Raw genomic sequence first — 57,671 nt, forward strand, 5'->3', positions numbered from 1 at the left:
GTTTATTTACCGGTGCGCTCAGAGATGATCGACTCCGAAACAGAGGAGGGAACCTCAGCGTAGGAATCGAAGACCATAGAGTAGTTTGCGCGACCCTGGGTCTTGGAACGCAGGTCACCGACGTAGCCGAACATTTCGGACAGCGGGACCTTTGCCTTGACGACCTTTGCGCCAGCGCGGTCATCCATGGAGCTGATGTGGCCACGGCGGGAGTTAACGTCGCCGATAACCTCACCCATGTAGTCCTCCGGGGTGATGACCTCAACGGCCATGACTGGCTCAAGCAGGACCGGCTTCGCCTTGGCGACAGCCTCCTTCAGAGCCTGAGAACCGGCAATCTTGAAGGCCATTTCCGAAGAGTCAACTTCGTGGTACTGGCCGTCAAGCAGCGTAGCCTTGACGTTAACCAGCGGGAAGCCGGCCAAGTAGCCGTACTGCAGGGCGTCCTGGATACCAGCGTCAACGGAAGGGATGTACTCACGCGGAATACGTCCACCGGAGACGGCGTTTTCGAAGTGGTACAGAGCCGACTGGCCCTCTTCGAGGTCCTCTTCGGCCGGTGCATAAGGTTCGATGGAGATGATGACCTTAGCGAACTGGCCTGAGCCACCGGTCTGCTTCTTGTGGGTGTAGTCGAGCTTTTCCACAGCCTTGCGGATGGTCTCACGGTAGGCGACCTGCGGTGCGCCTACGTTGGCCTCAACGCCGTACTCGCGACGCATACGGTCAACGAGGACGTCCAAGTGGAGCTCGCCCATGCCACCGATGACGGTCTGACCGGAATCCTCGTCGAGTTCAACGGTGAAGGTCGGGTCCTCTTCGGCGAGCTTCTGGATAGCGACGCCGAGCTTTTCCTGGTCACTCTTGGTCTTGGGCTCGATGGAGACCTTAATCACCGGATCCGGGAAGTCCATGGACTCCAGGATGATTGGGGAATCAAGGGAGCACAGGGTGTCACCGGTGGTGGTGTCTTTCAGACCAATCACGGCGTAGATGTTGCCAGCGAGGGCCTCATCAACCGGGTTTTCCTTGTTGGCGTGCATCTGAAACAGCTTGCCGATGCGCTCTTTCCGGCTCTTGGTCGAGTTGCTGACCTGGTCGCCGGGCAGTGCTCGACCGGAGTAGACGCGCACGAAAGTGAGCTTGCCGAAGAAGGGGTGCGCAGCAATCTTGAAAGCCAAAGCGGAGAAGGGCTCGTCAATGGAAGGCTTACGGGTGATGATCTCTTCCGGATCCTTAATCGAGTGGCCCTCAACCTCGCCCACATCGAGCGGGGTCGGCAGGTAAGCAACGACAGCATCCAGAAGTGGCTGAACGCCCTTGTTGCGGTATGCGGTGCCACAAAGAACCGGATAGATCTCAGACTTGATAACCATCTTGCGGATGGCGCCCTGGATTTCTTCCTTGGTCAGCTCTTCGCCGCCGAAGAACTTCTCCATCAGCTCGTCATCGGACTCAGCAACAGCTTCGAGCAGCTTCTCGCGGTACTCGTCAGCTTTTTCCTGCAGGTCTGCCGGGATTTCCTCGATGGTGGCGTCGGTGCCGATCGCGGTCTTGCCGCGCCAGGTCAGAGCCTTCATATCGATCAGGTCGATGACGCCGTCGAAGTCATCTTCAGCGCCGATCGGCAGCTGCATAACCAAGGGCTTAGCGCCCAGGCGATCAACGATGGTGCTGACGGTGTAGTAGAAGTCAGCGCCGAGCTTATCCATCTTGTTCACGAAGCAGATACGAGGCACGTCGTACTTAGCGGCCTGACGCCAAACCTGCTCGGACTGCGGCTCAACGCCCTCTTTGCCGTCGAAGACGGCGACAGCGCCATCCAAGACGCGCAGGGAGCGCTCGACCTCGACGGTGAAGTCGACGTGACCCGGGGTGTCGATGATGTTGATCTGGTTGTTCTTCCAGAAACAGGTAACGGCGGCGGAGGTGATCGTGATGCCACGCTCCTTTTCCTGCTCCATCCAGTCAGTGGTGGAGGCACCGTCGTGGGTCTCGCCAACCTTACGGTTGATACCGGTGTAGTAGAGGATGCGTTCGGTCGCGGTGGTCTTACCTGCATCGATGTGGGCCATGATGCCGATGTTGCGGACCTTGTTCAGGTCCTTAAGCACTTCTTGTGCCACAGTCTTACCCCAACTTGTAGATCATGGACGTCTTAGGTGGATTACCGTCAAACGCCGTCGGTGGATAGTTCTTGTTCAATCTTGCCATCATTTGCTCGCAGCGGCAGCGCCAAGAAGGTAAACCCTTAGCAAGGCCCGCGCGATAGCTAATCATGGCCGCCGTGATTGCCGGCTCCTACAGACACATCAATGGCCCATGCGAAACTCGCCTCGGGACCGCTCGACACCCGCAAGAATACGGAATGACGGGCGACGCCGGATGAACGAAATTCGCGTGGGCCATGTGCAGAAGAGACTGGCTACCAGCGGTAGTGAGCGAAGGCGCGGTTGGCCTCAGCCATCTTGTGGGTGTCTTCGCGACGCTTGACGGAGGCACCGAGACCGTTGGAAGCATCCAGGATCTCGTTGGCGAGACGATCCACCATGGTGTTCTCACGACGCTGGCGAGTGAAGGTAACCAACCAACGCAGAGCGAGGGTGTTGGAACGGCCCGGACGGACCTCAACTGGGACCTGGTAGGTGGCGCCACCAACACGGCGGGAGCGGACCTCGAGGTCGGGGCGGATGTTGCCCAGAGCCTTTTCCAAGGTTCCGACTGGCTCGGTACCGGTCTTCTCGCGGCACTTTTCGAGGGCATCGTAGACGATGCGCTCTGCGGTGGACTTCTTACCGTCCAACAGAACCTTGTTGACCAGCTGGGTCACGAGCTCGGACTTGTAGACCGGGTCTTTAACGACCGGGCGCTTGGGAGCAGCATTCTTACGCATTGTTTACTTCTCCTTCTTGGCGCCGTAGTGGGAACGGCCCTGCTTGCGGTCCTTGACACCCTGGGTGTCGAGGGTGCCGCGGACGATCTTGTAACGAACACCCGGGAGGTCCTTAACGCGACCACCGCGGACGAGCACCATGGAGTGCTCCTGCAGGTTGTGGCCCTCACCGGGGATGTAGGCGGAAACCTCAATGCCGGTGGTAAGGCGCACACGGGCGACCTTACGCAGAGCGGAGTTCGGCTTCTTCGGGGTGGTGGTGTACACACGGGTGCACACGCCACGACGCTGGGGGGAACCCTTCAAAGCCGCGGTGGCGGTCTTCGTCTTCTTATCGTGGCGGCCCTTGCGGACCAGCTGCTGAATTGTAGGCATGAACCGTCTTTCTTGATTGATCGACTTGTCTGGCCGGACGAGCCGACCGAGAAAAATTTCGCGCTTTTCTTAACTCGCCTGTCCAGAAATTACACGCGAAAATAATTCTTTTTAAACGTGCATAACCCAGTCAGCCGCTCTCGCTGGCCTACTGGGAGGAAAATCAGGCTCCCACAAATAATGCGTGGGACTAGTTGGTCATCCTACCTGAGCCGCGAGCCTGTTCCCAAATCTCTTGGCACACCCCTCCTACCGTAGAACCCGATCTAGCCGGGTGGGAAGGCGTCAATCCCTGTGGATGGCGGCTCAGTGACTGCTTGCTTCACAACCACTCCCCTACTTGGGACAAGATTCCAGCTACCCCAAACCTAAACTGCCTGTGCCCAGGACCTGCGGTTGTGCTTATGCCCAGATTCAACTTGGAGCATCACTCCCCCACGCATCAGGCTAAAACACCAAGCCACGAAAAAGTCCCGGCACCACCCTGAAAACGGGTGGTGCCGGGACTCACGCGAGCTGAGGCTTAGAGCTTAGAGCTGGAAGCCCTCATCCAAGGGCACCGAAGCGCCAGTGAACTCAGCGTAACCGTCGTCGCCGTAGATCGAGTCCCCGTAGGTGGGAATCGAATATGCGGCGTTACGAGCAGCCTCAGTGGGCTTGACGGAGATGTTGCGGTAACGGGCGATACCGGTACCAGCCGGGATCAACTTACCGATGATCACGTTCTCCTTCAGGCCAATGAGCTGGTCCGAACGGCGGTTGATCGCAGCATCGGTCAGGACACGAGTGGTCTCCTGGAACGATGCGGCAGACAGCCAGGACTCCGTGGCCAGCGAGGCCTTGGTGATGCCCATGATCTGGTCGCGCAGCTCAGCAGGCTGTCCACCTTCGGCACGGATCGCAGCGTTGATGCGGCGGGCCTCCGACAGGTCAACCAAGGTGCCCGGCAAGAATTCCGTGGCACCAGCATCGATGACAGTTCCACGACGCAGCATCTGGCGAATGATGATCTCGATGTGCTTGTCGTGAATCGCCACGCCCTGGGCACGGTAGACGGCCTGAACTTCGTCGATGAGGTGCTTTTCCACACCACGTCGGCGCAGTACACGCAGCACGTCATGCGGATCGGCGGGACCGCGCAGAAGGCGGTCGCCGAGCTCGACGTGGTCACCGTCGCGCAGAGTGCGCTCGAAGAACACGGACGGGTCGCGGTCCATTGGCACTCTGATCTGAGCCAGACCCTGACGCTTGGACAGCTTCTCGTAGAGCTCTTCTTCGGTGCCGTCATCAGAGGTCAAAGTCAACTTGTAGAAGTTGCCATCGTCCTCCAAGGAGACAGTGCCGGAGAATTCCGCAATCGGGGAGGCCTGCTTGGGCACACGTGCCTCAAACAGTTCCTGAACACGCGGCAGACCGCCGGTGATGTCGCCACCGACACCACCCTGGTGGAAGGTACGCATGGTCAGCTGGGTACCGGGCTCACCAATTGACTGAGCCGCGACGATACCGACGGCTTCGCCGATATCGACCAGCTGGCCGGAAGCCATGGACTTGCCGTAGCACTTGGCGCAGACACCGGTCGGGGTCTGACACGTCAGCACGGAGCGGACCTTAACCTCGGAGACACCTGCGAGCACCAGCTCGTCGATGGCACTCTCAGTCAGATCGCTACCAGCAGCGAACATCTGCTCACCATCGCGGTTGTTGACCTCAGTGGCCAGCACACGACCGGAAGCCGAGGTCTCCACCAGCGAGTGGCGGGTGTAACCGCTGACCTCACCGTTGGCATCCTTGACTTCTTCGGCAACCGGGACGCGAACGCCTTGGCGAGTGCCACAGTCGTCCTCGCGGACGATGACGTCCTGTGCAACATCCACCAGACGACGGGTTAGGTAACCCGAGTCAGCGGTACGCAGAGCCGTATCGGCCAGGCCCTTACGGGAACCGTGCGAGTTGTTGAAGTACTCCAGGACCGACAGGCCTTCACGGAAGGAGGTCTTGATCGGTCGGGTGATGTAATCACCCTTGGAGTTCACGACCATGCCCTTCATGCCGGCCAGCGTCCAGATCTGACGCATGTTGCCAGCTGCGCCCGACTTAACGATCATCGGGATCGGGTTGTCATCCGGGTAGAGATCCTCAACAGCCTTACCCACCTTGTTGGTGGCATCCTGCCATAGCTCGACCAAGCGGTCGTAGCGGTCGCGCTCACGCAGCGCGCCCTTGACCCAGAACTTATGCTCGATGGCCTGAGCCTCAGCTTCATAAGCCTCAAGGATCTCAGTCTTGTTCGGCAACACAAGCACGTCGGATATTGCAATGGTCACTCCCGAGCGAGTAGCCCAGTAGAAACCAACGTCCTTCATCTTGTCCATGGTCTGAGCCACGGTGATCATCGGGTACTTCGCTGCGAGATCATTGATGACGTCGCCGAGCAGAAGCTTGCCCTGACCGCCGCCCTTGCGGACCATAACGCCCTCAAGGTAGGGGTAGTTCCACGGCAGAAGCTCGTTGAACATGACGCGACCCAAGGTGGTCGAAGCCAACCAGGTCTCGCCCTGCTGCCAGCCATCGGGGAACTGCTCAGCTTCAATATCAGCCGGCGGACGCAGGTGCGAAATACGCACCTTAATCGGCGCCTGCAGACCCAGTGCTCCACGATCGCGAGCCATGATGGCCTCTGCGAAGGATGAGTACACGCCTCGGGCTGGGCCGTTTTCGTCGGCGGGACGGTAAGCGCCCTGGCCGCCGATCTCGGACTCGGACTTATCCATGGTCAGGAAGTACAGACCCGTGACCATATCCAGTCGCGGCATAGCCAATGGCTTGCCGGAGGCCGGGGAAAGGATGTTGTTCGAGGCGAGCATGAGCACACGAGCCTCAGCCTGCGCTTCAGCGGACAACGGCAGGTGAACTGCCATCTGGTCACCGTCGAAGTCGGCGTTGAAGGCTTCACAAGCCAGCGGGTGCAGCTGGATAGCCTTGCCCTCGACCAGTTTGGGCTCGAAGGCCTGGATGCCCAGACGGTGCAGGGTAGGTGCACGGTTGAGCATGACTGGGTGCTCAGAGATGGCTTCTTCGAGCACGTCCCAGACCTCGGGACGCTGGCGCTCGACCATGCGCTTGGCAGACTTGATGTTCTGCGCGTAGTCGTTTTCTACCAGTCGCTTCATGACGAACGGCTTGAACAGCTCGAGTGCCATGAGCTTCGGCAGACCACACTCGTGCAGCTGCAGCTGCGGGCCGACAATAATGACCGAACGGCCCGAGTAGTCGACTCGCTTGCCCAGCAGGTTCTGGCGGAAACGACCCTGTTTGCCCTTAAGCAGATCCGACAGGGACTTCAACGGGCGGTTGCCCGGTCCGGTGACCGGACGGCCGCGACGACCGTTGTCGAAGAGTGCGTCGACGGACTCCTGCAGCATGCGCTTCTCGTTGTTCACGATGATCTCGGGTGCACCGAGATCGATCATGCGCTTGAGGCGGTTGTTGCGGTTGATCACACGACGGTAGAGGTCGTTGAGGTCGGAGGTAGCGAAACGGCCACCATCGAGCTGGACCATCGGACGCAGCTCCGGCGGGATCACCGGAACACAGTCGAGGACCATGCCAGCCGGGTCGTTGCCGGAACGCAGGAACGCAGCGACGACTTTGAGGCGCTTGAGCGCCCGCATCTTCTTCTGGCCCTTGCCTTCGTTGATGACGGTACGCAGGATCTCGGCCTCAGCTGCGAGGTCGAAATTGCGGATCAGGGTCTGGATTGCCTCCGCGCCCATGCCACCGGTGAAGTACTCCTCGTAGCGGTCAGTGAGCTCTTCGTAGACGATCTCATCGATGATCATCTGTTTCGGAGCCAGCTTGATGAAGGTCTGCCAGATGTCCTCTAGGCGGTCGACCTCACGCTCAGCACGCTCACGGATGTACTGCATCTCCTTGTCCGCGGCGTTTTGCACCTTGCGGCGCGCCTCGGCCTTGGCACCAGCAGCTTCGAGCTCAGCGAGGTCTTCTTCCAGCTTCGCAGCGCGCTCGGCGATCTCGGATTCGGCGTCAGCCTCGACGTCCTTCTTCTCCAGCAGCATGTCAGCCTGCAGAGTCGTCTGGTCGTTGTGGCGTGCTTCCTCATCAACGGAGGTGATGATGTTGGCGGCGAAGTAGATGATCCGCTCAAGATCCTTCGGTGCCAGGTCCAACAGGTAGCCCAAACGTGAGGGAACACCCTTGAAGTACCAGATGTGAGTAACCGGGGCGGCCAGCTCAATATGCCCCATCCGCTCACGACGGACCTTGGACTTGGTCACCTCGACGCCACAGCGCTCACAGATGATGCCTTTGTAACGGACGCGCTTGTACTTGCCACAGGCGCACTCCCAGTCACGAGTAGGGCCGAAGATGCGCTCGCAGAAGAGGCCGTCCTTCTCCGGCTTGAGGGTGCGGTAGTTGATGGTCTCCGGCTTTTTAACTTCGCCCTTGGACCAGCGGCGAATATCGTCGGCGGTGGCCAGGCCGATGCGGAGCTCTTCGAAGAGGTTTACGTCGAACACGTAACTCCCTTTCCCCTCCCAAACAGGAGGGATTGAATGACGAATATCGGGGGGTTGGTCTACTGGCTACTAGCCGGCGTCAGCGTCGGAACGCTCATCATGGGACAGGTTGATGCCCAGTGAGGATCCAGCAGCGTCCAGCTCATCGTCATCGACGTTGGACAGCTCCATCGGGGTTCCGTCAGTGGAAAGAACTTCCACGTTCAGGCACAACGACTGCAGTTCCTTGAGCAAAACCTTGAAGGACTCCGGGATGCCCGGATCCGGGATGTTCTCACCCTTGACGATGGCTTCGTAGACCTTGACACGACCGACCACGTCATCGGACTTAATGGTCAGCAGTTCCTGCAGGGTGTAGGCGGCGCCATAGGCCTGCATTGCCCAGACCTCCATCTCACCGAAGCGCTGGCCACCGAACTGGGCCTTACCGCCAAGCGGCTGCTGGGTAATCATGGAGTACGGACCAGTGGAACGGGCGTGAATCTTCTCGTCCACCAAGTGGTGGAGCTTGAGCATGTACATGTAACCCACGGAGACTGGGTACGGGAAAGGCTCTCCCGAACGACCGTCGAAAAGCACGGCCTTACCGGTCTCGTCGACCATGACTTCACCGTCGCGGTTGGGACGAGAGTTGCCCAACAGTTTGGTGAGTTCTTCGTTGGTCGCGCCGTCGAAGACCGGGGTGGCGGTCAGCGAGTTGGCGGGAACCTCGTAGAGATCCTCCGGCAGCGTCTCAACCAGCGTGGCGTTGCTCGGATCCTGCGGATCCACAGACCAGCCGGCCTTAGCCAGCCAACCGAGGTGAATCTCGAGCACCTGACCGATGTTCATACGACGAGGGACACCGTGGGTGTTCAGGATGATGTCCACCGGGGTGCCATCGGGCATGAACGGCATGTCCTCCGGGGGGAGGATCTTGCCGACAACGCCCTTGTTGCCGTGGCGGCCGGCGAGCTTATCGCCGTCCTGGATCTTGCGCTTCTGAGCAACGTAGACGCGAATCATCTCGTTGACGCCCGGAGCCAGATCGTCGTCGTCATCGCGAGAGAAGCGACGCACGCCAATGACCTTGCCGTTTTCGCCGTGCGGGACCTTCATAGAGGTATCGCGGACCTCACGGGCCTTTTCGCCGAAGATGGCGCGCAGGAGGCGCTCCTCAGGAGTCAGCTCGGTTTCGCCCTTCGGGGTGACCTTGCCGACGAGGATGTCACCAGCGCGGACATCCGCACCGAGGCGGACAATGCCGCGGTCGTCGAGGTCACGCAGCACGTCCTCGGAGACGTTCGGGATTTCCCGAGTGATCTCCTCAGCGCCCAGCTTGGTATCGCGAGCATCGATCTCGTGCTCCTCGATGTGAATCGAGGTAAGGATGTCATCTTCGACAATGCTCTGGTTGAGGATGATCGCATCCTCGTAGTTGTGGCCTTCCCACGGCATGAAGGCGACGAGCAGGTTACGCCCGAGCGACATCTCACCATTGTGGGTACCGGGGCCATCAGCCAAAACCTGGCCGGCTTCAACGCGGTCGCCGATGTTGACCAGCGGCGTCTGGTTGTAGCAGGTTCCCTGGTTGGTGCGCTCGAACTTGCGCAGCAAGAAGGTATCGCGCAGGCCTTCATCATCCATGATGGTGACCACGTCTGCGGAGACGTTCTCCACCACGCCAGCCTTCGGTGCGATGACCATGTCACCGGCATCGTAGGCAGCGCGGCGTTCCATGCCGGTGCCCACGAACGGGGCTTCGGCGCGGACCAACGGCACAGCCTGACGCTGCATGTTCGCGCCCATCAGGGCACGGTTAGCATCATCGTGCTCAAGGAAGGGAATCATGGCGGTGGCCACGGAGACCATCTGGCGCGGGGAGACGTCGAGGTACTCGACACCCTTGCCATCAGTAACGGCGATATCGCCGCCCTTAACGCGGACCTCAATGCGGTCAGAGGTAATCGTTCCGTCGGCCTCGCGGTCAACGGAAGCCTGGGCGATGGTGTAGCGGTCCTCTTCATCAGCGGTGAGGTAATAGACCTCATCGGTGACCTTGCCATCGACGACCTTCTGGTACGGGGTCTCGATAAAGCCGAAGGCGTTGACGCGGGCGTAGGAAGCCAAAGAACCGATCAGACCAATGTTCGGGCCCTCAGGAGTCTCAATCGGGCACATACGGCCGTAGTGAGACGGGTGAACGTCGCGGACCTCAATGCCAGCGCGCTCACGGGAGAGGCCACCCGGGCCCAGTGCGGACAGACGACGCTTGTGGGTAAGACCCGACAGCGAGTTGTTCTGGTCCATGAACTGGGACAGCTGGGAGGTTCCGAAGAACTCACGGATGGCAGCGGAAACCGGGCGAACGTTGATCAGCGAGGTCGGGGTAATCGACTCAGCATCCTGGGTGGTCATGCGCTCACGCACGACACGCTCCATGCGGGACAAGCCCACGCGGACCTGGTTCTGAATCAATTCGCCGACGGTACGCAGACGACGGTTGCCGAAGTGGTCAATATCATCGGTCTGCACCGGGATCTCGAGACCATTCGGGGAGGTCATCGAACGCTCGCCGGTGTGCAAGCGAACGAGGTACTCCAGGGTGGTAGCGATGTCCTCTTCAGTCAGAGTCATCAAACCATCGTGGTCACCGCCCAAACCGAGCTTGCGGTTGACCTTGTAACGGCCAACCTTGGCTAGGTCATAGCGCTTGGCACGGAAGAAAGCGTTGTCGAGCAAAGAACGCGCGAGATCGCGGGTTGGCTGCTCGCCCGGACGCTGCTTGCGGTAGATCTCCAGCAGCGCTTCATCGGTGTTAGCAACGTTATCGGACTCGAGGGTGGACATCATGATCTCGGAGAAGCCGAAGCGTTCCGTGATCTGTTCAGTAGTCCAACCCAAAGCCTTCAACAGCACGGTAACTGGCTGGCGACGCTTGCGGTCAATGCGGACACCAACGGTATCGCGCTTGTCGACGTCGAATTCCAGCCACGCACCGCGCGAAGGGATGACCTTAACGGAGTGCAGCGGACGCTCGGTGGACTTATCGATCGATCGATCGAAGTACACGCCTGGGGAGCGAACCAGCTGAGAGACAACGACACGCTCGGTGCCGTTGACGATAAAAGTGCCCTTAGGCGTCATCATTGGGAAATCACCAATGAAGACGGTCTGAGACTTGATCTCCTGGGTCTCGTTGTTAATAAACTCCGCAGTGACATAAAGCGGAGCGGAGTAGTTGATGTCCTTGTCTTTGCACTCGTCGATGGTGTTCTTCACATCTTCGAAACGAGGCTCCGACAGGGACAGCGACATATTCTCTGAGTAGTCCTGGATCGGGCTAAGCTCGTCGAGAATACCCTCGAGTCCACTAATGACGTGGGCGTCCTGCCCACGCTCCTCCTGCTGGCGGGCGCGCCACTCGGGCGTACCGATCAGCCAAGCGAAGGAATCACGCTGCAGGTCGAGAAGACCCGGAACTTCGATGGGTTCGGAGATCTTAGCGAAAGAGAATCGCTTCGAAGCTCCGGGGATGTCGGCCACTGACTTGGTCTGGCGGGAGACTGCCAAGATGGGTCCTTCCAGCACCTCACGCGGGCGGCAGTTGCTCTGGCATGCAACCGCCGAATCCGCTGGTATATTTAGCATTCGGTCTGCTGTGGAATTTCCATCCCCGGATAGCACAAAATCACCTTGTCAAGTCGACTTTCTCAAGTCGGATGAACAAGGTTTCTAATGCAGTCAGGGAATAATTCCAGCGCAACGAAACAGCGTATACCAAAAATGGCCTTCTGTAAAGCCCTCGCCAGCATTGAGCAAACTCAAATCTGCCAGCGGATTCAGGGCGGGACTCTACCACGAACCCACCCAGGCGCTATCTCAACGTCGTGACTGCGTTGCCTTCCGATTCGGTTGGCGCCGATCGAACACACCGAAAGCGCCAGCCATTCCGAGCAATGTCAACATCGCACCAACACTGAACATTACCCAGCGCAAGGTCTCCGATAGGCCTGGATCCGTAGTTCCTGCGGCTTGAGCCACATGCGCATCGATCTGTTCTTGAGCCATCCGACCTTCGAATAACAGGACCTGCTCGCGCTTTTCCCCATCAGCCGTAGCGTAATAGTCATCGACGTCCTCGCGGATCTCCACTACCAAGCCGGATGCCTGATCGACGAAGAAATCCCGAGTGGCAGAGTGGAAGAGATAGCCACGATCGTCCTCCCCTTCAGCGGTATCAGCAAAGGTGGTGGTGCTATCCCACGACGCATAAAGTAGTGCCACATTGGTCGGTTCGACCTCTTGGCGATACCGGTAGACAGTCTGCCCATCCAGTTCAAGTTCCTCAACGAACTCAGCGGGCCTCGTCTCACGCAATGAGGGTTCGAATACCTCATAAGTAGTTTGTTGCGCCTGTGCCGGGAATTTCAGCCAACTGCCATCGACGCTGACCTCTGTGACTGGGCTAGCCAACTGATCCGTCAGTACTGCCGATGAGGTCAGCTCACCCGAGAGCCGATCGATGCTAAAGCTCCACACCTCCGCGGAGATCAGCCGGTCCAAGTCAGACTGCTGGCTGTCCCGCATAAAGGTAGAACCCATCCGCAGTGAAGCCTCTTCGTCACTGGCTGGATCCTGAATGTCCATGTGCAGCTGATGGGAAACGGGCGAGTTGAGCACTCGTCCGTCCGGATCCGTAATCAACCTAGTCTCTGCTTCATCATCAACCAGGGTCCAGGTCGTCTCTTCTAAATCCAGCGGCATCCGACCATCAGTGTGGATGAATGCCGGTGCCGCGAAACCCGCTGCCAACAGCGCGACACCGAGGCCGAGCAACAACAGGGAAAGGAGACGGGACTTTGACAGCATGCGAGGAATCATACCCGTCCATCCATCACAGTTGCTTCTTCCACTCTCCTATCCCAACGACAACACCCCATTTCCCTGCCACAATGGCTGGGAAATGGGGTGTGTACGAAGGAATTCAAGCCACCTTAAAGCGGCTGTGAATACTCTTTTCTTACTTGAGGGAAGCCTTGGCGCCAGCTTCTTCAAGCTTAGCCTTGGCAGCCTCAGCGTCTTCCTTGGAAGCGCCTTCGATGATTGCCTTCGGAGCGGACTCGACGAGCTCCTTGGCCTCCTTCAGGCCCAGGCCGGAGACGAGCTCGCGGACAGCCTTGATGACGCCGATCTTCTTGGCGCCGGCATCCTCGAGGACGACGTCGAACTCGGTCTGCTCTTCAACAGCGGCCTCAGCGGCGCCACCGGCAGCGGCGACGGCGACGGGAGCAGCAGCGGTAACCTCGAAGACGTCTTCGAACTCTTTGACGAACTCGGAGAGCTCGATGAGAGTCATCTCCTTGAAGGCCTCGATGAGCTCGTCTTTGGTGAGCTTAGCCATGATGGCTTCCTTTCTTCGGGTCCTAAAGGACCCAGTAAAACTTGCTGTGTGTAATTAAATGCGCACGGGGTGCGACTTTTTAAGCTTCCTTCTTCTCTGCCAGTGCAGCGCCGAGGCGTGCGACCTGAGAAGCGGGAGCGTTGAACAGGCCTGCGGCCTTTGCCAGATTGCCCTTCATGGCGCCGGCTAGCTTGGCGAGAGTGGTCTCGCGGTTGTCTAGTTCGGCGATGGCCTTAACCTGGTCGGCAGAAAGAGCCATGCCGTCCATGTAGCCACCCTTGACGAGGAACGCCTTATTATCATCGGCGAACTTTTTCATCACCTTCGCAGCATCGACAGCTTCGCCCTTGATGAAGGCGACGGCGGTCGGGCCGGTCAGTTGCTCGTCAAGACCCTCGATGCCCTGTTCACGGGCAGCGATCTTGATTAGGGTGTTCTTGGCGACGGAGTACTGGACGTCGAAGCCGAGAGCACCGCGCAGTTCAGAGATCTGCGCAACGGTCAGGCCACGGTACTCGGTGAGGACGACAGAGGATGCCTCCTCGAACTTGGCCTTGAGCTCTACGAGATCAGCCTGGTTCTTCGCGTTTGCCATTACTACGCCTCCTTCCCATTACTTGTCGTGTTGTTCCGCCGGAGCTTTAAAACGTTGACAGGCAACGAAAAAGCCCCGTGCAAGAGCACAGGGCGCATCATCCTCGATTAAAAGGTGGTGGCTCGAAAGTGTCTCCTGCGTGGGTCGTCCCAGTGTCCTGGAAACTTTCAATCCTTAACGGATGACCTACGGTCTTCGGTGAAACTTGAGCTCGGCTTAATTTAAGCCGATCAAACTTCGTGGACTGACATTAGCTGCCGACTGTCCTATCTACCAAATCGCCCTTCGAAACGAGCACAACAGCCCACCCTGTCTGGAGATATAACGATACCTATATAGGCGATCGCGTCCACGTATCGGACTAGGTGAAGCGCCCAAACGTCATATGAAGATTTTCTGTTAGGTTGGGCGCAAGGCAAGGAGGTTATCCACTATGTCCTTCCATGACAAAGTGATTTACCAGATTTACCCAAAGTCTTTCCAAGATTCCGATGGCAACGGAGTCGGCGATCTTCGCGGTGTTATTGACCGCATCCCCTATCTCGCGGAGCTGGGCCCCGACATGGTTTGGCTGAGCCCTTTCTTTGTCTCCCCACAACGAGACAACGGTTACGATGTCGCCGACTACCGCGCGGTAGATCCCACGATGGGCACCATCGATGATCTCCAAGAGCTGATCGATGGCTTAGCCGGTCACCGGATCGGGGTGATGTTCGACATGGTCTTTAACCACACTTCGACCGAACACGAGTGGTTCCGTCGAGCTTTAGCCGGAGAAGAACGCTTCCGCGACTACTACCTCATCCGACCACCTGCACCCGACGGCGGTCTGCCGAATAACTGGGAGTCAAAATTTGGTGGTCCAGCCTGGTCGAAGTTCGGGGACACCGGAGACTATTACCTACATCTATTCGATCGCACTCAGGCTGACCTGAACTGGCGCAACCCAGAGGTACGCCAAGAGATGGCCGACATCGTCAACTTCTGGATCGGCCACGGAGTCACTGGCTTTCGCTTTGATGTCATCAACCTCATCGGCAAGGAAGAACAACTCCGCTCCTCGCCTAAAGACGTTGATCCGCGGGTGATGTACACCGACGGCGAGGACGTCGAAACTTATCTGCGAGAACTCCACGACGCATCCTTTGGCCGATTGGCTGAGCGGATCACGGTCGGAGAAATGTCTTCGACCTCGATTCAGGCATGCGCCGGATATTCCCATCCTGACAATCAGGAATTGGACATGGTCTTTAGCTTCCACCATCTCAAGGTGGACTACCCTAACGGCCAAAAGTGGGCACTAGCTCCTGTTAAACCCGATGCGCTGAAGCTAAAGCTCCACGAGTGGGCTGAGGGGATGCAGACCGGTGGCGGCTGGAACGCGTTGTTCCTCAATAACCACGATCAGCCCCGTTCGGTTTGCCGATTCGGTGATCCGGCTGGTTATCGCGCTGAATCCGCAACCATGCTGGCTACTATCACTCACCTGTTGCGTGGCACCCCGTTTATCTACATGGGGGAAGAAATTGGCATGACTGATCCGGAGTATGACTCGATCACCGACTATGCCGATATTGAAGCTCTCAACGCTTATGACGAACTAATCCGTTCTGGGCATTCAGCGGCAGAGGCCTTCCGGATCGTTTCGGCCAGGGCCAGAGACAATGCCCGCACACCGATGCAATGGGACAGCTCCCCTGGCGCAGGCTTCACCACAGGAAATGCCTGGTTGTCACCCACCAATCAGGATCGAATCAACGTAGCCACCGAGTTGTCCTCGGGTCGGATCTTCCGTCACTATCAGCGGCTCATTCGACTTCGGCATGAGATACCTGACATCTCTGCGGGCTCCTATCGTGCATGGGCATTAGAGCATCCCAGTGTCTATGCCTACCTGCGCGATGACGTCTTCGTGGCAGGCAATCTCACTTCCGAGACCACCACTCTCCAGATTCCAGAGGAGTTCGACCATGGTGAGTATTTGATCAACAACTATCCGGGGCCTAACTATCCCCCCACCTCTGCGTCCCTGACTCTGCGACCTTATGAGGCACTGGCGCTGTCCAAAGGAGAAACCACATCATGACTAGTACTCCAGCTCTCACGGTGCTGGCGCCCATTGCCGGCACCGTTATCCCCATCGAAGAGGTTCCAGACCCAGTCTTTGCACGTAAGACGATGGGTGAGGGCTTCGGCATTTTAGATACTCCCGGCGGGGAGGTCGTCTCCCCAGTCACGGGCAAAGTAGTCATGGTGGCCAAAACGGGCCATGCTATCGGGTTCAAGACCGAAGAAGGATTGCAATTTCTCCTCCACCTCGGGATTGACACCGTAGAGCTTGAGGGCGCACCCTTCGAGATCAACGTAGCCAAAGGTGACTTGGTCACTGCTGGTGATCGCATCGCCACCATGGATATTGCAGCGATCCTTGAGGCGGGAAAATCCACTGCCACCGTGGTGATCGTAACCAACACCAAAAAGAAACTTGATCATCTTGACGTAGACGAGGGAGCAGCCGCACTAGGAGCCGAAGTAGCTCGGGCTTACCCCCTAGTGGCTGATCCAGCAGCGGCCCCCGCAGCCTCCCCGGAGTCGGCAAGCAAGGCCGAAGGCGATTCGACCGTCGCTGTTGTGCAGGAAACGGAAGTAGCCTCCCAGCGGCCCACAGATTTAAGCGGATTTGATGCCTTGGCGTGGGAGATTATCGATGGCATCGGTGGTGCCAGCAACGTCCGCAGCGTTACCCACTGCATTACCCGCGTGCGCTTCTATCTCAAAGATGAATCCAAAGCTCAGGATGACTATGTCGCTGACCTTGAAGGGGTTATCGACGTGGTCAAGGCTGGTGGTCAGTACCAAGTAGTCATCGGCGCAGATGTTGAGGACGTCTACGAAGCGGTCAGCAACCAGCTTGGGGGCGGAGTCGAAGACGATGATCCCGGCGAGGCAAGAGAAAAGCCCACCACTGCCTTCGGCTGGGTGAAATATGGTTTCTCCGAGCTCATCGGTGTCATTACCGGATCGATGATTCCAGTCATCGGTCTTTTGGCTGCGTCCGGCATCATCAAGGGAATCCTGTCGCTGCTGCTGACCTTCGATGTCATCACCGACACTTCAGATACCTTCCAGATCATCAATGCCATGAGCGATGCGGTGTTCTTCTTCTTGCCGATCTTCGTCGGTTTCACCGCTGCCAAACGCCTCGGCGCAGATCCGATTATTGTCGCGATTATCGGCGGCGTACTGGTTTATCCCACACTGGTGGAAATGTCCGCCACTGAGGGAACTTCCTCAATCATGGGTATGTCACTCAACAGTGAATTCTTCGGAATTCCCCTCCATATGCCCAGCTACAGCTACTCGATTTTCCCGATCATCGTCGCCGCGTGGCTAGCCAGCCGAATTGAGCCTTGGCTCAAACGGGTCATCCCCAATATGGTCCGAATGATCTTCCTACCACTGGCTGAGGTCGTCATCGTCTCGCTTGCGATCCTGCTGGTACTTGGACCAATCGTCATGTTCGTTTCCACCGGCATCGCTTCGTTGATTCAGGGACTCTACGACCTTTCCCCGACTATTTCCGGCACGGTTATCGGTGGCCTTTACCAATCTCTGGTGATCTTCGGCCTGCACTGGGCGGTCATCCCGCTGGTGGCTCAGGATATCGCCGCCTCCGGCAACTCCTATCTCAACGCCATTATCTCCGCGACGATGGTCGCCCAGGGTGGCGCGGTGCTCGCAGTATTCGTCAAAACCAGAATCGAAAAGGTCAAGACCCTCTCCGGTCCGGCCGCTATTTCCGCTTTCTGTGGCATCACCGAACCGGCTATGTATGGTGTGAACCTCAAATATGGTCGCGTGTTCATCATGGCCTCGATCGGTGGCGCACTAGGCGGGCTTTTGACCGGACTACTGAACGTCAATATGTGGGGGTTCACCGGTTCTTTGATCGGCTTTACCTCCTTCGTTAACCCAGAGGGGCTCGATTCCAGCTTCTGGGGATTCCTCATCGCTTCCTCGGTGTCCCTCGGTGTGGCCTTCACCCTCACGTGGTTCTTCGGCTTCAAAGATTCAGATGTTGAGACTGTCCGCGAGGTCAAGAAGGTCCGACTAGGTAGCCGTGAACCGGCACAGAAGTAGTCTTTTCGCTTCAGTCCTGTGGGTCCTCGACCTCAAAGTCGGAGAGTGGCCCTTTGACCATGGCCACGCGTCCGGCGTTAAGCACAGCCAAGACGTCGATGACTTCTTGGGCGATAGCGCCGGCCAGCGGAGTAAGCAGTCCGAAAACGGCTAGAAGCATGCCGATGATCGATAGCGTCATGCCACCGACTGCTGACTGCAAGGCAATCCTCCTCATACGAGCGCCAATGTGGAGCAGTTCATCGAGCTTTTCCAGCGAGGAATCCAAGATGACTGCATCCGCGGCCTCAGAGGTCACCCCGGAGTCCGCTCCCATGGCAACGCCGATATTGGCCGTGGCCATCGCTGGGGCGTCATTGATGCCATCACCCAGAAACATGGTCAGGCCCAGCTTGTTGTGCTCGGCCACAATATCCAATTTTCCCTCTGGGCTGACCCCGGCGTAGACCTGATTAATCCCGACTTGCTCCCCGAGGTATCGCACTTCCGATTCGCGGTCGCCAGAGATGATCATCAATTTGTCCACGTTGTGGCGCTTGGGCAGATGCGCGATGAAGCTCTGAGCTGCCGCGCGTGGAGTATCCCGCAGCTGAATCCTGGCTGCGTATTTACCATCAACGAGCACCACCGCTTCCAGGCCTTCCTCGGTATCCGGCATCAGTTCTCGGCTATCTGGGTCAAGCTCATAAGCCATGCGTCGATTGCTGATCAGGACCCGATGGCCATCGGCTTTCGCGGAAAGTCCTTGCCCTGGGCGTTCCGAAACCTCGGTTACTGTGGGTAGTTCCAAAGCGCGTTTCCTAGCGCCGGCGCGGATGGCTTCCGCTAATGGATGGCGAGAGTATTCCTCTACCGAAGCTGCCAATGCCAGCGTCTCATCGGCGTTGAATCCCGGAGCGATCGCGATATCGGTAATCACCGGGCGGCCGTAGGTTAGGGTTCCGGTCTTGTCGAACATGATGGTCCGGACCTTCGAGGTATTTTCGAGCATTCCCGGATCGCGGATGATAATGCCGCGGCGGGCAGCCAGCGAAATCGCACCAATAATTGCTACCGGCACGCCGATCAACAGCGGGCAAGGAGTGGCCACAACCACCACCGCGAGAAAACGAGTTGGGTCGCCAGAAATCACCCAGCCAATGGCACCCAATGCTAATGCGATGACGGTATACCAGGCACCCAACCGGTCAGCCAGTCGGCGCATCGCCGGACGGTTGTCTTCTGCTTGTTTTAAGACACCGACGATGTGGGCGTAACGAGAATCCTCAGCCGCGGAGGTTGCCCGAATGGTCATCGGCGACTCTGAGTTGACCGAGCCAGAGATGACGGCAGAGCCCTGAGATTTGCTCACCACATAGGGCTCACCGGTCAGGTAGGACTCATCCATTGAGCCGTGGCCACTGACTACCTCGCCGTCAACGGGGCAGAGCTCATGGGGGAATACTTCTACCAGATCACCGACTTGGATCTCAGAGACCGGAATCTCATCGAGTCCCTCTGAGATACTTTCTCCCCGCAGGCGGTGCGCTTGGGTGGGCGAACGTTTAGCCAACGCGTCCAAGGTTCCCGATGCTCTTTTCGACGCCGCTTCCTCCAGCGCCTCCCCGCCCGAGAGCATCAGCACGATAATCGCGGCCACTAGCCACTCCCCCAAGAGCACCGCGGTGATGATGGATACCGCGGCTAGGGTATCTGCCCCACCGCGGGTGCGGACCGCGTTGCGCAGGACCTCAAACATCAGAGGTAATCCGCCTAAGACCACGACCATCACCAGCGGCCAGTCGCTCGCCCACCCTTCGAGTCCAAACACCAGCCAGAGCAAAAGATAACTAATGATCGCCACAAAAGTGCCAAGTGTGGTCAACCCATCTCGGGAACGAAGGAACAGGCCCCAGGGGCTACCAGTAGTGGACATGCTTTGATCCTGCACCGAAAAAATACTTTTTACCAGTAAGTTTGGCCTGGCTTACTTGGTATTGGCAACGAAAAACCCGCTCTTTCGCAAGCTGCGAAAGAGCGGGTTAGTCGATGAATGAGAGAGGTGTTTAAGCCTCGCCCAGCCAGTTCTTCTGCACCGACGGGTCAACCGGAACGCCGGGACCGGAGGTGGAAGAAAGGGTGATCTTCTTCATGTAGATGCCCTTGGAAGAGGAGGGCTTGATGCGCTGCAGTTCCTCGATGAGGGCGCCGTAGTTCTCGGTCAGCGCCTTCTCGTCGAAGGATGCCTTGCCGATAGCGGCGTGCAGGTTGGCAGCCTTGTCAACGCGGAAGGAGATCTTGCCGCCCTTGACCTCAGTGATGGCCTTGGCAACGTCAGTAGCAACGGTGCCGGTCTTCGGGTTAGGCATGAGACCACGCGGGCCCAAGACACGAGCGACACGGCCAACCTTGGCCATCTGGTCAGGGGTGGCGATAGCGACATCGAAGTCGATGGTGCCGTTGGTGATCTGCTCGATCAGCTCATCGGTACCGACGATGTCGGCGCCTGCGGCCTCAGCTTCGGTGGCCTTCTCGCCAGCGGCGAAGACGGCGACACGAACGGTCTTGCCGGTGCCGTTGGGCAGGGAGACGGTGCCACGAACGAGCTGGTCAGCCTTGCGAGGGTCAACGCCCAAGCGGACTGCAACCTCGACGGTGGCGTCGTAGTTCTTGGAGGAGGTCTCCTTGACCAGCTTGGCGGCCTCGAGGGGCGCGTAGAGGCGGTTGCCGTCGACGAGCTCGGCAGCTGCCTTGTATGCCTTAGAGTTCTTGCTCATTGGGTAATTCCTCTTTCAGAGGTTATGTGGTGAATCGGGCCGGAGCTGGCCCTGCCACGGTGTGCGTTAGGAAAAGCGGAGGGAATTAACCCTCGACCTCGATGCCCATGGAACGAGCGGTGCCGGCGATGATCTTCGCTGCAGCGTCGATGTCGCGTGCGTTGAGGTCTTCCTTCTTGGTTTCCGCGATCTCATGGAGCTGAGCCATGGTGACCTTGCCCACCTTCTGGGTGTGCGGAACGCCGGAGCCCTTCTGCAGGCCAGCGGCCTTGAGCAGCAGCTTGGCGGCCGGCGGGGTCTTCAGCTTGAAGGTGTAGCTGCGGTCCTCGTAGACGGTGATTTCAACGGGGATGACGCTGCCGCGCTGAGACTCGGTAGCTGCATTGTAGGCCTTACAGAATTCCATGATGTTGACACCATGGGCACCCAGGGCCGGGCCAACCGGCGGTGCCGGGTTGGCTGCGCCTGCGTTGATCTGCAGCTTGATCAGGCCAGTGACCTTCTTCTTCTTCTTCGGAGCCATCGTATTGCCTCGTTCCTTGGTAACGGGTCACCGCCACGATGATGGCGGCCCCGCCCGGATGCCGATTACCGCTACCGGCAGCTATTGCTACTGGATTTCCACGTATCCCGGCCACCGGGAATGAATGTATGGGTGTTCTGCCGAGCCCACGAAATTCCGATGGACACATGCAGAGTGCGATCTTACGGGAGAAACAAGCCCTCCCCCAAATCTCTAGTTAATCTTCTCGATCTGGTCCACGGTCAGCTCAACCGGAGTCTCGCGGCCGAAGATGGAGACCAAGGCCTGGATCTTTCCGGTGACCTGATCAATCTCGGAGATCGTAGCTGCCACCGATGCCAAAGCGCCGGTAAGAATGGTAACTGCCTCGCCAACCTTGAAGTCGATTTTGACTGCCGACTTGCTGTCTTCTTCTGGCATAGCGATGACCATCTCGCCATCGGCGTTAGCTACTCCGCCTTCACCGTCGACGGTGGGCTCCTTGGGGATAAGGAACTTGGCGACGTCGCGGTGCTTGACCGGCGTGGCGTTGCCTTCGTTGCCCACGAAGCTGGTCACACCTGGGGTGTCACGCACAACCGACCAAGCTTTGTCATTGAGCTCCATGCGTACGAGGACGTAGCCCGGCAGCAGTTTGCGCTTAACCAGCTTGCGCTTGCCATCTTTGACCTCAAGGGCCTGCTCGATGGGCACAACCACGTCGTAGATGAACTCCTCGACCTCAAGGGTCTGGGCGCGCATATCCAGGTTGGTTTTGACCTTGTTTTCATAGCCTGAGTAGCACTGGATGATGTACCACTTGCCCGGCTGCTTTTTTAGCTCACGGGTGTAGTCGCGCAGGCGCTTTTTGTAGCTTGCCTCTGCGTCTTCTTCCTCGGTGTCACCCAATGCGGCGGCGGCTGCGGCAAGAGCGTCGCCCTCTGCTGCCGGCTCGGTTTCTGCTTCCGAAGTCAGATCTGTGGCAGTGGAGGTCTCAGTGGGTTCTTCGGTTGATGCACCCAGCTCAGTCGCCTCGACGGCTTCGGTGGTGTCTAGATTGTTCTCTTCGCTCATGCGTGTGCTCCAAACGTGTGGGTCGTGGGTCATCTTCTCGTCTGCACGGGACGGCAGATGACCTTGCTTAAAGTCAAGCTTACCGGCGGGTGCAAAAAAAGAATCCCGCCGACCCTGAGCGGGTCTGACGGGAAAAACTCTATTTTTCTACTCTACCATCACGGGGTCAAAATCTTTTCAACTCCGAGTCCAGCGATGAAGTCAACGCCGGAAACAAGAGCGGTAACCACGATAAGGAAGGCAAAAACCACCAAGGTGTAAATCAGCATCTGACGAGCAGTCGGCCAAATAACCTTGCGTACCTCAGAGACAACCTCAGGAACGAAGTGGACGACACCGCCGCCTGGCTTATCATCCTCCGGCTCCGGCTTGATGGCCTTCTTGGCCTCATAAGACGAGCTGGAGGTAGTGCCGACGCCTGCCAGCTGACGCTTACCGGTCGGACGCGGCGCGCCGGCCTGGTTCGGCTGATCTTCGGTCACAGCTCTCCTCGAAAAATAATAGATGCACGGGCAGCAAGTACTACCCCGCAGGACTAGCGTGAGTCTACCAGAGGCTTCGCGGGAAAATAAGAAACGGGCCGCTCATCGAAGATAAACTCGATGTGCGACCCGCTTACTTTTGCAGGGGCGACAGGAATTGAACCTGCAACCTACGGTTTTGGAGACCGTTGCTCTGCCAATTGAGCTACGCCCCTTTGGATGCTGCATAAACAACAGTTCCGACTCTAGCAGACTGAAACTCCCAAATCAGGAGGCCATCTACTTAGTCAAAACTTCGACTGTTTTCAAGGCATTTGATCTGACGCCTTGACTTAAGTCAGTAGCGATGGCGAGAGTTGAACTCGCGACACAGCGATTATGAGTCGCTTGCTCTACCACTGAGCTACACCGCCTGACGGCCGCTTATATCCCACCGCCACGCGGTGACCGCGGGATAAAAACAACAGAGCCCCCTGTCAGAATCGAACTGACGACCTTTTCCTTACCATGGAAACGCTCTACCGACTGAGCTAAGGGGGCTTAGCTTCTTTGTTTGCTGATCCGGTTTCCCGTACCCGCTGCGCTGAAGCCTCACAAATGTTAACCCGATAGTGAATATGAAATCAAATCGCCTGGTTATCGCCTATTTTTAAGGACTTTTAAGGCACCCAGAACATGCCCTACCCCAAGCTTAGACCGGCACCCCTTCAGCTTGGACACCGTCACGGCCCACTAGCCCCACAACAGCAGGGCCAGCCACGCACTGGCCGCCTGGCCCCACCCTGATCTCACAAGAGTCCAGGTACGAGAAAACCCACCAGCGAGATAATTCTCACTGATGGGCTTCCAACCTTGTGCCAGATAGAAGATTCGAACTTCTGTAGGCAATGCCGACGGATTTACAGTCCGCTCCCTTTGGCCACTCGGGCAATCTGGCGTGCATCACAAGGTGCGTCACATACCTTACTACGCACCACCACCCTGTTGACAAATCGGCAGTTCAGAGCATGTTTTTAGGCTTAACCCACACGCTTGATGGTGTAGCTAGCCAGTTGCCGGAACGCATCGGTGGCAGGCCCCTCAGGGAGCCTAGCGATCTGAGTTTCAGCTTCAGCAAGATAGCTGTAGACGTCAGCCAACGCCCGCTCACGCCCTTGAGAAAGGCTAAGCAGCTCTAGGGCCCGATCAACCTCTGCGTCCTCCGTCAGTGGACCAGTAAGCAGTCCTCGCAGTTGCTCTCCGACATCGCCGTCCTCGGCTAGCGCGTAGAGCACCGGGAGGGTGAACACTCCCTCTCGGAGATCGGTACCGGGAGTCTTTCCGGAGTCCGCAGGATCAGAGAAAATGTCGATGATGTCGTCGACGATCTGGAAAATCATGCCGATCGCAGCACCCAGTTTGGTCAGCGCATCAGTATGCTCCTCGGATGCGTGACCGTGTAAACCGCCAAAATAACCCGCGGAGGCAATGAGAACGCCGGTCTTTTCCCGAATGACGTTCATGTAGTGCTCGATCGGATCTCCACCGCGAGCACCGAGAGTCTCGCGCATTTGGCCGGTGACCAGATCCTGGAAAGTCTGCGCAAAATGCGCAACAGTTTGCAGATCCAGCTCGCTCATCAGCCTTGAGGCATGTGCGAAGAGAACGTCTCCGGCCAAAATGGCGATCGAGTTTCCCCAGCGCAAATTGGCCGATTCCACTCCTCGACGCAGCTCCGCCTCATCCATCACATCGTCATGATAGAGCGTGGCAAGGTGCACGATTTCCAACACCGCGGCAGCCTTGACTACGTTGTCAGTGCCAGCTTCAGGGCCGTATTCGGAGGCCAAGAGCACCATCATGGGCCGGAATCGTTTGCCTCCGGCTTTGGTCAAATGCAGCACCTTGTCAATGAGGAATTCCTCGCCTTGGGCCAGTTCTTCGTGCAGCAAGGCCTCAACGGCTGTCATCCCAGTCGCGATGCGCTCGTTGAGTTCAGCGTCGCCCAGGTCCACATGCCCGGCGGAACGGGTCTGATGGGTAGTGCCATAGGTCATGGTGGGCTGTCCTTGCAACGGTGATAAGGGGTGAGAAAACAGTCGGCTTCAACCGTAGTCCAAAGTGCATGGCAACCACACTCCGGGGTGGAGGTGCATGCCACAATAGAGCTCGTGACTCGAAACCCGGTCGTAGTTGATGTTCTCGTCGTCGGTGCTGGCCCTGCCGGTTCGGCGGCCGCAATTTACGCGACACAAGCAGGCCATGACGTGCTCTTGGTTGAAGCCGCTTCCTTCCCCCGTGATAAGACCTGCGGGGACGGATTGACCCCCCGCGCGGTCCACCAATTAGAGCGCCTTGGACTCAGCGAAAAGATCACCAACGAACATGTCAACCATGGGCTCAAACTCCATGGCTTCGGTGGCTCCGTCACCGCCCCCTGGCCCAAGAGCGCTTTCGGCACCATCGGCTCGGCGATGCCTCGCATGCTTTTCGACGCCCTCTTGGCCGACGCTGCTGTCAGCAGCGGCGCCACCCTTTGGGAGGATGCTCGCGCGACATCTGTTGAGACCACCGACGCTGGGGTGCAGCAGGTTACGGTGATCCACGCAGGCGTCGAGAAGCAGCTCCGACCTCGATGGGTGATCGTCGCCGATGGGGTGCGCTCCAACTTTGGAAAGCTCCTGGGCCGCCAGTGGCATCGCGGCGAGGTCTATGGCATTGCTGCGCGTTCTTATTGCACCACCCCGCGTGCTGATGAGCAGTGGATTCATTCCCATCTGGAGCTCAAAGATCCAGATGGAGTCGTCCAGCCCGGGTATGGCTGGATCTTCCCGCTCGGGGACGGTCGGGTCAACCTCGGCGTCGGGGCATTATCGACTGATAAACGTCCAGCAAAGGTCAATACCAAAAGACTGCTGTCGCACTATGCCAGCCAACAGCGCTCGGACTGGCAGTTGGGCCCGGAAACGGATGTCGCTTCCGCCTTATTGCCGATGGGTGGGGCGGTCTCCGGGGTGTCTGGCCCCAATTGGCTCCTGATCGGTGATGCTGCCGCCTGCGTCAACCCCCTCAACGGTGAAGGCATCGATTATGGCCTAGAAACCGCCGAGATGGCCGTTGCTGCTATCGGCACAAATGAGAACCTGACGACCCTATGGCCGCAGCTGCTGCGCGAAAGCTACGGCGAGGCTTTCCTCTTGGCCCGAACCGCCGCACGGCTACTGACCTACCCAAAGTTCCTGCCCCTTGCTGGGCCACTAGGGCTACGCGGACCGATCGGGGCGCGGCTGATGCCGGCTGCTGCTCGGTTGATGGGAAATCTGGTCACCGACCAAGACCGCGATCTGGTAGCTCGTGCCTGGCGAGGTGCCGGGGGTGCGGCTTCCTGGATCCGCCGCGACAGCCCGTTGTGGTCTAACCCGGCTTAACCGCCGAGTGCATAGCCACGATCCCGGCGCTGATATTTTGCCAGCCGCACTCGGACCAACCGTTGGCGTTGATTTTGCTGGCTAGATCTTCTTGGCCTGGCCAGGCCCGAATGGATTCCGCTAGGTAGATATATGCGTCAGGGTTAGAAGAAACCGCACGCGCAATCGTCGGAATCAGCCTGGTGAGATATTCCTTGTAAATCGTTCCAAACAGGGGCACCACCGGGGTGGAAAACTCGCTGATAGTGAGGCGCCCGCCGGGTTTAGTCACTCGAGCCATCTCACGCAATGCCGCTTCAAAGTCGTGAATATTGCGCAGCCCGTAGGAGATAGTCACCGCGTCAAAGGTTTCATCTGCGAAGGGCAGGTGCATTCCATCACCGACGACCTTCGGAACATCACGATCGCGGCCAGCTGCCAGCATGCCCTGGGAGAAGTCACAGGCTACGCACCATGCGCCAGACCGGCTCATCTCCACCGTGGACACTGCTGTTCCCGCTGCTAAGTCTAAGACGCGCTCCCCCGGCTTGAGTGCCAGCCGTTCTCGAGTTCGCCGACGCCACCGCGCATCCTGCCCGAAGGAGAGGATGGTGTTAGTCAGATCGTATTTCTCGCCGACGTCATCGAACATCGAGGCAACGTCGAAAGGCTTCTTCTCCAAGGATGCTTTAACCACACCCAGAGTTTAGGCCACTCGAGCACCTAGAGCCTTCGCAGCCCATAGTGGCAGTTCAGGTCGTTGGCCAAAGAAGGTCAACGGCACCTGCTGGTTTTGAGCGAGCACCTCATCGTAATAATCCACCAGCTTGGCGCATAAAGACTCCCACGTCTTATCTTGCACCGATACCCGAGCATTGTGGCGCAGCTGCTCATGCTGCTCAGGTCGCAGCAGCCACTCAGCTGCGGCTGGCAGATCAGCGCTGAACCTGTCTACCTCCAAGAGCAATCCGTTGTATCGATCCTGGATAAGATCCACCGGTCCTCCTGCGCGCGGCCCAATGGTGGGCACACCGGAGGCTTGGGCTTCCTGGATGGCTTGGCAGAAGGTCTCAAATTCACCTGCATGGACAAATAGGTCCAGCGAAGCATAAGCAGCAGCGAGGTCTTCTCCGCTGAGTGCACCAGTAAACACCGCATTCGGCATCTGTGATTCCAATTCATGGCGCGAAGGACCATCTCCCACGATGACCAGCTGAATATCTGATCGACCATGCAAACTAGCTAGCCGGTGGACTCCCTTTTCCGCTGCCAGTCGACCGACGAATCCGACAATGCGTTTCCGACCACTCGGATCCCACCGGCGCCGCAGCTCTGTGGAACGCTTTTCCGGGGAGAATCGGATGTTATCTACTCCTCTGCCCCAGTGGCGAATGTTCTGAATTCCATGCCGCTCTAAATCACTGATGGTTAGCGAGGAGGGGGCCAACGTCATCTGACACAGGTTGTGAATGGTGCGGGTCCACTCCCAAGCGGCAGCAGCCAAAGGAGACAGGTGATATTTGCTAGCGAAGCCTGCCACATCAGTCTGATAAAGCGCGATGGCGGGAATCCGTAGCTGGCGAGCAGCGAAGGCTCCGGCAGCTCCCAACACGAAGGGGCTAGCCAGGTGGATAATATCCGGATCAAACTCGCGCAGAACATCAGTCACCGTGGCATTGGGAACCCCGACGGGCAAGGAATCAATCAATGGGACCCGAACTGTGGGCACCCGGACGATGTCAAAGCCAAGGTAGTCCCCGACTTCCTCTTGGAACTCTCGCGCACCCGGGGCGATAACCATCGCCTCATGGCCTTCCCGATGAAGGTATTCAAGCACTCGGAGCACCGAATTGGTGACACCGTTGATGCTAGGAAGAAAAGACTCGGCAACAATCGCTACACGCATGCCGATCATCTTCCTTTCCCCAGACAACATCGCCCTGATCTTCTGCTTTATTCCCGACGAACTTCCGATGAACGAATCGTCTGCCGCGTACTAAAGCTCACCAACCACCACAATAGTCCCGCTACCAAAGTAACCACCACGGCCATGCTCAGACCAGGAATGATCGCCAGCGTCCATTCTCTTCCCTCAACTTTGACCAGGTTCGGGTTGCTGGCGGAATAGCTGACCCACACCCGTTGTCCCTCACCAAGTCCAGTGGGATAGAGCAGACCGGTTGGTGGCGAACGGTAGATACCCTCTTCATCACGAAAATCGACGGTCGTACGTAACCAACCGACATCGGTGACTGTCGCCAGGGAACGGCCCGAGTCGGCTTCGATATTTCGGTCATTGATGGCTGCGCCGGCCACCAGCGCCAAAGAGCCAAACAGCGCGGCAGCGTAGAGCGCTATCAGCAGCTGATGCAGCCTTCGACGCACAACAGGTTTCACAAGCTTGTTTGTGCCCGAAGCGCAGCATGTAGGGCACGGCGGGTGGCCCGGGTTGTCGTGGCCTCGATGACGTTAATTCCGGAAGGAACCTCGGCGGCGTCTAAGAGGGCGTGGATCAGTTCGCCGGTGTCGGTGACTTCTCGGTGGTTGACACCGTATCCCGCGCATAGTTCCGCCAGATCAACGCCGTGTGGAGTGCCGAAAGCCCGTTCAAAGTTGGCTCTCAATGGTTCGGCTCCGGTCTCTAGGGACTCGAAGATTCCACAGCCATCATCATTGGCTACCACAATCGTGAGGTTCTCTGGATGTGGCTCGTTCGGGCCGATGAGTAGTCCGCCAATATCGTGCAGGAAGGTCACATCGCCGATCAGTGCCACCGTGTGTGGCGCACGAGGCTGATCCGGGTGTGCTGACTGGGTAGCCAGCGCGACCCCTATGGCCTGAGAGAGACTGCCATCGATGCCCGCCGCACCGCGGGGAGAATAGGTTGCCACCCCGTCGAAGGGCAGCCCCACCCAGCTGGCATCACGCACAGGATTCGACGCACCGAGAAAAACAATGTCCTCGGTACCTAAAGTGTCAGCTACCGCAGCAGCGACATGCAATCCACTAAATCCGTGCACCGGATCATTGAGGGTGTCGCGCACAGCTTCGGCCGCTAGGTCAGAGGCCGCCGCGCAGATCTTCAGCCACTGCGAGCTGGGCTGACCGCTTACTTTCACCCGACTTCCTCTAGCCGCCACGCCGCGCGGGTCAGTGAAATCTGAGGTACGAGATAGTGTGATCAGCTCAATCTCGGGATCATTGAGCAAGGCCAATACGTCTCGGTCCAACGTGGGATGGCCAACCACGATCACCTGTTTAGGTTTGGTGTCCACCACATAATTATTTGCGCTGACCTGGGGTTGCAAAAATACCCGAGCCGATAATGGATGAACAGGGTGATAAGGAGCAGGTGCCGTTGGTTCGGCGATAGTGGGCACGTCTTCGAGCCCCTCGACTGCCCAGGCTTCATCTCCTGCGATGACCAAGGTCTCGCGCCCTAGGTCTAGGGCAATCTCACCGTGATCGAGATAGCGGGCATCTGACGGCGCGGGGAGTCGACGCTCTCCGCGGGCACTCGGCAGCTGTTCGCCCAATAGTGGGGTGTCAAAAGCAATATTGAGGTGTACCTGGTCGGTTGAGGTGAAAACACTCGCCAACCTCGACAGGTCCTCAATCTTGTCGACTTGAGTGGTTTCGGCGTAGCTGCCAAAGAGACCGATTTGTTCGATCGTCTGTGATGCCCCAGTGCCATGCAAGCGTTGCGGACGATCTGCACTGATTACAGCCAAGGGAACATGCGCATAGTGAGCTTCCACCATCGCAGGAAGAGTATTAGCCACGGCAGTACCCGACGTCATCACCACTCCCACGTGCCGGCGTTGGACTCTAGCCATACCTAACGCCAAAAAGGCTGCAGAGCGCTCATCAATGCGCACGTGAACTCTAATGTCTGTGCGCGCCAATAGCGCCAGATTCAACGGCGAGTTCCGCGAACCTGGACAAATCACCACATCTGTCAGGTAGCGGGAGAGGTGCTCGGCGACGGCGCCAGCGAGTTCGGTCGACTCTGTGGTGTTTAGCATGGGCCTGAGTCTACTGAAGCCAGAACCATACTCAGCTCATCGTCTCCTCAGCAGCTTTCTTACTGAAACTCATCGGAGATTAGGAGTCACTTCGGAAGCGGTCAAAGAACCCTCCGACATCAATGCTCGGTACCTCGGTAGGGATGATGTCTGAAGGGATCTCAGTCGGGATCTCGCTGGGAAGGACCGGGACTTCTTCCGTAACCGTAGCTGTCATTTCCACCGTGTTAGTCACAGTTTCTGGGGTCAACGGCAGCCGAGCAGCCTCATCTGCGCTACTACGCCAGAGGAAGAACAAGACAACTGCAGCAAGCAATGCCAACCCAAATAAAATGCCAAAGACCGTTGGCAGTGCGCTACGTGACTTTCCTTCCGAGACTGGAGCCGGAGCTGGCGGCTGCGGAGCATATCCTTGCTGGTAGCCCGGTTGGTATCCGGGTGGGTAGCCCTGCTGGTAACCCGGCTGATAACCCTGCGGATAGGGCGACTGCTGATAGTTGAAGTTCGGGTCATTCTCCCCAGGGAAATACTGCCGGGGCCGCTGGTCTGCTTGGCCAGAGGAACCAGGCTGCCCTAGATACTGAGTCTCATTATCCGGATCAGGGTTGGCACGGCCAGTTGGGCCCAAGTATCGGGTGTCATCATCAGAGTTTCCGGGCTCACGCTGGTTCATAAATCTCAGGTTACAGGCACTCATACGCTAAGCGGAGCCGTTCAAACCACCAGTCCCGACGATCTGCGGAAGCAGCCAGCGTCGATAGTCGGTCGGGATCAGGCACCACTGGCGCTACTGACAGGTGCCCGTCAACGATGCTGCGCGGCTGGGCGACATCTTCCAAAAATAGCTGCTGAGTCGCCAAACCAGCCGCTGCTGGCGGGACATCCATCTGATCGTCATCGGTGATTTTTGGTAATGCGGCCACCGCTGCCAGACCAGCATTCATACCTACCGCGGTGTCGAGAGCACTAGCTACGGTGATATCCATGTGCCTGGCTCGTAGATCTGCTGCCAAAGTCAGTACCCGCCGAGCCCCGCCCAGTGGCGCTACCTTGACCACTGCCACATCTGCTGCGCGTAGGTCGGCCACTCGGTAGGGATCCGCAGCCCGGCGAATGGACTCATCCGCAGCTACTCGGACGAAGATCCCGGCGCGCATGAGCTGACCGCGGACTTGTGCTAGTTCCTCCACACTCGCGCAAGGCTGTTCTAGATAGTCCAACGGTCCCAGTGCGCGAGCGGCTTCGAGGGCCTCCGGGACGGTCCAGCCACGGTTAGCATCCACCCGAATCACCGCGCCGGGTCGAGCTTCGCGCACTGCGGATACTCGGGCGATATCTTCAGCCAGACTTTGCCCTGGCTCAGCAACTTTGATTTTGACGGTGCGGCAGCCTGGGAACCGCTCGAGAATTTCTGGAACCTGGGCGGCTGGTACCGCTGGCACGGTTGCATTGACCTCAATGCTGGTTCGTTGAGCGTCGGGGAAACCCGACCAGGCTGCCTCTAATCCAGAGGCCAGCCAAGCGGCGGATTCATGGGAGTCATATTCCAGGAAGGGGGAAAACTCACCCCAGCCGGAGGGGCCGTCGATAAGCAGGGCTTCGCGAGTTTCGACGCCGCGAAAACGCACGGCCATGGGCAGTGACACCACGTGGGAACGCTCGAGGATCTGATCTATGGAGGCGATAGGCATGCCCCAACCCTAGAGAGGGCCAGTGCGACCTGGTCTCCGGCTAGCCCTAAGGAAGCAAGTATCAGTCAGAAATACTCCGGTTAACAACCACCAGCTAGTCTCCCGACCTTAAGCTGGGGGCTATGACTTACAGCACTGATAACCCTTTCGACCCCGCTCAGTGGCAGGTGGTCGACGGTTTTAATGACCTAACCGATGTCACCTACCACCGTCATGTCGGTAGCAATCGCGCAGACGGCATCGTGCGGATCGCTTTCGACCGACCTGAGGTTCGCAACGCTTTTAGACCGCATACCGTCGATGAGCTCTACCGCGCGCTAGATCATGCTCGGCGTACTCCAGATGTGGGCGTGGTGTTGCTCACCGGTAATGGTCCCAGTCAGAAAGATGGTGGCTGGGCCTTTTGCTCAGGCGGCGACCAACGCATCCGCGGCCGCTCCGGCTACCGATATGCCTCCGGTGACACCGCTGAGACTGTCGATCAAGCCCGTGAAAAGGTCGAAGGCGGACGCCTGCATATTCTCGAGGTCCAGCGACTAATCCGCACGATGCCCAAGGTGGTCATCGCGGTGGTCAATGGTTGGGCTGCTGGGGGTGGCCACTCCCTGCATGTGATCTGCGACCTGACGGTTGCCTCCCGACAGGAAGCCAAGTTCAAGCAAACCGATGCCGATGTCGGATCCTTCGACGCTGGCTACGGTTCTGCTTACTTAGCCAAGCAGGTCGGCCAAAAGTTCGCTCGAGAGATCTTCTTCCTTGGCCGCTCTTATGACGCGGAAACCATGCAACGAATGGGTGCGGTCAATATCGTCGCCGACCATAACGCCCTCGAAGATGAGGCGATCCAGGTAGCCCGAGAGATCAACGGTAAGTCCCCCACTGCCCAACGCATGCTCAAATTTGCCTTCAACCTCACCGATGATGGGTTAATGGGCCAGCAAGTATTCGCCGGTGAAGCCACCAGGTTGGCGTATATGACCGATGAGGCAGTCGAGGGTAAGGAAGCCTTCTTAGGCAAACGAGAGCCTGATTGGTCGGAGTTTCCGTTCTACTACTAGGCCATAGTCACTTCCGGTAGAGGAGAAAATCTGCCGGAAGGAACAGGTATGGCAGGTGCTCCGATTACGATGATCAGTCATGACCCGCATCCTCGAGCCGCTGACCGTCGATCCCCACGACCCGGCTGCCATCCTGGCGGACTTAGAAGAAGCGATCGTCGGCAAGCGAGCTCTCCTGCCTGTGCCTGCGCAAGATCTTTCGCGGGCTGCTCAATTACGCAGCTCCCAGCGGGTAGGACAGCCCATCGAGGACCATATCGCCATGGTCATTGCTACCTCTGGGTCCACGGGTACTCCTAAAGGTGCGCAGCTAACTCCAGCCAATCTGGTCTCCAGCGCCGATGCCACCCACCAACGTCTCGGCGGGCAAGGACAGTGGCTGCTTGCTATGCCCGCGCATCATGTCGCAGGTATCCAGGTATTAATCCGCTCCCTGATCGCTGGCGTCGACCCGGTTTGTCTGGATTTATCCGCCGGTTTTGATACCGACAGCTTCGCCGCAGCAGCCAAGGAACTCGCGGCTACTGGTGAACGCTGTTATACCTCGTTAGCTCCAATGCAGCTGGCCAAAGTGATGGACAGTCTTCGTGGCATCGAAGCACTGCAAATATTTGATGCCGTCTTGGTTGGTGGTGCTGCAATTAATCCCCAACTCGCCCGGTCTGCGCAGCGTCTGCGCATCAAGATTGTCACTACCTATGGTTCCTCAGAAACCGCTGGGGGCTGTGTCTACGACGGACGCCCGCTACCTGGCACAAAGTTAAGAGTCGCCCGAGGACGGATTCATCTTGGCGGGCCAATGATCGCCGCTGGCTATCGAAATCACCCTAATCACAGCGCGTTTGTTGAACCCGGCTGGTTCGCTACCTCTGATGCCGGGCGCGTCGAAAAAGACCTACTCACGGTCACCGGCCGGCTCGATTCGGTGATCGACTCCGGCGGGCTCAAGCTCCAACCTGAAGTGCTCGAACAAGCCATTCTCGGAGTCACTGGGGTCACCGGAGTGTGCGTGGTCGGGGCTCCGCATCCACGGCTAGGACAAGCTATCGTCGCTGCATATACCGGGACTGCGCTACCTGGTGAGGTCATCGAGGGGCTTGATGAGCTGCCTCGTTGGCAGCTGCCTAAAGAGCTACGTCATCTTGAGGCACTGCCCGTGGCCGGGCCAGGAAAGATCGACCGAAAAGCTGTGGAGAAGCTCTTTTCCTAGATTCTCAATCCTCTAGCTGCGCTGCTGCCACCAGCATGGCGACATCCTCGGCGCGATAGACCCGAGAGATCTGCTCATCATTGCCGCCCATCAATGTGTTTCCAATGACCAACGACGCACGCTGAGTGGTAGGCACTACCGCGAAATGCCGCGGGTTGGAATAGACCTGGCGGACTGGAAAGCCGGATCGAAGCGCACAGGCATGCAACCACACGTCATCGGCGCGAGGGGTGAGTTTCATAAACTCATCGCCTTGTTCGACCACATAGCTAATGAAGGTGCTCGGGTAGAGTACCCCGGAAACCCCGGTAGCAAAGTGCAGGTAAGAGGCGCGGCTAGTGTCAGCTGCGGACCATTTCACATAGGGCAGGATGTGCTCACCACGCAGCTCAATGCGGTGCGCACGATAAGCGACAATAACGTCATCGCGCAGGTCATTAATAAACAGCAGCCGTTCCAAAAACCACTCAGGATAGATCATGTCATCGTCGACGGTGGCCACTTGGATTCCGCTTCCTGCGACCTCCCGGAACTGGTTCCAATACTTGGTGTGTGGTCCATAACTGCCATCGGAACATCGCACCTGTAGACCGCGGGCTACTAGTCGCTGCAGCGGACGAGATAGCTCCCGCTCAAAATCTGCCGAATCTAGCCACAGAATAATCGGAGCCTTGACGGTTCCCCGAGCAATTGATTCGAGCGCAAAATGCACCCGGTTGAGCCGGTAGCCATGAGAGGTCACGGAAATGACCACCTCACCGGTGGCCGGGATCTGAGCACCAGAGAGCCGGTTATTCCACGCCAAGGGCACCATCCGGAAGAGAGTGAAAAAGAAGCTGACGGCTTGCCCCAGCACATAACCGATCCACATGAGCACTCCCGAGATCTTTTGTTGTAATACTCCGACCACCTTAAGTGGTGCGGTTTCATGGCGCCATGAAAGATATCTCGCATGAGGCGCGCTCGCTCCAGATCGGGCTCTTCATGATTTATGAGACAGAGAATTTGGCGATGGGTTAAGTGGCACCATTAGCGGACGTCAGGGTCCGGCAGAGGAGCGTCACATAACCGATCGTTCCGACAAAACTCGATTGCACGATGTCCATGTCAGCTGATTTGTCCGAGGCGGCAATCACGACTGACAAGCCGACTACATCGAGCACTGACACCTATGCCGGTCTTTTCGCGCGAGTCTCGTTTGCAAAGCATCTATGAGATATATGGGCTGCCATACACACGAGATGGTGGGTGTTCGCAACAAAGGGATTGTTAGGCGCAGATCTACTGATGTGGTTCGGATACCAGCAGCGTGAGCATATAGGAAAAGCCCTTCCGATCAGTAAAAATAGAGCATTCCTAGAATCCGATTCATCTGAAAAGAAAGAGCACCTCACAGGTACAGCTAGCCCTCACTACGATGTCAGCATCATTCGACGACCCGAACCTGATGCTGACCTTAGGTCTGGTCCTAATCATGCCGCTAGCTAATGTGGCCGATCTGTGCATCCTCGTTCCAAATCGGTCGAGAGTGCCGACCGACACAGTAAACCAATGCTGAAGCCAAGATCGCCTCACTGATCGGCAGGATGAACAAACAACGTTCGATAACTACTTCACCAAAGACAACTGACATACGGGGAAATAGCCGAATACGTCATGAGATGACGGTAAGTAGCGCACCCCTACCGAGTGATTGTTTTAAGAATCCTCGCGCATCAAAATCGCAACTGCCTTGGCAGCAGTACGAACATGCGAACGTACTGCCCGCTCTGCGGCACGGCCATCCCCAGAACGCAGAGCTGCAACGATGGCTTCATGCTCTTTCAGCGAGGTTTCCGGACGTCCTGGCATTTGGGAAGAAATCTTGTTACCAATGCGCATCTGCCCAAATAGGTTCTCGGAAACGCCAAATAGACGTTTGTTCCCGGAACCAATCCATAGCTGCTGGTGAAATCTGACATCCAGATCTGCGTAACCCACCAGGTCTCCCGACTCCACGAGTTCACGCTGTTGTTCAATCAGCTCTGCCATGTCATCAGCGATGTCTAGCCGCGACCCAGATTGGACCGTTCTACGGCAGGCAAGTATTTCGAGGGCCTCGCGGAGCTCATAAATCTCGCGCATGTCCTCTGCGCTGAATTGCGGAACGAAAAATCCTCGATGATCAAGGGACTCCAGCAAGCCCTGACGCTCAAGCAAAGCTAGCGCTGTCCGAATCGGAGTTGGAGAGAGACCGAGTAGCGAGACTAGTGGGCGAACTGTCACGCGATCTCCGGGGGAAAGCTCACCCGAGATGATCAATTTTCGAATCTGCGAGTGCGCCACATTCACCAATCCATCGCCGCGCACAGCCTCTCTTGCCAGGCCTTTTGTCTGAACTTCCGATGCCATATTCACACCATTAACGCTATCACTATTGACTTGCTAAGTGAAGCGTGTCACTCTTGTTTTAAATCAAAAATCTAAAATTAAGGATTGAAACGCTCCATCATCTCGATCAACGATCCATCCCAAGACAGCGAAAAAATCTCAGGATAGGACAAGACCATGAATGAATCTTCTGAAGTGGAGCTGGCCGACAAAGCTTCGATGCCTGCCGATGAAACAACCCCCACCAATACCAGTGGGGAACCCTTGATCCGCATGTATGGCGGGCCCATCATGGCACTGGTTCCTGCCCTGGTTCTCGTCGGAGTGTTGATCTGGCTATCAGTTGCCGAACGAGCGGACCTATCAACTTTCTGGGTGGGAGGATTCGCCGCGATAGTGGTGGGCCTCCTGTTGACCCGGACACCACGAGCGTTCGCAGAATCGATTATCCGCGGACTTTCAGACAACACAGGCGCAGTGATCATTACCGCTTATCTCTTCGCCGGCGTCTTCGGCAGCATGCTAGCCGGTGGCGGACTGGTCAACGGATTGCTGTGGGTAGGCGTCTCAGCAAATCTGCATGGCGCACTTTTTGCGATACTGGCATTTTTCCTCACCTGTGTCTTTGCCGCCGGCACTGGCAGTAGCGTAGCGGCAGCCCTAGCTCTGATCCCCGTGCTATATCCGGTCGGGGTGGCCCTCGGCGCGGATCCCACCATGCTGGCAGTAGCGGTCCTTGCGGGTGGCGCTTTCGGAGACAACATTGCACCAATTTCCGACACCACCATTACGTCGTCTTACACAGCGAAAGCGACGATGGCAGACGTGGTGAAGTCGCGACTTCCGCTGTCATTGATTTCAGCGGCAATCACCATTGGCATCCTTGCCATCTTCGGAGGTGGCGGCGAGGTAACAACCAACCGTATCGACGTGGACGCCAACCCCCTTGGCTTGTTGATGATCATTCCCTTCGGCGTAGTGATCTATTTGGCCATCCGCCGCTACCACATCATCATTGCTCTGACTTGGGGAATTCTCAGCGCAATAGGGATCGGTGTAGTCACCGGTCTGCTAAAGGTTACGGAGATCTTCTCCATCCCCGCAGAACGCGGCGACTCCACTGGTCTGATTCAAGACGGGATCGCCAGCATCACCGGGGCGATTGTGTTGGTGCTATTCATTCTCGCCCTGGCGCAAGTTCTGGCTGATAGCGGTTTCATGAATCAGGTTCTCCAACGTCTAGAGAAGAAAGCAACCCGGGGCGTTCGGAGCGCCGAACTGGCCATCTCCGGCATCACCCTGCTGTTTACCATCCCACTGGGTGCAAATGCCCCGGCCATCTTGCTGGTAGGCCCCACCATCGGCCGGCCGCTTGGTGTTCGACACAATCTCGCACCTGCCAGGATCGCCAACCTCATGGACTGCGCCGCCAACACCGTTTTCTACATGCTCCCCTGGCACAACGCCGTGATCATTTGGTACGCAACCGTCCTGGCAACCGCAACACAATACGGTCTTCCCTCGATCTCCATTGGGGCAGCGCTGCTGAATCCCTACGCATGGTCACTGCTAGTCGTACTGCTGTTTTCGATCCTGACCGGATGGAATAGAAGATACGCCACCGCAGCTGACGAAGTTCCCAAGATTTAGCTGTCAGTAACGATTACTCCATCGAAGCTGCGCATGTCAGTAACCGAACACCAGGCCAAGCAGAAAGGAGCCGGGATAATGAACCACACCCCGACCAAACCCACGTTCACACTGGATCTGACTAAACCGGAACCTGTACCGCAGCAAGGTATTGACCGAGCTCTCGAACTCATGAACAGCGGTCGACTATTTCGCTACGGAGAGACCGCACCGGGGCAACTCAGCGACGCGTCTTTGTTGGAACAACGCATGGCACAGCTGCTCAATCGCAAGTATGCGATTGGGGTCAACTCCTGTGGTGCTGCACTATTTCTCGCCTTAAAGTCCTCAGGCGTTCACCAAGGAGACAAAGTACTGGTCAACGGCTACACGCTAGCCCCAGTACCAGGCGCCATCGATCATGCCGGCGCTGAACCCGTAGTGGTCGAAGTCAATGAACAACTCACCATCGACTTTGACGATCTAAGGCGCAAGGCGCATCAATCTGGAGCACGAACCCTACTGCTCTCGCATATGCGCGGCCATATATCTGACATGGATCAGATCGTAGAACAGTGTGAAGAACTTGACCTGACACTGATTGAAGACTGTGCCCACACCCTGGGAGCGTCCTGGAACGGGAAGCCTACCGGCGCCTTCGGAACAGCTGCGTGTATCAGCCTCCAAACCTTCAAGCACATCAACTCCGGCGAAGGCGGGATCATCGTTACCGATGATGAGGACTTAGCCGCCCGAGCCATCTTGTACTCGGGCAGCTACATGCTCTACGAACAACACACAGCACGCCCAGATGCCACAGTGTTCGAAAAGCATAGGGGAAATACCCCTAATTACAGTCTGCGTATGACTGCCCTGGCTGCGGCGCTGGCGTTGCCACAGTTGGAGCTGCTCAGTGAGCGAGCCGAGCGCATGAATGCTTCCTACCGGTGTCTGGAACAACTGCTAGCTGAGATCAACGGTGTGCAACTCATTCAGAGAGACACGAAGGAAGAATTCATCGGAAGCTCCCTGCAGTTTCGACTGCCAGGACTCAACGCCCAGCACATTGAGCACTTTATCGCCACCTGCCAGTCGCAAGGACTGGGATTGAAATGGTTCGGAAAACCCAGGATGGAAGGCTTCACCAGCAGACCCTCGCACTGGGAATACGTCACGGATTCCACCGGGACTCCTAGAACAGAGGAATTGCTTTCCACCCTGTGCGATATCCGAATACCACCTGCGATGAACCAACAGCACTGCCGCCAAGCGGCAGAAGTCATCGCAGAGGCATTGGAGGAGATAACGACATAGGACACAACCAGCTCTCCCCCATGCACAACAGCACTCTGAGGACTACGACAACCAATATTCCTAAGAACAAGGAGCCATCATGACCATCGAATATCTCAAGCAAGGGCAACCGGCTCTGATGCCAGATCTGGCTCAGACCACCCACACCGTCCAAGAAATGCTGCGCACAATGGAAGAAGAAGGTGAGTCTGCCACCCGGGTATACTCGCAAAAGCTTGATTCCTGGACCCCTGAGAGCTTTATCGTTAGCGCTGAACAGATCGCGGCAGCGGAAAAGGCACTTCCTGAAACAGTCAAGGCCGATATTCGGTTCGCTCACAAGCAGGTTCGGGAGTTCGCTAATCGCCAGCGAGAGAGCCTGCACGAGTTCGAGTGTGAATCATACCCAGGCCTTATCACCGGGCAACGGAACATCCCCGTAGATGCTGCCGGTTGCTACGTCCCCGGTGGCCGATTCGCTCATCTAGCATCCGCTGCAATGAGCGTGGCCACTGCCAAAGCGGCCGGAGTCAAACATGTCACCGCATGCTCGCCACCGCGCGATGAAAATGGAATCCATCCAGCCACCTTGTTCGGAATGTCGACGGCAGGGGCTGACACCATCTTGAGCCTGGGCGGGGTGCAAGCAGTCGGGGCTATGGCTTTTGGCCACTTCACTAATACCCCGGTGAATATTCTGGCTGGTCCCGGTAACCGCTTCGTAGCCGAAGCCAAACGCCTGCTCTACGGGCGTGTCGGCATCGATGTGGTTGCCGGTCCCACCGAATCTCTCATTCTTGCCGACGACTCCGCGGATCCTTGGCTGGTCGCTGTTGACTTGATCAGCCAGGCAGAGCACGGAGCCGAGTCCGCGGCCATCCTTATCACCACGTCCCGTCGAATCGGCGAAGCCGTACTGAAGCTGATTCCCCAAGCACTAGCGCAACTTCCGGCCGAATCGATCGCCGGCCAGGCCTGGGAGAACTTCGGCGAAGTGGTTCTCACGGACAACCGTGAACAGGCCGCACAACTTGCTGATGACTACGCCAATGAGCACGTTCAGGTTCAGGCAGAAGACCTGGATTGGTGGCTAGCCACGCTGCGCAATTACGGTTCACTGTTTCTCGGCGAAGAAACCACCGTGACCTACGGCGATAAAACCTCCGGCCCCAACCACATCCTTCCTACTCGTGGCGCCGCTAGTTACACCGGTGGGCTATGGGTTGGAAAGTTCATCAAAACTGTCACCTACCAGCGCATGTCTCGCGACGCCAATGCACAGATCGGTCGGGTCGCGGCACGTATCTCACGGGTCGAGGGGATGGAAGGACACGCTCTCTCAGGAGATGTGCGGTTGGAAAAGTACTTCCCCGGAGAACCCCTGAGCACCAGCGTGCAGGAACTCTAAACCCACTCACGTTCCATTCAACCTGCGGCTTGTCATCAGACGAGACCGTCACATCCACAAAGAAAGTTGATACACCATGCATTTGTCTAAGATTGCCCGCCGTCGCTACACCAAGGGTGCTACCCCGATTGAGTTCCTTCCCAACCTCACCGAAGAATTGGGCGGGCCACGAATCCACATCAAGCGCGATGACCTTCTCGGCCTGACCTCGGGCGGCAACAAAACGCGCAAGCTCGAGTTCCTGATGGCAGATGCGCTGGCTCAAGGCGCCGATACCATCATCACCACCGGTGCTGTGCAGTCCAACCACTGCCGGCTGACTCTCTCAGCAGCAGTCAAAGAAGGCTTGAAATGCCACCTGCTGATCGAAGAGCGAGTCAAGGACTCCTACAGCGAAGGTGCCAGCGGCAATAACTTCCTTTTCCACCTTTTGGGTGCCGCATCCATCACGCCGGTGCCCGGTGGGACAGACCTGATGGCTGGAATGCAGGAGATCGCAGAAAAGATCACTGCCAATGGTGGAACCCCCTACATCATTCCCGGAGGAGGCTCCAACGCACTCGGAGCCTTGGGATATCTTTCCTGTGCCGAAGAAATTCTTTCCCAAAGCTTCGACTCCGGGCTCGATATCGACCATGTGGTCTGCTCCAGTGGATCCGGTGGCACACACGCTGGTTTGGTCGCCGGACTCCACGGCAACCAGAGCGGAATTCCTATCACCGGAATCAGTGTTCGCGCAGAAAAGGTACCCCAGGAAGCCAAGATTCTTGATCTCGCTCAGCAAGCCGCGCATCTGGCAGGCGGGCATCTAGAGATCCCGGCCGACTACGTAGTGGTGCGCGATGAATTCGTCGGCCCGGGCTATTCATTGCCCACTAAGGAGATGACCGAAGCAATCCAGATCTTCGCCCGCACTGAAGGCATTCTCCTCGATCCGGTGTACACAGGAAAGACTGCCGCAGGTCTGATCGGGCTGATCAAGGAAGGTGCCTTCGATAAGGACAGCGATGTCTTGTTCATCCATACCGGAGGATCCCCAGCTTTGTACGCCTACCAAGCTGAAGCCCTAGGATAATCCTCTTGTACACCGACCTATCACCATCACGGGTAGTGGGCATTCTGGGAGGCATGGGTCCCTCGGCCACGGCCGATTTTTACACCAAACTCATTGCTCACACCCCAGCGTCAGTGGATCAGGAACACCTGCGGGTGGTGATCTGGGCAGATCCCACGGTTCCCAGCCGTCAAGATGCACTTCTGTCCAACGGCCAAGATCCCTCACCATGGCTAGCAGCAGGACTGCAGCGGCTTCAAGACTCTGGGGCGGAGATCATTGTGGTTCCGTGCAATACCGTGCACGGTTACCTCCCTCCGATTATGGATGGGCAGCCTACTGAATTCATCAGCATCATCGATACCACGATTCAGGCTGTCAACTGGACCGCAAACAACCATGCGATCGGGTTGCTGGCCACTGATGGAGCCCTGCTATCAGGGATTTACCAAGAGGCGCTCAGCGATGCAGGGTATGGCGTCATCCAGCCTTCTGCCCAGGATCAGGCGCAGTTAATGAACATCGTTCACAGTGTCAAAGCCGGCAACATCACGCCAGAACTGCACCAGGACATGCGCAGGATCCTGGCCACATTGGAAAACCAAGGGGCCGACACGGCCATTGTGGGATGCACCGAGCTCTCGACCTTGCTGCAGCATGCCACTCTCGAGGGGTCAATGACCCTGGTTGATCCAGCAGTCGAGCTGGCATTAGCCACCATCAACAGGGCACGACAACACCCCTGATCTGCCCTTTATGAGGCTCAGCACTCAGGCTAACAACGCCCTACTTGTTATAGGGGGATGGAACATATGCGCATAGCAACCCATCCCTCTATAACGCCTCGACCAACATCTACTCGCCCGACATAGTTTGTCGGTCACCACAGGGAAAACGGAGAGTAAGCCATGCCTACCGATGACACAGTAACGGAGACATCGGCATTCCACCGTGCACGCCAACGCAGCATCCCACTACTTCCGGGACTGGGAGCATGTGCCATAGCAGTGCTGATCTCCTTAGGCGTTCACAGCCTGGTTCCTTCGCTTCCGGCAATGACCATTGCCGTAGTCCTGGGTATTCTCGTTGCGAACCTGCCTGGAATTAGCCTACTAACCAGAGGAGTACTTAGTCCCGGACTAGGCTTTGCCGGTAAAAAGCTCATGCGGGCAGGCATTGTCATGCTCGGCCTAAAACTCAGCATTGTCGATATCCTAGGCTTGGGCTGGGCTGCCTTTGGCATCGTTGTTGCGATTGTTTTGTTAGCTTTCGCCGGAACGTACCTAGTGGGAAAGCTCTTTAAATTACCCGGAGATGCTCCATTACTCATCGCTGCTGGATTCTCCATCTGCGGCGCATCTGCGATCGGCGCAATGGCTGGGGCTCGTCGCGTCAGACCCACCGATACGGTAATGCCAGTAGCTCTAGTCACACTGTGCGGAACCCTTGCCATTGCGGTGTTGCCGCTCCTGATGGAACCGCTATCACTGAACAATATTCAGTTTGGGCAATGGGTTGGTGCTTCGGTACACGATGTTGGCCAAGTTGTTGCCACTGCCCAAGTAGCAGGACCAGCAGCATTGGCAGCAGCATTGGTGATCAAATTGACTCGTGTCATGTTGCTGGCACCGATCGTATTTTTCGCCGCGATGGGAACCCGACGTAGTGCAAAAAATAGCCAGCATGACAACGGCGAAGCAGAAAAACCGGCACCACTTCCTCCCCTAATTCCGCTGTTTATCATTGGTTTCGCACTCATGATTGGCATCAGATCCTTAGGGATACTGTCTCCAGAGATGTTGGAGGCCGGAGCGATTCTCCAGGATGTTTTCCTCGGTGCCGCGCTCTTTGGACTGGGCGCAGCCGTCAGTATCCGCGAACTGTTATCTAGCGGAATGAGGGGAATCATGGTGGCGCTGCTGTCGTGGATCCTCATTGGAACTTTGGGCTACGCCGGCGTGCAGTTGATGTCGATATAACACCACCAGTCGATGGTCAGATCAGTGCGATGTATCCGCGATCGCCCATCCAGCAGCCGCTCTCAGTCAGCAAGGACGTACCAACTGGGAACCGCATACGTGGCCCCTTCTAGCATCTCAGCACTCAACCTCAAAGGACACAGATATGTCTACGCATAAAACAACCAGCAATGCCACGATGCCAGAGCAAACGGTCAAAGGTAATAACCGGGTTAAACGTGGGATGGCCGAAATGCTCAAGGGCGGAGTCATCATGGACGTCGTCACCCCAGAGCAAGCACGCATCGCCGAAGACGCCGGCGCAGTAGCCGTGATGGCGTTAGAGCGCGTTCCTGCTGATATTCGCGCCCAAGGCGGTGTCTCGCGGATGAGCGACCCAGATATGATCGATAGCATTATCGCCGAGGTATCCATCCCGGTGATGGCTAAGGCCCGCATCGGCCACTTCGTTGAGGCACAGATCCTCGAGTCGCTCGGAGTGGACTACATCGATGAGTCCGAGGTTCTTTCCCCGGCAGACTATGCCCATCACATCGACAAGCGGGACTTTAACGTTCCTTTCGTCTGCGGTGCCACCAACCTCGGTGAAGCACTGCGCCGCATCAACGAAGGTGCAGCCATGATCCGCTCCAAGGGTGAAGCAGGCACCGGTGATGTCTCCAATGCCACCGGGCACATGCGCAAGATTCGCAGTGAAATCGCCAAACTATCGGCGTTGTCGAAAGATGAGCTCTACGTTGCAGCCAAGGAGCTACAAGCCCCCTACGAGCTGGTTAAAGACATCGCGGAGACTGGAAAACTCCCGGTAGTTCTGTTCACTGCCGGCGGTATCGCCACCCCGGCCGATGCAGCGATGATGATGCAGCTAGGTGCGGACGGCGTGTTCGTCGGTTCAGGCATCTTTAAATCTGGAGATCCGGCCACCCGTGCATTGGCCATCGTCCAAGCCACCCAGAACTTTGATGATCCTGACACGTTGGCAAAGGTCTCGCGCGGGGTGGGGGAAGCAATGGTCGGGATCAACGTGACCGATCTGCCTCAATCTCATCGTCTCTCTGAGCGTGGTTGGTAACTGCTTACTCGCACTATATGAGATATATAGCGTAGAGAATGAAGCATGGTCCGTTGACCGTCAGTTATCGTAACGGCCCATGTTTCATGAAGACTTTCCTGCTGCCTGTCACTGCATAGAAGACACTCTGCTGAGGCTGATTTTGATCCGGGCAGAACAGACAGTCAGCGGAAGTGACGGTTAAAGCCACAGGTCACTGAACTGGCGTAGCCCAACTCAATTGGTGAAGATTGCTATAGTCGCGGCTGTGACACGGGGTGCCTTCTTTTTCCCAAGATGGCTGAGAACACACCCGTCGAACCTGCTCCAGTTAGCACTGGCGAAGGGACTGTCCATACTCAACCGTGTCTGACACGGAAAGGGTGTCCTTCGTCTCAACCCCGAAGGACCTCTTTGATGAATGAAGTTTCTCCCGCAACCCAGATCTCCGAACAGGTTGTACTAGTCACCGGTGCTGCCCGCGGACTTGGCCGTCATATCGCCGAGGCATTTCTCCGTGAAGGAGCCAGCGTAGTAATCAATTATCATGCCAGTGCGGCAGCAGCTAAAGAGCTAGCCGCCGCTCACCCCGGGCGTGCGGTTGCGCTGCAAGCCGACGTCCGTGACCGAGCTCAGGTTGATGAACTCTTTGCCAAGGCTTCGAGTGCGTTCGGTGCACCGGTATCTACCGTGGTCAACAGCGCACTGGTGGACTTCTCCTTCGACGGAAACGCCCGACCGAAAGCCGAGGATATCTCTTTTCAACGCTTTAATAGGCAATTTGAGGGAGCAGTCGGTGGCGCATTGAACGTGGTGCAGGCTGCGTTGGCAGATTTCGAGCGTGCTGGACATGGCCGAGTCATCAACATCGGCACCAACCTTTTCCAGAACCCGGTGGTCCCCTACCACGACTACACCGCTGCCAAAGCCGCGCTACTGTCCCTGACTCGCACTCTTGCGATGGATTTGGGCGGGCGTGGCATCACCGTCAACATGGTCAGCGGAGGGTTACTGCGCACCACTGATGCCAGCGCGGCGACCCCGCAAGAAGTCTTCGATGCTATTGCCTCGGGTACCCCGTTGGGTTCGGTGACCACTCCGGAAGAGCTGGCCGATGCAGTCCTGTTTTTTGCTTCTCCCTGGTCACGCGCCATCACCGGGCAGAATCTAGTCGTCGACGGCGGACTGGTATTGAACTAATGCACTTGAACCTTTTCGCTTTTGCCGCTGGCCATCACGCTGGCGCATGGCGAACACCGGATTCTAGCGTGGACAGACTAGGTGAGATCGCCTATTGGGAAGAATTGGCGCGTACCGCGGAACGCGGACTTTTCGACGCCATTTTCCTCGCCGACGGCCAAGCAGCTGGGCTCGGCGGCATCGGCAGCGGTCCTGTCTGGTTCCTTGAACCGATCACCACGTTGACGGCTCTGGCCCAGGCCACCGAACACATCGGACTGGTCACTACGGTTTCCAGCACCTTCTGGCATCCCTTCCACGCTGCTCGGCTCATCGGTAGCCTCGACCACATCTCAGGTGGACGCGCGGGTATTAACGTGGTCACCTCGATGACCGATGCGGAAGCCCAGAACCACAACATGACGGAGCTGCCCGAGCATACCGAGCGCTATGCAAAGGCTGCCGAGTTCATTGAGGTACTGCAGAAGCTTTGGGATTCCTGGCCGATGGAAGCTATTACCGCCGACCGAGCTGGGATTTACACCGAACAAGCACAGCTCAAGTTCCTCGATCATCGAGGCCGTTGGTTCGAGGTAGCAGGACCGCTCAATCTTCCGCAACCACCGCAGGGCCGGCCGGTGCTCTTCCAAGCTGGTGCATCCGAACCCGGACGTGACCTCGCCGCCCGCCACGCCGAGGGGATTTACGCTGTGGCCTGGGACTTGGATATGGCCAGAGAATACCGGTTAGACATTCGTTCTCGGGCCGTAGCGCTTGGGCGTGACCCAGACCAGATCGCGGTCATGCCGGGGCTGGTCACCTACATCGGGGACACCGTGGAACAGGCAAAAGAAAAACAGCGCGAGCTCAACAGCTACCTACCGATAGCTGATTCACTCCGTCAGCTAGCGTTTTTCGTCGGATGTGACACCTCCGACTGGGTCTTAGATGAACCAGTACCACAGCTACCGCCATTAGCGGATTTCACCGGCCCAAAGGGTCGATACGCTACTATTTTGCGAATCATTGACAGTGCTCAACCAACCGTGCGGGAATTGCTCGGATTGCTCGCCGCTGGCGGAGGTCATGCCACTTTCATCGGCACCCCAGAAATGATCGCCGATGAAATCGAACGCTGGATAAAAGGTGGCGGTGCCGACGGATTCAACCTGATGCCGCCGACCCTTCCCGGCGGCATCGAGGACTTTGTGGATCTTGTAGTTCCAGAGCTACAGCAACGCGGGTTGTTCCGGACAAGCTATGAAGGAACCACCCTTCGCTCGCATCTTGGCCTACCGCAGTACCTAAATATCAACTAACCACTCCAGATCAGTCGATGCCCTGGTTTTGAAGACTTTGATAACGGCACAAAAGTCCGAGTGAACTGAAAATTACGCACACTCTACGAGGTAAAAACCTCTCTGGATAATCCACTCGCCCCCAGCGCGCATGCGCTGAGGCAATGGAGGACAATAGTCGGCATGTCCTTTACCGCTACCCCGCGGGACTGGTGGCAGGCCGCCCGCCCGCACACTTGGCCCAATGCCTTCGCTCCCGTTATCGCCGGCTCCGGCGCCGCTGCCTACGCAGGCGGTTTCTCCTGGTGGCGGGCCTTGCTTGCACTAGCAGTGTCGTGGGCACTGATCATTGGGGTCAACTATGCCAATGATTACTCAGATGGAATTCGTGGCACCGACGAAGACCGGACCGGCCCGCAACGGCTCACTGGCGGAGGGCTAGCGAATCCGAAGCAGGTTAAATATGCTGCCTTTTTCGCTTTCGGCATCGCCGGGTTGGCTGGCATCGCACTGGCACTGAGTAGTGCTTGGTGGATGATCGTGGTTGGCGCAGTGTGTATCGCTGGCGCATGGTTTTATACCGGCGGGAAAAACCCCTATGGCTACCGAGGCTTGGGCGAGGTGGCAGTGTTTGTATTCTTCGGCCTAGTCGCAGTTCTAGGTACCGAATACACTCAGGCTGGTGCGCTGAGCTGGGTGGGTCTGGGTGCGGCCGTAGGCATCGGGGCAATCTCTTCGGGTGTGAACCTGGTCAATAACCTGCGCGATATCCCCACTGATGCGGCCACCGGAAAGATCACCTTGGCGGTACGTCTGGGTGATACCAACGCCCGCCGGCTCTATGCTGGCTTAGCTACCACGCCATTTATCATCTCGTTGTTATTGGCTAGTGAGCTGTTACCACTGTTGTTGGGCTTATTAGCCCTTCCCTTGGCCATCGCCGGGATGCGCACCGTTGTCCGTGGGGCCAAAGATCAGGCGCTGATCCCCGTGCTGGCCACCACCGGACAAGCAATGCTGCTGTGGTCGGTCATCACCGCGGTCGTCCTCTTCCTCAACGCGCCGGTGGTGTAAATGTCCGGAGTCATTACCGGATTCGCCATCATCCTGGCCGTTATCGGCGCTGGTGCACTATTGGCGCGGTTCGGCATCATTGGCAATGAACGCGAGCAACTAGTCCTCAACCGGGTGGCCTTCTATGCGGCTTCCCCAGCCTTGTTGTTTAGTGCCGTGGCTGAGTCCGAGGCAAAGATGTTGTTCTCACCGGTCATCGTGGTCATCTTCTTTGCGACGGTCGGTACTTCCCTGCTCTATCTGCTCATCTCCAGGCTGTTTTTCCGCCAGGACCTCCCCACGACCACGATGGGGGCGGCGTCGGCAAGCTATTTCAACTCGGTCAATATTGGGCTGCCCGTAAGCGTCTACGTCCTGGGTGGAGCTACCTATGTGGTCCCGGTGTTGGTCCTGCAGATGGTGGTATTTACCCCATTTGTCCTGGCTGGATTGAATTCGGGGAAGACAGGTGGCCGCTCGCCGGCAGCTAGAGTTGTTGATTCACTGCGCTCTGCGCTGATTAATCCCATCATGTTGGGTTCGCTCTTAGGCTTGGCCGTAGCGCTCACCGGAATAACCATTCCTGACCCTGCCATGCGCCCCATAGAGATCCTCGGTGGAGCAGCCATCCCGATGATTCTCATCAGCTTTGGTTCCTCGCTGCGCCGAACCGCACCGCTGAGCTCGCTAGAGGATCGGCCAGGAACCATCGTGGCCACCACCCTGAAACTGGCAGGAATGCCATTACTGGCCTGGTTAATCGGGCTAGGGCTGGGATTGCCAGCAGAGCAACTTTACGCTTGTGTCATTCTTGCAGCACTGCCTACCGCTCAAAATGTTTATAACTACGCAGCGACCTATCAGCGCGGCATCATCGTAGCTAGGGACACCGTGTTTTTGACTACCTTCGGTTCCCTGCCCATCATGCTGGCAATCGCGTTCCTATTTGGCAAATAGACCCAAACTAGGCCATAAATCAGCGGCTCTCCAGCTCGCGTTTGACCCAATCCTTGCGTGCCTGGCGTTGCTGAGTGCGGGTAGCGACCGACTCGGTGGCTTCTTGGCGCAACCCCTGAAACACCAGCATGGACAAGGGGAAGGCGACGATCAATGCCAAGAGCGCGGACATGACCAACGGCACCGGGGCATCAATGACCACTGCCACCACCTGAATGATGACCGTGAGCGCTAGGAACAGCAAGAGACGAGCTCCGCCGTACTTCAGCAGCGCAACATTAGCCCTTCGCTGTAGCGTGGGATCGATCTCGGGCGGCTCTTCAGAGCTATGCGGGGAGGCAGTTTGCGGATCACTCACAACCCTGAGCCTACTCACCGCCGGGGCGTTGACGCCAGAGCCCGTAGAGTGGAAGACCAGAAGGAGGACATCATGGGACGTCTGCTACTTATCTTGCTTATCATCGTCGCAATTGTCTTGGTATGGAAGGCTTTCGGGCCGAGTTCATGGAAGCGTAACCAAGTCGACAGTGCGACCCCGAAGGCCATTAAAGGGCCCGATGATGATGAGGAGTTCCTCTGGAACATAGAAAAGAACCACTTTAAGCAACGCCGCGCCCGCGAGGATGCTGCTCGCGAGGACGAGGAACGCGTACGTCGAGCTAAACAGCGCTACACCAAGCCAGAAGATTCGGGATCGAGTGCCAAGCCGGAGAATGATCCAGAGATCGAGGATGGCAACTCCTCCCCGTCTGAGGATTAACGGGGAGAATTAACGGTATTAGCGCGCGGGGTCCTCTTTAAATACCATTTGCAGCCCTAGCGCATGGGCCACGGCCGCGACTTTCTCCCAGCGCACCCCCGCACCGCCATGCTCGATGGTGTGCAAGGTGGAGCGAGATACCCCTGCTGCGGTAGCGACGTCCTGCTGCAGGCGGCCGCTATCACGCCGGAATTGCCCCAGCTGTTCGCCCAGGTTAATCAACGTGGGAATGTCACCAGCAGGCTTACCAATTTTTTTGCGTGGTGTGGACGTACCGGTCATGATGGCCTTCCCTGGATTAACAGTAGCGATAGATCAGTAATCGATCACAGTCACACTACCGGCACCAGCTGAGGGCAGGCTAAGGTCTAGATACGTTTTTCATGAGCATCTACGATTTAGTTCAACCCAGCGTAGGAGTGCAGTCCCGAGACCACCATATTAATGAAAAACAGGTTGAAGATCATGGTGGCCAAGGCCACGATATTGATCCAAGCGGCCTTATGGTCGCGCCAGCCAGCAGTGGCTCGCGCGTGCAGGTACGCAGCGTAGAGGATCCAGGTAATGAAGGAGACAGTCTCCTTCGGGTCCCAACCCCAGAATCGACCCCACGCAGCTTCTGCCCAGATCGCGCCGAGAACGACACCCAGACCGAAGATTGGCAAGGTGAAAATCGCAGCTTTATAAGCCAGCGCATCCAGCTTTTTAGCGTTCGGCAACGGCTTAGCTAGTGCACCAAAAAAGCCTCGCTCTTTGCCCTTTGGCTGCCAGATCCGCAGCAGGTAAAGCAAAGAAGCGATACCGGAGACCATACCGATCGAGGCTCCGACGGAGACTGTGGTGACGTGGATGGGAAACCAGAAAGATTGCAGTGCCGGAACGACTGGGGCGGCCTCAGAGTAGAGCTTGGTGCCACCGAAAAACATCAGCGATAGAACCGGAATCAGCAACCAGGGCCATACGATGCGCCACTCTTTACGCTGGATAACAATCGCTGCCACCACCATGGTGAAGGCGGTAATCATGAGCACATACTCGTAGAGGTTTCCGAAGGGGAACCGCGAGGTGGCTAGGCCACGAAGCACTGCTGCCGAGACATGGACTAAAACGCCCAACCAGATCAGCGCCTGGGTCATTCCGCCAACTTTGTTAGCTGCGGCCTCTCGACGGGACATCTCCTCGTCCGAGATGTACTCCTCGACGAGGTCTCCGTCTGCGAGGTCAGCGTCCGCAGCTGGAGAATCGCTAGACTCTCCAGCCCCGACGTTGACCAGCTCCCGATCTGCGGCTGCTGCGCGGATCCGGCGTGCGTCAACAACGTTAAGCATTTTGACGTAATAAACCATCGAAAGCACTAGCGCCGCCAGATAGATAAACAGCGCCGTAATAAAGGCGGTGTCGGAGAAGCTAGAGAGAGTCTGATTGACAGGCATGGTGCGGGACACCCTCGGTTCAAAGTCGGATCCGGTCTTAAATACTCCAGTGACGCTACCCCACCGGCACAGGCGATTCCAACCCCCAACCCCCCTTTTTCTCCAACTTTCGGTGGAGAGCGGAAGTTCGGCGTTGCGGAACGGAATCTGCGTGATCAGTCACGGTCGTCGATAAGGTCATCTTCCTCGACCTCATCGGGATCCGGCAATCCCAGCAAACTGCGATAGATCTCATCGAACTCAGAGCCCCAGCCTGCACGGTCAGTGCGTGCTAGGCCACCCATCTCGAGGTGAGTGCCCGTTCCATCTGCGGTGGGGCGCAACCGGATCCAGATGCGTCGGCGTTTGATAATCAACGAGCCCACCAAAGAAGCCAGCATGATGACTGCAGTGGCCAGTACCCACGGTTGGAAAGGATCACGGGAGATTTGGTAGTTCGCAAATTCGCTCGCGCCATCGAAGGTGATCACGGTGCCATCGTCGAGCGTGACTTCTTCACCCTGTGTGAGGTTGACTCGCTCAATCTTTTGCAATTGGCCCGAGTGCAACAGCGAAGTATCCAGGCTAAACAGTGACTGCGCGCTACCGGTATCCAGTCCAGCATCACCGCGATAGACATCGATGGCGACAGCTGGGTCAAGCATCGCCGGATACTGCGAGGTCAATAGCTCGCCGTTGTCACCCGTCCACTCAGCGGTGGGAGCAAACAGTCCCTGGATAGCGATCTGGTTTTGACGTCGCTCATAGAGATCCGGGTAGGTGCCAGCCGGCGGGTCAAAGCGCATGACTCCGGATGACAGGAAGTAGGTGGGATCATCCGGACGCCACTGAATGGTTTGAGTGCGAGATTCCCCATCCGGCCAAGTGACAGTAAAGGTCGGGGCGTAGCCGTGGCCCTGCAGGTACACACGGTCACCAGATACGCGCAGCGGGTGGTTGACCTTGAGTTGGTAATCTTCCCACTCTTCCTGCGGCAGGAAGATGTCATCGCCCACGGCATAGGAGATATTCGAGGTGAACATCTCCGCCTGGCCATTAGAGAGATAGTCCGCAGTGAAATCGTGCGCATCAAAGCAGAAGGTGCTCAGCCCCGTCCCATCAAACAAGGCCCCGGCGCGGAAAGAATCGAAGTTTGCCGTGGAGGTATTACAGAACTCAGTGTTCTGGGCGATCTCCGGAGTCTCATAATTTCCAGACTCGGTCACCACAATGACTTGGCCTTCGTAGTAGACCAGACGGCCGGCTGCGATAGTCACCAGCATCCCGACCAGTGCCAAGTGGAAGATTAAGTTGGCTAGCTCGCGGGCATAGCCGCGTTCAGCAGCCAGGGAGAAAGCGCCCGCACGGTCATCTTCCGGCTGATACTCGGAGATCTTCCACTTTTTCAGCAGCTTCTTAGCCTGCGCGGAAACTTGCTCAAGTGGTTGGTCTAGGTCGCCTTTCGCGTGTAGTGGAAGCTTCTCCAAGTTCTTCGGCGCACGGGTCGGCGGGGTCTTCATCGCCTTGTAGTGATCCCAGGTACGAGGAAGGATGCAACCGACCAAAGAAATGGTCAGCAGCACGAAGATGGCGACAAACCACCGCGACTCGAATACGTCGAATAGTTGCAACTGGTCATAGACCTCAGCCAATTGACCATTGTTGGCAATGTACTCATTGACATTTGTCTCGTTGAGGCTACGCTGCGGCAGCAACGCGCCAGGGATAGCCGCGATCGCGAGTAGAAACAGCAGTACCAAAGCGGTACGCATGCTGCTGAGCCAGTGCCAGGCCTTATTGAGATATTTCCACACTATGCGCATCGCGTTGTTTTCCATTTCCTATTCTTCCGCACCCTAGAAGGGGAGGAATTAAATAACGTTTGCACCGTATTCGACGGTCCATTGACGGACCCAGTTGATGAACTCGGCCCAGGCGCCGGTAAGCAGCGCGATACCGATAAGGACCATCGTTATGCCACCGATGATCTGGATGGTTCGAGAGTGCTTACTAAGCCAACCGACGGAGCGCATCGCACGCGCCGAGCCTAGTGCAATGAGCAAAAACGGTAGACCAAGGCCAAGGCAATAGCCCACAATCAAGAGCACACCTCGGGCGGCAGTGATTCCTTCAGTGCCCGCCGAGACCGAGATAATCGCCGCAAGTGTGGGTCCAAGGCAAGGAGTCCAACCCAGGGCGAATACCCCGCCCAAAAGTGGGGCCCCGAGCCAGGTAGTCCATCGGCGGGGAGCAATTCGAGTGTCGCGTTGCATGGCGGGAACTAGTCCCATAAACACCAGACCCATGATGATGGTGATGACTCCGCCGACGCGCATGAGCGTCTCAGCGTTCAAGGTCAACAGACTGATGGCACCGAACACCGTCACGGTGGCCAACACGAATACCACGGTAAAGCCGAGGATAAACAGCAGTGCGGCACCAACGACTGCCCATTGGCGTTTCTTAGCTACCACCGGGCCAAGCTTCTCATCGACGGTCATTTCACCACCGACGATTCCAGCCAGATAGGACATATATCCGGGCACTAGCGGGACCACGCACGGCGAGGCAAAAGAAACGAGGCCAGCTGCAGCGGCCGCGAGAATGCCTAGTAACAATGGGCCAGAGACCGCCGCATCAGCAAACTGCTCGGCGATCCCAGCTTGGGAGAGAAGAACAACTGTCACTAGAGCTCGGATCCTTCCGCAAGCGGAAGGGCAACATCGAGGATGTCATCGGCGGTGACCTCACGCAGGAACACTGCCACCGGCCGGTGTTCAGTATCTAGCACGATAGTCGTGGGGATGACAGAGGTGGGGACACCTCCGAGAGAGGCTGCCGTGCGAAACGGCGGGTCATAAATCGAGGGGTAGGTCAGACCGTTATCGGTGACGAAATCTTGGGCGATGGTCTGGTTGTAGTCACGAACATTGACTCCCAGCACAGTGCCACCAAGAGGTTCCAATGTTTCTTGGACTAGTTGGAGATCATCTGATTCGGAACGACAGGGGGCGCACCACTGCCCCCAGGCATTGAGGACGACAACTTCCCCAGCGAAATCATCCAAGCTGATGGTCTCGCCTTCTTCCATCAGAGAGTCTCCGGAGAAGCTCTGTAGCTGGGCTCGTTCATCTTCCTCGTAGAAGATCTCAGTCTGTCCACCGGGCGAATGGAATTGGAAAGTACCGCCCACCGCGACTGCATTCTGCGCGCTCTCGGAGTCGGCGCAGGCGCTCAACAACAGTAGTGGGGCCAGCAGGAGTGCCGCCGCGCTGGTTCGGCGCATCTCAGATGGCCTTCGCCGGGGTGGAATAGAAGATGTCGCTGATTTCCTCGCCTTCAAAGACCAAGGAAGTCACCGAGGCAAGTTCGCACTGCCTGCCCGCGTGGGCAAGCGGAAGATCACGAGCAAAACGCTGGACCATGACGATGGGCAGCTGATGGCTGATCAAGATCGCTTCATGGCCTTCGGCTTTGTTTCGGGCTGCATATACCGCCCCCATCATGCGCTCGGCGATCTCCACATAGGGCTCGCCCCAGCTGGGCTCAATGGGGTTAAACATCAATGGCCAACGCGCCGGGTTCCACAGCTGAGAACGCCAGCCTTTGGTGCGCAGACCTTCGAAGCGGTTACCTGCTTCGATGATCTCCTCGACGGTGTTGACCTCACTGCCGGTGATTTCAGCAAAAGGTTCAGCGGTCTCTTGAGCACGCTGCATCGGCGAAACACCGAGGTAGGTGACATCGTGGCCGGAAAATTCCTGGGCGGTGCGCGCCGCTTGGGAACGTCCTCGCGAGGAAAGATGGTAGCCAGGCAGTTTTCCGTAGAGGATTCGGGCTGGATTGTGGACTTCGCCATGACGGACGAGGTGAACGATCGTGGTGCTCATAAGTTATTCCTTCAGGCGGTTGCAGCGGCGGCGGCCTTCGCGGCGGGGACGAGTGCGTCCTCGATCCGAGAAAAATCATCGTCCGAAAGTGCGGTGGACACAAACCACGTCTCGAATACGCTCGGTGGGGCGTAAACACCGTGGTCAAGCAGTGCGTGGAAAAACGGGGCAAAGCGGAAAGTATCTGCGGCTTTCATATCCGCGAAATTATGACCCTCCCCTTCTGCAAATCGTACCGAGAGCATCGTTGCGGCCCGCTGAATGTGGTGTGCCACACCCTCGCGGCTGAGCGCCTGGGAGATCAATCCCGCGAGACGATCAGCGTTAGCCTGCAGCGTGGGATAGATCGATTCATCGGCCAACCGCAAAGAAGCCATTCCCGCAGCCATCGCCACCGGGTTACCGGAGAGGGTGCCAGCTTGGTAGACGGGGCCATTGGGAGCTAGGCGTTCCATGATCTCGGCGCGGCCGCCAAAAGCAGCCGCAGGTAGTCCACCGGAGACCACTTTGCCGAAGGTGCTCAGGTCGCCTGCGACTCCATCCACGCCGAACCATCCGGCATGGGAGGTGCGGAAGCCGGTCATGACTTCATCCATGATCAGCAGCGCACCGTCTTCATGAGCGATCTTTTTCAGCGCGGCGTTGAAGCCTTCTTCAGGTGCGACGGTGCCCATGTTTCCCACTGCGGCCTCGGTAATAATGCAGGCGATCTCGCCCGGGTGGGAACGGAAAGCTGCCCGCACTGCGTCAAGGTCGTTGTAGGCCACCACGATGGTGTCCGCCGTGGTGGCTCCAGTAACACCTGGGGATTCGGGCAGAGCAAAGGTAGCCACTCCGGATCCGGCAGCAGCCAGCAGAGCATCCACGTGGCCGTGGTAGCAACCCTCGAACTTCAAAATCTTGTCGCGCCCGGTGTAACCACGAGCCAATCGCACTGCCGACATGGTTGCCTCGGTACCGGAGTTGACCAGACGAACCTCTTCAACGGAGGTGCGATCGACGATCATCTGGGCTAGATCAGTCTCGGCGCTAGTAGGAGCGCCGAAAGACAATCCCCTGGTCACTGCTTCTTGGACCGCGTGGACGACCTCGGGGTGTGCATTGCCGTGAATCATTGGCCCCCACGAGCAGACCAAATCAACATAGCTGTTGCCATCGACGTCGATAAGCGTGGAGCCATGAGCGGATTCAATGAACCTCGCCCGGCCACCAACAGAGCCGAAGGCTCGGACCGGGGAGTTCACCCCGCCAGGGATAAGAGCACGGGCTCGTTCGAACTGCTGCGCGGACGCAGACGTGTGAGCGGAGGTCACATCGGCGAAAGTCATGCTCCCATCATACGGACGGGGTCAACCGGGGTTATCCCTGCCTGATTAGATCAGACATTATCCTCAGCTCACGAGCTTGAGGCCGACGATTCCACCCACGATCATCAGGAGAAACACGATTTTGAGCAGGCTGATCGCCTCTTGCCCGGTGGCGAAAGAATAGACAATAGCCAACGAGGCGCCTACCCCTACCCACACCGCATAAGCCGTCCCCAATGGCAGACTCCGCAATGCCCACGCCAGTCCAGACATCGAGACCGCGAGAGCAGCAAAGAATACGAGAGAGGGGCCGAGTTTAGTAAATCCGGCAGATCGTTCTAGAGCGATCGCCCAGACTGCTTCAAAAGCGCCGGATACGAGTAGAACTAGCCAAGAGATAGTCACGACGAGCTTTCTGGCCGTCTTGTCGCGTAACCGGGTACGGCTCCCTCGTCCGGGCCCGACCGTGTCGGTCAGAGCTAGTGTGATTTGGCCTACTCTAGCAAACGCTCCACTGCCTTGCGGGCATCCGCGATCACCGCTGGAACGCCGACCCCGCCGGCCCACGCACCGGCAACTTCCAAGCCTGGTACCTCGACCAGCTCAGAGCGGACGGTGTCGACGGTAGTTAGATGAGTCTCATCGAATCTCGGTAGCCCACCAAACCATCGCTGCACATAAATCTCAGAGAGTTCAGCGTCGCGGCCATCGAAACCGGTAATTTTCTGCAGATCATCCAGCGCCCAGTCGACAAGATCATCTTCAGCAGCACGAACCAGATCGTCTTGGCCAAAGCGACCGAAGCTCGCGCGCACCAGTGCCCCACCGCGTTGGCCCAGATGCGGCCACTTCTTCGAGGAAAGGGTAAACGCCTTGACACGCATCTCCGGCTCATCGGCGGCCACCAGGATTCCGGATTT

The 57,671-nt window shown here is 57.4% G+C and carries 49 protein-coding genes, 4 tRNA genes and 2 riboswitches (1 of these 55 cut by a window edge); of the genes, 17 read left to right on the top strand and 36 right to left on the bottom strand.

Translation table 11 applies throughout. The annotated features are described in order from the left end of the window. Window positions 1-2: 2 nt before the first annotated feature. The 8 genes from fusA to rplJ form a co-directional block, all read right to left on the bottom strand. Complete coding sequence (fusA, locus tag C5L39_RS06350) at window positions 3-2,126, bottom strand: elongation factor G (RefSeq protein ID WP_123048046.1); 2,124 nt, start codon at window positions 2,124-2,126, stop codon at window positions 3-5. A 299-nt stretch (window positions 2,127-2,425) separates the two neighbouring features. Next, window positions 2,426-2,893, bottom strand: a complete 468-nt coding sequence (gene rpsG, locus C5L39_RS06355) for a 30S ribosomal protein S7 (protein ID WP_123048047.1) — start codon at window positions 2,891-2,893, stop codon at window positions 2,426-2,428. 3 nt (window positions 2,894-2,896) lie between these two features. After that, a complete protein-coding gene (rpsL, locus tag C5L39_RS06360; protein WP_123048048.1) occupies window positions 2,897-3,268 on the bottom strand; it encodes a 30S ribosomal protein S12 in 372 nt (123 codons plus the stop codon). A gap of 530 nt (window positions 3,269-3,798) precedes the next feature. Further along, on the bottom strand, window positions 3,799-7,809 hold the full coding sequence (locus tag C5L39_RS06365; RefSeq protein ID WP_123048049.1) for a DNA-directed RNA polymerase subunit beta': 4,011 nt from the start codon (window positions 7,807-7,809) through the stop codon (window positions 3,799-3,801). Between the two features lie 69 nt (window positions 7,810-7,878). After that, window positions 7,879-11,379 carry a DNA-directed RNA polymerase subunit beta gene (gene rpoB / locus C5L39_RS06370; RefSeq protein WP_197714729.1) on the bottom strand — a complete coding sequence of 1,167 codons (3,501 nt, stop codon included), beginning with the start codon at window positions 11,377-11,379 and terminating at the stop codon, window positions 7,879-7,881. Window positions 11,380-11,670: 291 nt separating this feature from the next. Then, the gene (pgfA, locus tag C5L39_RS06375) at window positions 11,671-12,660 is read right to left on the bottom strand and encodes a cell envelope lipid trafficking protein PgfA (RefSeq protein WP_123048201.1); all 990 of its coding nucleotides are present in this window, start codon (window positions 12,658-12,660) and stop codon (window positions 11,671-11,673) included. Window positions 12,661-12,811: 151 nt separating this feature from the next. After that, entirely contained in the window at window positions 12,812-13,192 is a 381-nt protein-coding gene (rplL, locus tag C5L39_RS06380) for a 50S ribosomal protein L7/L12 (protein WP_123048050.1), read from the bottom strand. A 79-nt stretch (window positions 13,193-13,271) separates the two neighbouring features. Continuing rightward, the gene (rplJ, locus tag C5L39_RS06385) at window positions 13,272-13,787 is read right to left on the bottom strand and encodes a 50S ribosomal protein L10 (RefSeq protein ID WP_123048051.1); all 516 of its coding nucleotides are present in this window, start codon (window positions 13,785-13,787) and stop codon (window positions 13,272-13,274) included. Window positions 13,788-14,220: 433 nt separating this feature from the next. Between rplJ and C5L39_RS06390 the strand changes: the two genes are divergently transcribed. Then, window positions 14,221-15,873: an alpha,alpha-phosphotrehalase gene (locus C5L39_RS06390; RefSeq protein ID WP_123048052.1), complete on the top strand. Its 1,653-nt coding sequence runs from the start codon at window positions 14,221-14,223 to the stop codon at window positions 15,871-15,873. Continuing rightward, on the top strand, window positions 15,870-17,927 hold the full coding sequence (locus C5L39_RS06395) for a PTS sugar transporter subunit IIABC (RefSeq protein WP_123048053.1): 2,058 nt from the start codon (window positions 15,870-15,872) through the stop codon (window positions 17,925-17,927). The genes C5L39_RS06390 and C5L39_RS06395 overlap by 4 nt, the downstream gene beginning before the upstream one ends. A 10-nt stretch (window positions 17,928-17,937) precedes the next feature. On the opposite strand, the gene C5L39_RS06400 is transcribed toward C5L39_RS06395, so the two are convergent. The 10 genes from C5L39_RS06400 to C5L39_RS06445 all read right to left on the bottom strand — a co-directional run bounded on the left by C5L39_RS06400 (window position 17,938) and on the right by C5L39_RS06445 (window position 24,777). Beyond that, complete coding sequence (locus tag C5L39_RS06400; protein WP_123048054.1) at window positions 17,938-19,842, bottom strand: heavy metal translocating P-type ATPase; 1,905 nt, start codon at window positions 19,840-19,842, stop codon at window positions 17,938-17,940. A 130-nt stretch (window positions 19,843-19,972) separates the two neighbouring features. After that, window positions 19,973-20,683, bottom strand: a complete 711-nt coding sequence (gene rplA, locus C5L39_RS06405) for a 50S ribosomal protein L1 (RefSeq protein ID WP_123048055.1) — start codon at window positions 20,681-20,683, stop codon at window positions 19,973-19,975. An 85-nt stretch (window positions 20,684-20,768) separates the two neighbouring features. Further along, the gene (rplK, locus tag C5L39_RS06410; protein ID WP_123048056.1) at window positions 20,769-21,206 is read right to left on the bottom strand and encodes a 50S ribosomal protein L11; all 438 of its coding nucleotides are present in this window, start codon (window positions 21,204-21,206) and stop codon (window positions 20,769-20,771) included. Window positions 21,207-21,419: 213 nt separating this feature from the next. Beyond that, on the bottom strand, window positions 21,420-22,259 hold the full coding sequence (nusG, locus tag C5L39_RS06415) for a transcription termination/antitermination protein NusG (RefSeq protein WP_165857998.1): 840 nt from the start codon (window positions 22,257-22,259) through the stop codon (window positions 21,420-21,422). A 158-nt stretch (window positions 22,260-22,417) separates the two neighbouring features. Next, on the bottom strand, window positions 22,418-22,741 hold the full coding sequence (secE, locus tag C5L39_RS06420) for a preprotein translocase subunit SecE (RefSeq protein ID WP_123048058.1): 324 nt from the start codon (window positions 22,739-22,741) through the stop codon (window positions 22,418-22,420). Between the two features lie 142 nt (window positions 22,742-22,883). Next, window positions 22,884-22,956, bottom strand: a tRNA-Trp gene (locus tag C5L39_RS06425). A gap of 126 nt (window positions 22,957-23,082) precedes the next feature. Continuing rightward, window positions 23,083-23,154 (bottom strand) — tRNA-Met (locus tag C5L39_RS06430). A 54-nt stretch (window positions 23,155-23,208) separates the two neighbouring features. Further along, a tRNA-Thr gene (locus C5L39_RS06435) sits at window positions 23,209-23,281 on the bottom strand. A gap of 315 nt (window positions 23,282-23,596) precedes the next feature. After that, window positions 23,597-23,678 (bottom strand) — tRNA-Tyr (locus C5L39_RS06440). Window positions 23,679-23,760: 82 nt separating this feature from the next. Further along, window positions 23,761-24,777, bottom strand: a complete 1,017-nt coding sequence (locus C5L39_RS06445; RefSeq protein WP_123048059.1) for a polyprenyl synthetase family protein — start codon at window positions 24,775-24,777, stop codon at window positions 23,761-23,763. Window positions 24,778-24,891: 114 nt separating this feature from the next. On the opposite strand from C5L39_RS06445, the gene C5L39_RS06450 reads away from it, so the two are divergent. After that, window positions 24,892-26,148 carry a geranylgeranyl reductase family protein gene (locus C5L39_RS06450; protein WP_165857999.1) on the top strand — a complete coding sequence of 419 codons (1,257 nt, stop codon included), beginning with the start codon at window positions 24,892-24,894 and terminating at the stop codon, window positions 26,146-26,148. On the opposite strand, the gene C5L39_RS06455 is transcribed toward C5L39_RS06450, so the two are convergent. The 6 genes from C5L39_RS06455 to C5L39_RS06480 form a co-directional block, all read right to left on the bottom strand. Then, window positions 26,135-26,824: a demethylmenaquinone methyltransferase gene (locus C5L39_RS06455; RefSeq protein WP_123048060.1), complete on the bottom strand. Its 690-nt coding sequence runs from the start codon at window positions 26,822-26,824 to the stop codon at window positions 26,135-26,137. The two genes, C5L39_RS06450 and C5L39_RS06455, sit on opposite strands and share 14 nt — an antisense overlap. Window positions 26,825-26,833: 9 nt before the next feature. Beyond that, window positions 26,834-28,033: a glycosyltransferase family 4 protein gene (locus tag C5L39_RS06460; protein ID WP_123048203.1), complete on the bottom strand. Its 1,200-nt coding sequence runs from the start codon at window positions 28,031-28,033 to the stop codon at window positions 26,834-26,836. Window positions 28,034-28,080: 47 nt separating this feature from the next. Then, window positions 28,081-28,524, bottom strand: a complete 444-nt coding sequence (locus C5L39_RS06465) for a DUF3592 domain-containing protein (protein ID WP_123048061.1) — start codon at window positions 28,522-28,524, stop codon at window positions 28,081-28,083. Further along, the gene (menD, locus tag C5L39_RS06470) at window positions 28,521-30,152 is read right to left on the bottom strand and encodes a 2-succinyl-5-enolpyruvyl-6-hydroxy-3-cyclohexene-1-carboxylic-acid synthase (RefSeq protein ID WP_123048062.1); all 1,632 of its coding nucleotides are present in this window, start codon (window positions 30,150-30,152) and stop codon (window positions 28,521-28,523) included. The genes C5L39_RS06465 and menD overlap by 4 nt, the downstream gene beginning before the upstream one ends. A 79-nt stretch (window positions 30,153-30,231) precedes the next feature. Continuing rightward, window positions 30,232-30,825: a hypothetical protein gene (locus C5L39_RS06475; RefSeq protein WP_123048063.1), complete on the bottom strand. Its 594-nt coding sequence runs from the start codon at window positions 30,823-30,825 to the stop codon at window positions 30,232-30,234. Between the two features lie 10 nt (window positions 30,826-30,835). Beyond that, window positions 30,836-31,843, bottom strand: coding sequence for an o-succinylbenzoate synthase (locus tag C5L39_RS06480; RefSeq protein ID WP_123048064.1), 1,008 nt, complete (start codon window positions 31,841-31,843; stop codon window positions 30,836-30,838). Window positions 31,844-31,965: 122 nt separating this feature from the next. Between C5L39_RS06480 and C5L39_RS06485 the strand changes: the two genes are divergently transcribed. Both C5L39_RS06485 and menE read left to right on the top strand, forming a co-directional pair. Continuing rightward, on the top strand, window positions 31,966-32,901 hold the full coding sequence (locus C5L39_RS06485) for a 1,4-dihydroxy-2-naphthoyl-CoA synthase (protein ID WP_123048065.1): 936 nt from the start codon (window positions 31,966-31,968) through the stop codon (window positions 32,899-32,901). A 79-nt stretch (window positions 32,902-32,980) separates the two neighbouring features. Then, window positions 32,981-34,111 carry an o-succinylbenzoate--CoA ligase gene (menE, locus tag C5L39_RS06490; RefSeq protein ID WP_123048066.1) on the top strand — a complete coding sequence of 377 codons (1,131 nt, stop codon included), beginning with the start codon at window positions 32,981-32,983 and terminating at the stop codon, window positions 34,109-34,111. 4 nt (window positions 34,112-34,115) lie between these two features. Here the strand turns inward: menE and C5L39_RS06495 are convergent, their stop codons facing one another. Continuing rightward, complete coding sequence (locus C5L39_RS06495; protein WP_123048204.1) at window positions 34,116-34,982, bottom strand: glycosyltransferase; 867 nt, start codon at window positions 34,980-34,982, stop codon at window positions 34,116-34,118. A gap of 827 nt (window positions 34,983-35,809) precedes the next feature. After that, entirely contained in the window at window positions 35,810-36,502 is a 693-nt protein-coding gene (locus C5L39_RS06500) for a GntR family transcriptional regulator (RefSeq protein ID WP_123048067.1), read from the bottom strand. A 156-nt stretch (window positions 36,503-36,658) separates the two neighbouring features. Here C5L39_RS06500 and C5L39_RS06505 point away from each other — a divergent pair, with 156 nt between their 5' ends. The 11 genes from C5L39_RS06505 to C5L39_RS06555 all read left to right on the top strand — a co-directional run bounded on the left by C5L39_RS06505 (window position 36,659) and on the right by C5L39_RS06555 (window position 49,382). Next, on the top strand, window positions 36,659-38,131 hold the full coding sequence (locus C5L39_RS06505; RefSeq protein WP_197714725.1) for a Na+/H+ antiporter NhaC family protein: 1,473 nt from the start codon (window positions 36,659-36,661) through the stop codon (window positions 38,129-38,131). Between the two features lie 78 nt (window positions 38,132-38,209). Further along, window positions 38,210-39,424, top strand: a complete 1,215-nt coding sequence (locus C5L39_RS06510; protein WP_123048068.1) for a DegT/DnrJ/EryC1/StrS family aminotransferase — start codon at window positions 38,210-38,212, stop codon at window positions 39,422-39,424. A 79-nt stretch (window positions 39,425-39,503) separates the two neighbouring features. Next, entirely contained in the window at window positions 39,504-40,811 is a 1,308-nt protein-coding gene (gene hisD, locus C5L39_RS06515; RefSeq protein ID WP_123048069.1) for a histidinol dehydrogenase, read from the top strand. A gap of 76 nt (window positions 40,812-40,887) precedes the next feature. Further along, complete coding sequence (cuyA, locus tag C5L39_RS06520) at window positions 40,888-41,886, top strand: D-cysteate sulfo-lyase (protein ID WP_123048070.1); 999 nt, start codon at window positions 40,888-40,890, stop codon at window positions 41,884-41,886. 35 nt (window positions 41,887-41,921) lie between these two features. Next, entirely contained in the window at window positions 41,922-42,611 is a 690-nt protein-coding gene (cuyB, locus tag C5L39_RS06525; RefSeq protein ID WP_126268739.1) for a cysteate racemase, read from the top strand. Between the two features lie 162 nt (window positions 42,612-42,773). Next, entirely contained in the window at window positions 42,774-43,844 is a 1,071-nt protein-coding gene (locus C5L39_RS06530) for a YeiH family protein (protein ID WP_123048072.1), read from the top strand. 145 nt (window positions 43,845-43,989) lie between these two features. Next, a complete protein-coding gene (pdxS, locus tag C5L39_RS06535) occupies window positions 43,990-44,916 on the top strand; it encodes a pyridoxal 5'-phosphate synthase lyase subunit PdxS (protein WP_425453860.1) in 927 nt (308 codons plus the stop codon). Window positions 44,917-45,159: 243 nt separating this feature from the next. Next, window positions 45,160-45,262: riboswitch (TPP riboswitch) on the top strand. Window positions 45,263-45,312: 50 nt separating this feature from the next. Beyond that, entirely contained in the window at window positions 45,313-46,095 is a 783-nt protein-coding gene (locus C5L39_RS06540) for a 3-oxoacyl-ACP reductase (protein WP_123048073.1), read from the top strand. Next, window positions 46,095-47,393: an LLM class flavin-dependent oxidoreductase gene (locus C5L39_RS06545; protein ID WP_123048074.1), complete on the top strand. Its 1,299-nt coding sequence runs from the start codon at window positions 46,095-46,097 to the stop codon at window positions 47,391-47,393. The genes C5L39_RS06540 and C5L39_RS06545 overlap by 1 nt, the downstream gene beginning before the upstream one ends. 162 nt (window positions 47,394-47,555) lie before the next feature. Beyond that, window positions 47,556-48,446 carry a 1,4-dihydroxy-2-naphthoate polyprenyltransferase gene (locus C5L39_RS06550; RefSeq protein WP_123048075.1) on the top strand — a complete coding sequence of 297 codons (891 nt, stop codon included), beginning with the start codon at window positions 47,556-47,558 and terminating at the stop codon, window positions 48,444-48,446. After that, entirely contained in the window at window positions 48,447-49,382 is a 936-nt protein-coding gene (locus C5L39_RS06555; RefSeq protein WP_123048076.1) for an AEC family transporter, read from the top strand. A 19-nt stretch (window positions 49,383-49,401) separates the two neighbouring features. On the opposite strand, the gene C5L39_RS06560 is transcribed toward C5L39_RS06555, so the two are convergent. Next, window positions 49,402-49,740: a DUF4229 domain-containing protein gene (locus tag C5L39_RS06560; protein WP_123048077.1), complete on the bottom strand. Its 339-nt coding sequence runs from the start codon at window positions 49,738-49,740 to the stop codon at window positions 49,402-49,404. Window positions 49,741-49,812: 72 nt separating this feature from the next. Between C5L39_RS06560 and C5L39_RS06565 the strand changes: the two genes are divergently transcribed. Further along, complete coding sequence (locus C5L39_RS06565) at window positions 49,813-50,142, top strand: hypothetical protein (protein ID WP_123048078.1); 330 nt, start codon at window positions 49,813-49,815, stop codon at window positions 50,140-50,142. Between the two features lie 18 nt (window positions 50,143-50,160). Here the strand turns inward: C5L39_RS06565 and C5L39_RS06570 are convergent, their stop codons facing one another. The 9 genes from C5L39_RS06570 to C5L39_RS06610 form a co-directional block, all read right to left on the bottom strand. After that, the gene (locus C5L39_RS06570; protein ID WP_123048079.1) at window positions 50,161-50,424 is read right to left on the bottom strand and encodes a helix-turn-helix domain-containing protein; all 264 of its coding nucleotides are present in this window, start codon (window positions 50,422-50,424) and stop codon (window positions 50,161-50,163) included. A gap of 116 nt (window positions 50,425-50,540) precedes the next feature. Next, window positions 50,541-51,575, bottom strand: a complete 1,035-nt coding sequence (gene ccsB, locus C5L39_RS06575) for a c-type cytochrome biogenesis protein CcsB (protein WP_123048080.1) — start codon at window positions 51,573-51,575, stop codon at window positions 50,541-50,543. A gap of 155 nt (window positions 51,576-51,730) precedes the next feature. After that, window positions 51,731-53,392: a cytochrome c biogenesis protein ResB gene (locus tag C5L39_RS06580; protein ID WP_425453862.1), complete on the bottom strand. Its 1,662-nt coding sequence runs from the start codon at window positions 53,390-53,392 to the stop codon at window positions 51,731-51,733. A gap of 33 nt (window positions 53,393-53,425) precedes the next feature. Beyond that, window positions 53,426-54,241 carry a cytochrome c biogenesis CcdA family protein gene (locus C5L39_RS06585; protein ID WP_123048081.1) on the bottom strand — a complete coding sequence of 272 codons (816 nt, stop codon included), beginning with the start codon at window positions 54,239-54,241 and terminating at the stop codon, window positions 53,426-53,428. Further along, window positions 54,241-54,840, bottom strand: a complete 600-nt coding sequence (locus C5L39_RS06590; protein ID WP_123048082.1) for a TlpA disulfide reductase family protein — start codon at window positions 54,838-54,840, stop codon at window positions 54,241-54,243. The genes C5L39_RS06585 and C5L39_RS06590 overlap by 1 nt, the downstream gene beginning before the upstream one ends. 1 nt (window position 54,841) lies before the next feature. Continuing rightward, complete coding sequence (locus C5L39_RS06595) at window positions 54,842-55,444, bottom strand: histidine phosphatase family protein (protein ID WP_123048083.1); 603 nt, start codon at window positions 55,442-55,444, stop codon at window positions 54,842-54,844. Between the two features lie 11 nt (window positions 55,445-55,455). Further along, window positions 55,456-56,772 (bottom strand): glutamate-1-semialdehyde 2,1-aminomutase, encoded by a 1,317-nt coding sequence (hemL, locus tag C5L39_RS06600; protein ID WP_165858000.1) that lies wholly within the window; start codon window positions 56,770-56,772, stop codon window positions 55,456-55,458. Between the two features lie 63 nt (window positions 56,773-56,835). Next, the gene (locus C5L39_RS06605) at window positions 56,836-57,150 is read right to left on the bottom strand and encodes a DMT family transporter (RefSeq protein WP_123048209.1); all 315 of its coding nucleotides are present in this window, start codon (window positions 57,148-57,150) and stop codon (window positions 56,836-56,838) included. Window positions 57,151-57,165: 15 nt separating this feature from the next. Continuing rightward, window positions 57,166-57,229: riboswitch (guanidine-III (ykkC-III) riboswitch) on the bottom strand. Window positions 57,230-57,245: 16 nt separating this feature from the next. Next, a protein-coding gene (locus C5L39_RS06610) for a protoporphyrinogen oxidase (RefSeq protein ID WP_123048084.1) crosses the window boundary here: on the bottom strand, window positions 57,246-57,671 show its 3' portion. 966 nt of this gene lie beyond the right edge of the window; only the last 426 of its 1,392 coding nucleotides appear in the window; its start codon lies off the right edge, out of view; its stop codon occupies window positions 57,246-57,248.

The sequence above is a fragment of the Corynebacterium alimapuense genome, assembly GCF_003716585.1.
GTDB classification, from domain to species: Bacteria; Actinomycetota; Actinomycetes; order Mycobacteriales; family Mycobacteriaceae; genus Corynebacterium; species Corynebacterium alimapuense.

Bases quoted from the DNA above. Each gene is read 5' to 3' on its own strand.
- pdxS (WP_425453860.1), top strand. From the start codon at position 43,990: ATGTCTACGCATAAAACAACCAGCAATGCCACGATGCCAGAGCAAACG.
- C5L39_RS06595 (WP_123048083.1), bottom strand. From the start codon at position 55,444: ATGAGCACCACGATCGTTCACCTCGTCCGTCATGGCGAAGTCCACAAT.
- nusG (WP_165857998.1), bottom strand. From the start codon at position 22,259: ATGAGCGAAGAGAACAATCTAGACACCACCGAAGCCGTCGAGGCGACT.
- C5L39_RS06480 (WP_123048064.1), bottom strand. From the start codon at position 31,843: ATGCCTATCGCCTCCATAGATCAGATCCTCGAGCGTTCCCACGTGGTG.
- C5L39_RS06510 (WP_123048068.1), top strand. From the start codon at position 38,210: ATGAACCACACCCCGACCAAACCCACGTTCACACTGGATCTGACTAAA.
- rplL (WP_123048050.1), bottom strand. From the start codon at position 13,192: ATGGCTAAGCTCACCAAAGACGAGCTCATCGAGGCCTTCAAGGAGATG.
- C5L39_RS06500 (WP_123048067.1), bottom strand. From the start codon at position 36,502: ATGGCATCGGAAGTTCAGACAAAAGGCCTGGCAAGAGAGGCTGTGCGC.
- C5L39_RS06505 (WP_197714725.1), top strand. From the start codon at position 36,659: ATGAATGAATCTTCTGAAGTGGAGCTGGCCGACAAAGCTTCGATGCCT.
- C5L39_RS06540 (WP_123048073.1), top strand. From the start codon at position 45,313: ATGAATGAAGTTTCTCCCGCAACCCAGATCTCCGAACAGGTTGTACTA.
- rplK (WP_123048056.1), bottom strand. From the start codon at position 21,206: ATGGCTCCGAAGAAGAAGAAGAAGGTCACTGGCCTGATCAAGCTGCAG.
- C5L39_RS06400 (WP_123048054.1), bottom strand. From the start codon at position 19,842: ATGTCCACTACTGGTAGCCCCTGGGGCCTGTTCCTTCGTTCCCGAGAT.
- menE (WP_123048066.1), top strand. From the start codon at position 32,981: ATGACCCGCATCCTCGAGCCGCTGACCGTCGATCCCCACGACCCGGCT.
- rpsG (WP_123048047.1), bottom strand. From the start codon at position 2,893: ATGCGTAAGAATGCTGCTCCCAAGCGCCCGGTCGTTAAAGACCCGGTC.
- rplJ (WP_123048051.1), bottom strand. From the start codon at position 13,787: ATGGCAAACGCGAAGAACCAGGCTGATCTCGTAGAGCTCAAGGCCAAG.
- C5L39_RS06495 (WP_123048204.1), bottom strand. From the start codon at position 34,982: ATGTGGATCGGTTATGTGCTGGGGCAAGCCGTCAGCTTCTTTTTCACT.
- C5L39_RS06580 (WP_425453862.1), bottom strand. From the start codon at position 53,392: ATGGAAAACAACGCGATGCGCATAGTGTGGAAATATCTCAATAAGGCC.
- hemL (WP_165858000.1), bottom strand. From the start codon at position 56,772: ATGACTTTCGCCGATGTGACCTCCGCTCACACGTCTGCGTCCGCGCAG.
- ccsB (WP_123048080.1), bottom strand. From the start codon at position 51,575: ATGCCTGTCAATCAGACTCTCTCTAGCTTCTCCGACACCGCCTTTATT.
- C5L39_RS06485 (WP_123048065.1), top strand. From the start codon at position 31,966: ATGACTTACAGCACTGATAACCCTTTCGACCCCGCTCAGTGGCAGGTG.
- cuyA (WP_123048070.1), top strand. From the start codon at position 40,888: ATGCATTTGTCTAAGATTGCCCGCCGTCGCTACACCAAGGGTGCTACC.
- C5L39_RS06395 (WP_123048053.1), top strand. From the start codon at position 15,870: ATGACTAGTACTCCAGCTCTCACGGTGCTGGCGCCCATTGCCGGCACC.
- C5L39_RS06445 (WP_123048059.1), bottom strand. From the start codon at position 24,777: ATGACCTATGGCACTACCCATCAGACCCGTTCCGCCGGGCATGTGGAC.
- rpsL (WP_123048048.1), bottom strand. From the start codon at position 3,268: ATGCCTACAATTCAGCAGCTGGTCCGCAAGGGCCGCCACGATAAGAAG.
- C5L39_RS06565 (WP_123048078.1), top strand. From the start codon at position 49,813: ATGGGACGTCTGCTACTTATCTTGCTTATCATCGTCGCAATTGTCTTG.
- C5L39_RS06550 (WP_123048075.1), top strand. From the start codon at position 47,556: ATGTCCTTTACCGCTACCCCGCGGGACTGGTGGCAGGCCGCCCGCCCG.
- C5L39_RS06460 (WP_123048203.1), bottom strand. From the start codon at position 28,033: ATGCGTGTAGCGATTGTTGCCGAGTCTTTTCTTCCTAGCATCAACGGT.
- C5L39_RS06545 (WP_123048074.1), top strand. From the start codon at position 46,095: ATGCACTTGAACCTTTTCGCTTTTGCCGCTGGCCATCACGCTGGCGCA.
- C5L39_RS06555 (WP_123048076.1), top strand. From the start codon at position 48,447: ATGTCCGGAGTCATTACCGGATTCGCCATCATCCTGGCCGTTATCGGC.
- pgfA (WP_123048201.1), bottom strand. From the start codon at position 12,660: ATGCTGTCAAAGTCCCGTCTCCTTTCCCTGTTGTTGCTCGGCCTCGGT.
- hisD (WP_123048069.1), top strand. From the start codon at position 39,504: ATGACCATCGAATATCTCAAGCAAGGGCAACCGGCTCTGATGCCAGAT.
- C5L39_RS06570 (WP_123048079.1), bottom strand. From the start codon at position 50,424: ATGACCGGTACGTCCACACCACGCAAAAAAATTGGTAAGCCTGCTGGT.
- C5L39_RS06590 (WP_123048082.1), bottom strand. From the start codon at position 54,840: ATGCGCCGAACCAGCGCGGCGGCACTCCTGCTGGCCCCACTACTGTTG.
- rplA (WP_123048055.1), bottom strand. From the start codon at position 20,683: ATGAGCAAGAACTCTAAGGCATACAAGGCAGCTGCCGAGCTCGTCGAC.
- C5L39_RS06530 (WP_123048072.1), top strand. From the start codon at position 42,774: ATGCCTACCGATGACACAGTAACGGAGACATCGGCATTCCACCGTGCA.
- C5L39_RS06390 (WP_123048052.1), top strand. From the start codon at position 14,221: ATGTCCTTCCATGACAAAGTGATTTACCAGATTTACCCAAAGTCTTTC.
- menD (WP_123048062.1), bottom strand. From the start codon at position 30,152: ATGCTAAACACCACAGAGTCGACCGAACTCGCTGGCGCCGTCGCCGAG.
- C5L39_RS06475 (WP_123048063.1), bottom strand. From the start codon at position 30,825: ATGAACCAGCGTGAGCCCGGAAACTCTGATGATGACACCCGATACTTG.